Consider the following 54,914-nt stretch of genomic DNA (forward strand, 5'->3'; position numbering starts at 1 on the left):
CCGCGGCTACACGGTCGGCACGAACGCCGACGGCAGCGCGGGCCAGCTGGTGCTGCATGACGGCGGACAGCTGCACGACGTTGCCGTAGACACCGGCTTTACCCGCGGCACCGACGCTTCGCACGTCGTGCTGCGCGATGTGGTCAGCGGCGCCGAAGGAGGCGAACAGAACATCCGCAGTGCCAGTGTGGTCTGGCACGCACAGGCCGAGCGTGATGAACAGGGCAACGTGGATGTGGCCATGCAGCGCCGCGACTACCGCGAACTGGCCAACGACGACCAGCAGCAGATCGCCTCCGCGCTGGAAAACGCATACCGCAACGATGCGCTGTTCCACAGCTTGGAAGTGGCCGACCAGCGCAGCTTCCAGAGCGCGCTGCAGCAGCTGTCGGGTGCCAGCCTGGTAGGCAGCGCGCTGCGCGTGGCCAGCAATGCCGATGCACTGTGGTCGCAGTTGGCGGCGCAGCCGGCCGGGCAGTCGCGCGCACTGGCCTTCGGTGGCGGGCAGGCCAATGCGGCCGGTGTGCGCGGCGATGGCGGTGCGATGCAGGTGGCGCTGCAGCTGCGCGGCGGCCAGATTCTGCAGTTGGCCACGGCTGCACTGTCGGCTGACCTGTCCGCAGGGAGCGGGCAGGATCGGCTGCACTCGCAGTTCGCCGGCATCGGCCTGGCCCAGCAGTGGGGTGCGCTGCAGCTGCGCCACCAGCTTGGCCATGAGCAACACCAGCTGCAGGGTCAGCGCCAGCTCGACTGGGGCCAGACCCGCGAGACCGCGCACAGCCAGCGCCGCATCGGCAGGACGATGCTGGCCACCACGCTCGACATGACGTCTGCACTGGGCCAGGTGCAATGGCAGCCGCGCATCAAGGCCAGCGCCTTCGACCAGCGTGAAGGCGCCTTCCACGAACAGCATGCCAGCGGCTTCGGCCTGGCGGTGGCCGCGGGCCGCCTGCAGGGCATGCAGCTGGAAGTGGGCAGCGCGTTCCAGCGCGCGCTCGGCACGCAGTGGCAACTGCAGGCCGACGTGGCCGCCAGCCGGCCGCTGGCCCTGCGCGAGCAGGCGCGCGCTGCGTACCTGCTGGGCGCATCGGACAATGCCTTCACCCTGCCCGGCGTGCGCCGCAGCGGCCTGGACCACCGGCTGCAGCTGGGCCTGAACTACCCGGCATCGAACCTGGGCTTCGGCGCGCAGTTGTCCAGCCTGCGCCAGTGGGGTGAAAGCGATGTGCGTGCCGACCTTCAGTTCGGCTATCGCTTCCGCTGAAGTACCGGGCGACGGGCGCTTATGCGCCCGTCGCCGTCCACTCAGGGCGCCTTGCGCATGCCGTCCGGTAGTGCCGACGGTGGGGCTGCGGTCGCCCCACCAAGGCTGTGTGAAAGCAAGGCCAACAGCCGCGTGTAGTAGTCGCGCTGGTTCGCTTCGCTGTACAGGCCATGGCCTTCGCGCGCGTAGTACGCCGCTTCCACCGGCACGCCGGCCTGTTTCAACGCCGCTTCCATGCGTTCGGTGTGCTGTACCGGCGCACGCAGGTCTTCGCGACCAGCGGCCAGCAGCACCGGCACCTTGATACTCGCCGCCAGATTCACCGGCGACACTGCCGCCAGGGTGGCCGGATCACCCAGCCACTCCTGTAGATAGGTCACGCCGGAGGCGCGATCCTGGATGTCGCCCCGTTTGAACATCAACGGCAGGTCGTACACCCCGACGTAGCCGGCCGCGCAGCGGTACAGCCCCGGCTCGCGCACAGCGCCCATCATGGCCGAGTACGCACCGTAGCTGGCACCGTAGATGCAGATGCGTGCGCTGTCGGCGATGCCTTGGCTGATCGCCCAGCGGGTGGCGTCGGTCACATCGTCCTGCATCGCGCGGCCCCATTGCCGGGCAGCGGCCTGGGTATGTGCACGGCCGTAGTTGCCCGAGCCGCGGAAGTTGACCTGCAGCACCGCGTAGCCGGCGTCGGCCAGCAACTGGTTCTCGCGCTCGAAACCACCATCATCGAACACGCCGATCGGGCCACCATGCGGGACCACCACCATCGGCAGGTTGTGGCCATCACTGCCCCTGGGCAGGGTCAGGAAGCCATGCAGCGGCAGGCCGTCCCGCGCAGCCAGGGTGATCGGGCGAACGCTGGCACCGCCATCGCGATCAAACCAGCGATGGCGGCTGGTGAGGAACGCGGCGTTGCGGGTGGCGGTGGTGTACAGGAAATAGTCGCCGGGATTGGTCGCAAAGCTCACCTTCACCAGCAGGCGCGCGTTGTCGCGGGTGCCGGTGAGCAGGCTCACGACCTGCCCGGGAAACGCCTTTTCAAGCCTGCGCTGGGTGCTGGCGGTCGGCGACTGCTCATCGAAGAAGGCGGTGCGCGTGACGGCGCCGACGAACTGGATACCCACCGGCACGCGCGTGCCGGGCTGGTAGACCACGCGGGTGGGGTCGACGGTGTCGTCCTGCAGCAGCGTACGCCGTTCTCCGCTGACCGGATCCCAGCTGACCACCGTATCGGGGCCGCGGGCCCGCTCCACCACCAGGTAGGCCAGCCGATTGTCGGCGGAGAAGCCGATCGGGCGTTCGATGCGATGGCTGCTGCCTTCGTCGTTGACCAGGGTCCACTGATCGCGGTCCTGGCGATAGTAGAGCTTGTTGACGTTGTCGGCGGCGGCACCATGGGCGAAGCGCAGTTCACCTTGATTGTCGGTGGTAAACGTCGCGCGCTGCACCGGTGAACGCGAGACCGGTATGCGGCGCCCGGTGATGACATCCATCCGTTCCAACCGCGTATTGGTGTCGTTGGCGAATGGCCACAGCGAGATCAACACGTTGCGCTCGTCGGCAGCCAGCGGATCGGCCAGGAACGCAGCCACCTGCTCGGGCACCCGTCCGGTCACGAAGCCGGGCTCATCCGGGCGGGCGCGATAGCCGACCAGAAGATCACCACGTTTGCCATTGGCATCGATGGCATACAGTTCGCCCGTCGGCCGTGGCTGGTCCAGTGGCCCCCATTTCTCGGCCAGGCCGATGAGCAGGCGGGTGTCACTCACCCAGTCGACCTCGGCGGCGTGATTGTTGCGCGGCGGTCGGAAATTGCCGACCAGCTCCATCGTGTCGGTACGCAGGATCGCCACGGCGGTCGCGCCCTCCAGCGGCAAGGTCATGGCAATGTATTCGCCGGTAGGCGAGAGCTGGATGTCATTGAACTCCGCACGACGCACATAGCCGTCCAGCGAAACTTCCGCAGCCTCCACCCCAGCGGCGCCGCAGATGGCCATCAATGCGGCCAGCACCTTTGCATGCTTCATCACTTCCTCCTTGAAGCCGGGCATCCCCTGCCCGGCATCGGGTCCGCTGGCTGCGGCTGGATTTCCTTACGGCGCCTTGTCAGCACCTGCGGTGGCGCTGGCGGTGTTGCCGCCCAGACTGCGTGACAGGAAGGCGAGCAGCTTGCTGTAGTACTCGCGCTGATGCTCGGGCCGGTAGAAGCCGTGGCCTTCGGTACGGTAATACAGACTTTCCACCGGCGAGCCCGCCTTCTTCAATGCCGCCTCCATGCGCTCGGTGTGCTTGATCGGCGCGCGTGCGTCTTCGCCGCCCGCAGCAAGAAACACCGGCACTTTCACCTGTGCGGCCAGGTTCACCGGCGAACTGGCACCCAGTGTCTTCGGATCACCCACCCAATCGCGCTGCCAAAGCATGGCCGAATCGCTCAACTGCGCCTCCCCAGTGAACATCAGCGGCAGGTCATACACGCCGACATAGCCGGCCGCGCACTGGTACAGCCCCGGCTCGCGTACCGGCCCCATCATCGCCGCGTACGCACCGTAACTGGCGCCATAGATGCAGATGCGCTTGCTGTCGGCGATGCCCTCGGCGATGGCCCAGCGCGTGGCGTCGGTCACATCGTCCTGCATAGCCGCGCCCCACTGCTTCGCACCCGCCTGGGCGAAGGCGCGCCCATAATTGGACGAACCACGGAAGTTGACCTGCAGCACCGCATACCCTGCGGCTGCCAGCATCTGTGGCTCGCTGCTGTAGCTGCCTTCATCGAACACGCCGAAGGGGCCGCCGTGCGGCAACACGACCATTGGCAGATTGCGGCCGCTGCTGCCGTTGGGCAACGTCAGGAAGCCATGCAGTGTCGTCCCGTCGCGCGCCTTCAACGAGAACGGACGCACGCTGGCAGCCAGCTTGGGATCGATCCACTCGCTGCGGCTGACCAGATGTTCGGCGGCCTTGGCGCGGGTATCGAACAGGTAGAAATCGCCGGGATTGCTGCCCGACCAGGTCTGCACCACCACCTTGCCGCCATCGCGGGTGCTGGAGGTGATGTACACCGGGCCACCGAACGCCGCTTCCAGGCTGCGGTATTGTCGGGCATCGGCGCCCTTTTCATCGAAGAACCGGGTGCGCGGTACATCCCCCAGGTACAGCGCACCTACGGGCACGCGGGTGCCCGGGCGACGGATGATCGCGGAAGGATCAACCACCGCATCGCGCAGCACCTCATGCCTTTCGCCCGTCTGCGGATTCCAGCTGACGATGGCGTCGGGGCCGCTGGGCTGCTCGACCTGCAGATAAGCCAGCGTGCCATCCTCGGAGAAGCCCAGCGCGCCCTCGATCCTGTGGCTGAGTGACTCGTCATTGACCAGTGACCACTGCGCATTGGTGCCCGCGCGGTAGTACAGCTTGTTGACGTTGTCCGACGCCGCACCCAGCGCAAAACGCACTTCACCCTTGTCATCGGTGGTGAAACCGGCGCGCTGCACCGGTGAGCCGGAAACGCGCACGCGGCGTCCGCTGACCACATCCAGCCGCTCCACGCGGGTATAGGGATCATCGGCAAACGGCCACACCGCGATCAGTACATTGCGGTCATCGCCGGGCAGCTCGTCCGTGAGGAACGCCGCGACGTCCTCCACCTTCTTCGGCTGGATGCGCGTGCCCAGCCCGCGCCCCTGCACGCGGTAGCCGACCAGCAGTTCGCCGCCCTTGCCATCGACATTGACGCCGTAGAGTTCGCCGGTCGGTTGCGGGGTATCCAGCGCGCCCAGCTTCTCGGCAAGGCCGACCAGCAGGCGATCATTGCTTACCCATTCGAAACTGTTGGCATGGTTCTTCGCCTGCGGCCGAAACACACCCGCAGGCTTGCGGTCGGACGTACGCAGGATGACCAGCGCGGTGGAATCGTCCAGCGGCACGGTGCCGGCCACATAGTCGCCTCCCGGCGACAGCTTGATGTCCGAGAATGACTCCGGTTTCAGGTACTTCTCCAGGTCCACCCCGCCGGTACCCGCCGACGTCCCGCCCACCACCGCGCACAGCAGCGCGGCAAATACAGTCCTGCGCATCCTTCCCCCTCCCTGCCGGACACCCTGTCCAGATTTGCCGATTCTAGGCAGGCCGACGATGGCGGCGCCAGTGACGAGCGCGCCATCGCCAGACTCAGGGCGCCTTCTGCGCATCACCGCTGGCCTGCGTTTGTGCGGTGGCTCCCCCCAGGCTGCGCGACAGGAACGCGAGCAGGCGTCCGTAGTACTCGCTGCGATGCGCCTGGGTGTAGAAGCCATGGCCTTCGGTGCGGAAATACAGGGTTTCCACCGGTGAACCGGCCCGTTCCAGCGCGGCCTGCAGCCGCTTGCTGTGCTGGATGGGCGCACGCGCATCCTCACCACCAGCGGCCAGGAATACCGGCACCTTGATGCGATCTGCCAACGCAACCGGCGACACCTCACCCAGCGAGGCCGGATCGCCCAGCCACTGCTGCAGATAGGCCACGCCGGAACGGCTGTTGCCCACATCGCCACGGGTGTACATCAACGGCAGGTCGTAGACGCCCACGTAGCCTGCCGCGCACTGGTACAACCCCGGCTCGCGTACGGGCCCCATCATTGCTGCGTAGGCACCGTAGCTGGCACCGTAGATGCAGATGCGTCTGCTGTCGGCGATGCCCTCGGCGATGGCCCAGCGCGTTGCATCGGTCACGTCATCCTGCATGGCGCGGCCCCATTGCCGCACTGCCGCACGCATGTGGGCACGGCCGAAGTTGCCGGACCCGCGGAAATTCACCTGCAGCACGGCATACCCGGCCGCTGCGAGCAACTGCGTCTCATGCGCGAAACGGCCGTCGTCGTACTCGCCGATGGGGCCACCATGGGGCAGCACCACCATCGGCAGGTCGCGGCCGGTACTACCGTGCGGCACGGTCAGAAACCCATGCAGGTCCAGTCCGTCGCGTGCCTTCACTCTGATGGACCGCACCGATGCGGTCGCAGTCGGGTCGATCCATTCGCTGCGGGCAAGCACGAAGTGCGCCTGTCTGCGGTCGACGTCATAAAGGTAGAACTCGCCCGGGTTGGCACCGGACCAGGTTTCCAGAAGCAGCTTTCGTCCATCACGGGTACTGGAGGTGATGAACACCGCCCGCCCGGGGAACGCCGCCTCCAGGCTGCGGTACTGCCGCGCTTCGGCCGATGCTTCATCGAAGAAGCGGGTGCGCGGGGTGTCGCCCAGGAACAGTGCGCCGACCGGCACCCTGCTACCTGGACGGCGGATCACCCGTGCCGGATCGACCACATCGTCGCGCAGGACAACCCTGCGCTCCTGCGTGACCGGGTTCCAGCTGACGATGGCATCGGGCCCCGTGGCCTGCTCGCTCTGCAGGTAGGCCACCTGGCCGTCGGCGGAAAAACCCAGTGGCACGTCGACGCGGCCACTGCGCTTCTCATCGTTGACCAGCATCCAGTCGCCGCCACCGAAGCGGTGGTAGAGCCGGCTGCCACTGTCTGCACCGACGCCCCGCGCGAACCGGACCTGCCCCTGGCCATCGACGGTGTAGGTGGCACCCGGCAGTGGCGGACGCACCAACAGGTGCTGCTTGCCGGTGGCCAACTCGAGCCGCGCGGCGTAGCCGTTGGCATCCAGGCGCGAACCGCCGACCGCGATCACCACGTGGTCATCGTCGTCAGGCAGGTCATCGCTGAGGAATGCCGCAACGGCGTCCAGGTATCTGGGCCGCAGACGAAGGCCGAGCTGGCGATAGCCGACCAGCAACTCAGGACGCCCGCTGCGGGCGTCGAGTGTCATCAATTCGCCAGTGGCCCAGGGTGCGTCGCGGGTGCCGAACTTCTGGGCAAGGCCGAACATCACCTGTTCGTCGTTGACCCAGTGCATGTCGATGACGTGGGAATTGCGCGGCGGCCGCAGACTGCCCACAGGCGTGTCGTCGTCGGTGCGCAGGATGACCACAGCGGTGAAGCCGTCGCCGGGAACGGTTGCGGCCAGATAGTTGCCACCCGGGGAAAGCACGACGTCCTCGAACTTGTCCGGCCGCACGTAAGCGTCCAGATCAACAGCAGCGGCGGTTCCCCACGACATCCCTGCCACGATGATGGCGGCCAACCCATACCTGCGCATCCTTCCCCCCTTGCGCCTGGACGCCTTGTCCCGGCTGGCCGATTCTAGGCAGGCCAGCGGCCGCGCCGCCAGTGGGCAGAAAAAACGACGGCACCGTTGCCGGTGCCGTCGTTGCCACTACCTTGGAGAGAGAGTAAGGACGTGGGTTCGGGGGGCGTGCGCCGGGTCAATGGACCCCGCGCACTGCCAGAGTGAGGGCCAGGATGCTGAGGATCACCGCGATGGTGCCGTCCAGCACGCGCCAGGTGCTGGGCTTGGTGAACAGCGGTGCCAGCAGGCGCGCGCCCAGGCCCTGCGCGGTCAGCCACAGGCAGCTGGCGGTGACCACGCCGGCCGCGAAGGCCATGCGCGCATTACCGAAGTTCTCGGCGATGGAGCCGATCACCATCATGTCCAGCCAGAAGTGCGGGTTGATCAGCGAGAAGCCGACTGCCGCCATCAGCACTGCACGACGGCTGCCGTCATCGCTGTCCGCTTCGCCCATGCCACCGCCACCGGCGATCGCACGGCGTGCCGACTTCATCGCATACCACGCCAGGAAGGCCACACCGGTCCAGAGGACGGCGGTGGTCAGCCACGGCAGCGCGGTGGTGAGCGTGCGCAGGCCGGCCACGCTGGCGAAGATGAAGATTGCATCGATGGCCGCGCAGGTGGCGACCACCGGCACGATGTGCTTGCGCAGGATGCCCTGGCGCAGGATGAAGGCGCTCTGGGCGCCGACCACGGCAAACAGGCCGATGCCGGTAGCCGCACCACTGAACCAGGCACCAAGGCCGGTGCTGGCGGAGATGACCGAGAACATGGGATTCACTACCTTGTCTTGCTTGGGGGGAGCGGTGCCTCGCGAAGGCGGACAGCACCGGAACGGGCGCCATTGTCGCGCCGCAACATAGAAAAGACGAGCTAAACTTACTAAACCAACATTAGCGGAGCTTAATCGCCATGCGCATCGACCATGCCCAGCTGCGGGCCTTGGCTGCGGTCATCCGCGAAGGCAGCTTCGACCGTGCCGCGCAGTCGCTCAACGTCACCCCCTCGGCCATCTCGCAGCGGGTCAAGGCACTGGAAGACCGCATCGGCCGCCTGCTGGTCAAGCGCGGCACGCCTGCGACCGCGACTGCCGAGGGCCAGTTGCTGGTGCAGCTGGCCGAGCAGACCGCCCTGCTGGAGCACGACGCGCTGCACCGGATGGGCCTGGCCGACGAGGACCTGCCGCAGGCCAGCATCCCCGTAGCGGTGAACCACGACAGCCTGGAGACCTGGTTCCCACAGGCCGCCCAGCAGTTCGCGCAGGGCACCGGCACCACCCTGGACCTGCGGGTGGAGGACCAGGACCACACCGTCGAACTGCTGCGCCAGGGCACCGTGCTGGGGGCAGTGACCACCCTGGACGAGCCGGTGCAGGGCTGCCAGATCCACGCGCTGGGCAGCATCCGCTACGCCGCCACCTGTACGCCGGAGTTCCGCGAGCAGCACTTTGCCAAGGGCGTGACCGCACAGGCGCTGGCGCAGGCACCGGTGCTGGTGTTCAACCGCAAGGACGACATGCAGTCACGCTTTGCCCGGCGCATGGCCGGCGCCGACCTGCCCAGCACCGCGCCGACGTGGTGGATTCCCTCCACCCGCGCCTTCGTGCAGGCCAATCTGGGCGGGCTGGGCTGGACGATGAACCCGCTGCCGCTGGTGAAGCGCCATCTGGATGCCGGGCGCCTGGTGTACGTGCGGCAGCGCGCGTGGGAAGACGTACCGCTGTACTGGCAGCACTGGAAGGGCGATGTGCAGACGATGGCGCTGCTGACCAGGGCGGTGCTGGACGCCGCCTCGGCACTGGTGCAGCGCAGGCGCTGAAGAGGGGACGGAGAGGATCAAGTCGCTTGTGCTACAAACGCCTTGATCCCCTCCGCCCCCTTTTCATGCAAGCATCGGTGCAACCGACGAGGGGGCTGACCGATGGAAACCGAACCGGTATTCCTGCATATCCGCGTGGTGATGGGGATCATCCTCGGCCTGTCCATCACCACCCTGTTGAAGGGGCTGGCGCAGATCATCGAACACCCACAGCGGCGTGGCTGTTCGGCGCTGCACCTGTGCTGGGTGGTCTGGACGCTGGTATCGCTGGTGACCTTCTGGTGGTGGGAATTCCGCCTGGTTGAAGTACACCGCTGGACGTTTGAAACCTATCTGTTCGTGATCACCTACTGCGCGACCTGGTTCCTGCTGTGCGCGCTGCTGTTTCCCGACGACCTGCGCGACTACGGCAGTTACGGCCACTACCTGATGCAGCGGCGACGCTGGATCTTCGGGGTGATCGCGATATTGACGCTTCTGGACCTTGTGGATACCGCGATCAAAGGGGGAAGCCGATGGCGACTGCTGGGTGATGCCTACCCACTGCACACGGCGCTGATGCTCATCGTTGCCGCGCTGGGATGGCATCTGCGCAGCGCGCGCATCCAGCTTGTGCTGGCCGCAGCGACGCTGGTCTATCAACTGGGCTACTTCGCGGCGGAGTACTTCACCATCGGCAGTGAATGAAGAGCGCTGCCCGTCTCTCCATCCAATCTCCATGCGGGTCGTCCACAATCATGTGGTTCCGTTCGACCACAGGTTTCCCAGATGACGATCCACTACCGCAACGCCCTCCCCGATGATGCTGCCGCCTGCATCGACCTGCGCGGGCGCACCCGCGAGAACGCCTTCAGCGCCGCGCAGCTGGCCGAACTGGGCATCAACGAAGAGAGCTGGGCCGCCGGCATCGCCGATGGCGATTCGATTGGCCGCGTTGCCTGCGAGGGCCAGCAGATGGCCGGCTACTGCTTTGCCGACCGCGAAAGCGGCGAGGTGCTGGTGCTGGCCCTGCTGCCGGAATTCGAGAACCGTGGCATCGGCCGGCAACTGCTGCAGGAGGTGGTCAGCCTGACCCGCGAAGCCGGCCACAACCGCCTGTTCCTGGCCTGCTCGGCGGACCCGCGTTCGCGTTCCCATGGCTTCTACCGGCACCTGGGCTGGAAGGCGACCGGCGAGATCGATGAGGCCGGTGACGAGATCCTTGAGCTGGCGTGATCGAGGGCATCGCCGGGCATGGCCCGGCGCTACCGGGTGAGGGTGCCGCGAGCCGTCGGATGCTGCGTTGCATCAAAATCGGACCAGAAGCGGTTAAAATCGCCAATGGAATGCTGCAAGGCGTTGTTTCTTCACGCTCTTTCCCTGCTTCTTGCGCATCCTGACCCCTTCCCCCCGCCAACGATTCCGCCCCTATGAAGAAATTTGGCAAGGCCCTACTCGCCCTGCTCGTGCTGCTGTTGCTGGTCGCCGCACTGTTCCTGTACTGGCCGCTGACCCAGCGCTCGGTGCCTGCCGCGAACAACGACAAGCCCGTCGATGTCGTGCTGGTCGGCGCCGGCATCATGAGCATCACCCTGGCCACCTACCTGCAGGAACTGCAGCCGGACTGGAACATCCAGGTCTACGAGCGCCTCGACGGCGTCGCCGGTGAAAGCTCGGACGGCTGGAACAACGCCGGCACCGGCCACTCGGCATTCGCCGAACTGAACTACACCCCGGAACTGCCCGATGGCAGCATCGAGACCAAGCGCGCGGTCGGCATCGCCGAATCGTTCGAAGTCTCGCGCCAGTTCTGGTCGCACCAGGTGAAGGAAGGGCGGCTGAGCCAGCCCAGCGACTTCATCAACCCGACCCCGCACATGAGCTTCGTCTGGGGCGATGACAACATCGCCTACCTGCACAAGCGCCAGCAGGCGCTGGTGAAGAACCCGCTGTTCTACGGCATGCAGTACTCCGAGGACCCGGCGCAGATCAAGCAGTGGGCACCGCTGTTGATGGAAGGCCGCGACCCGAAGCAGAAGGTTGCCGCAACGTGGATGCCGCTGGGCACCGACGTCAACTTCGGCGTCATCACCCGCCAGCTGACCGCCGGCCTGCAGCACAGCCCGAACTTCGGCCTGCACCTCAACCACGAGGTCAGCGCGTTGCGGCAGAACGCGGACAAGAGCTGGAACGTGACGGTGAAGGACCTCAAGGCCGGCACCGAATCGACCACCCACGCCCGCTTCGTGTTCATCGGTGCCGGTGGCGCGGCGCTGAAGCTGCTGCAGATGTCGGGCATCCCGGAATCGAAGGACTACGCCGGCTTCCCGGTGGGCGGCCAGTTCCTCGCCTTCCAGGGCCAGGACGTGACCTCGCGCCATGGCGTGAAGGCCTATGGCATGGCCGAGACCGGTTCGCCGCCGATGTCGGTGCCGCACCTGGATGCGCGCAAGCTGGATGGCAAGCCGGTGGTCCTGTTCGGGCCGTTCGCGCTGTACAGCACCAAGTTCCTCAAGCACGGCTCGTGGTGGGACCTGTATTCCTCGGTCAACCACAACAACGTCGGCCCGATGCTGGAAGTGGGCAAGGACAACCTGGACTTGGTGCAGTACCTGATGGGCCAGGCGCGCCTGAACGATGCCGATCGCCAGGCCGAACTGGTCAAGTACTTCCCCAATGCCAAGCCGGGCGACTGGAAGCTGGTCACCGCCGGCCAGCGCGTGCAGATCATCAAGCGTGATCCGCTGAAGGGCGCGGTGCTGCAGTTCGGTACCGAGATCGTGACCGACAAGGACCACACCCTCGCTGCGCTGCTGGGTGCCTCGCCGGGCGCTTCGACCTCGCCGCCGATCATGCTGGACCTGATGGCCAAGGCCTTCCCGGAACAGATGAAGGCCGGTTGGGAAGCCCGCCTGCGCGAGATCGTTCCTTCGTACGGCCGCAAGCTCAACGAAAGTGCCGCGCTGACCAACGAGATCCGCACGTTGACCAGCCAGACCCTGCACCTGCCCTACCTGGAGGTTCCGGTGGAAGCAGGTACGACGCCTGCACTGGCACCGACGGCCGCGCCGGCGCCGGCCCCGGCCAAGGAAAAGCGCAACGCCAACGAAGAGCTGCAGGCGCTGTAAGCCTGCGCTTGGCGGATGCCTGCGGACGGCCACCTTCGGGTGGCCGTCTGCGTTTGCGCGCGGCGACGGGGCGGAGCCCTCCCGCACGGGAGGGCTCTGCCCCGTTCCGGGAGGCCCCTCGCAGGACCAGGGCCCAGTGCCTGCGGCAGTGGGATCCGGCCCCACCCTGACGCTTGCTGCGCGCCTGAAAGTCCCTGCGCAATGACGCGAATTGTAATGTTGTTAAGAATTATTTACATTTGCGTCCTGCGCAGTGACCGCGCCCCTCCCAGATGGACCTGACGTGCCCGAAGCCGCCGCCCCGGGTGCTGGACGACTGTTGCCGCCCCTTCCCCGCCTCTACGCTTCGAGCCCGCCATGACCCAGATTTTCCCCAGCCGCCTGCCCCGCCGTGCGCTGCTGCCCGCTGCCCTGCTGTCCTGCCTCACCCTGGCTGCGCCGTCGGCATTGGCCGAGGTCGCTGCCGACGCCTCCGATGCCAAGACCCTGGACCGGGTGAGCGTGCGCGCCGAGCAGTCCGCGCCGCCATCGAGCACCACCCGCCTGCCGATCACCCTGCAGGAAACGCCGCAGTCGTCCACGGTGATCGGCCTGCAGCGCCTGCAGGACGAATCGTTGTTCAGCCTCAACGACGTGATGCGCAATGTCACCGGCGTCAGCGTGTCCTTCTATGACACCCAGCGCCCGCTGTACTACGCGCGTGGTTTTGCCATCACCGATTTCCAGGTGGATGGCATTCCCACCTACAGCGGCTCGACCAACCAGGAATACGACACCGCCTTCTATGACCGGGTGGAAGTGATCCGCGGCGCCAACGGCCTGCTCAGCGGCGCGGGTGTGCCGTCGGCCACGGTGAACCTGCTGCGCAAGCGCCCGGGCAAGGAGTTCGACGCTTCGTTCTCGGTCAGCGCCGGCAGCTGGGACTACCGCCGCATGGAAGCTGACGTGACCGCGCCGCTGACCACCGACGGCCGCTTCCGCAGCCGCGTGGTCGCCGCCTACACCGATCGCGATTTCTATTACGACCGCTACAAAGAGAACAAGATGGCCGGCATGGCCGTGCTGGAAGGCGATGTGACCGACAGCACCACGGTGACCGTCGGCTACCAGACCCAGGACAACAACCCGGTGGGCTCGACCTGGGGCACCGTGCCGTTCTTCGACAGCCAGGGCAACTTCGCCCATCTGCCGCGCTCGACCAACCTGGCACCGAAGTGGAGCTACTGGCAGCGCGAGACCAGCACGGTGTTCGCCAACCTGGAGCAGCGCTTCGGTGACAACTGGCTGCTGAAGATCAACACCGCCTACACGCGTGGCAACGTGCAGAACATGCGCCTGTACGGCACCGGCAATCCCGACCCGGTGACCGGCGCGGGCATCTACCTGCGCACCGCCGCCGGCGATTCGGAAGACACCCGCCGCAACGTCGACGCCTACCTGACCGGCACCTTCAACCTGTGGGGCCAGCAGCACGACGTGACCGTGGGCGCGCAGTGGGCCGACCTGGAAGGCACCACCAACACCCTTGCGCTGAACTATCCGCGTGACTGGGCTCGTTGCGGCAGCGAGCGCTGCTACTACATTCCCAACGTGCACACCTGGGATGGCGACATCTCCGAAGTCACCTACACCCTCACCGGCGCACGCCGCGTGGCCAAGACCACGCAGAGCGGCTTCTACCTGGCCACCCGCCTGCGCCTGGCCGATCCGCTGGCGCTGATCGCCGGCGCACGCCTGAGCCGCTGGCAGACCCAGACCCGCGCCTACAACGCGGCCGGCGCCTACACCGCCACCAGCGGCGCGTACAAGGTGAGCGATGAAATCACCCCGTACGTGGGCCTGGTGTACGACATCACCCCGAACGTGGCGGCCTATGCCAGCTACACCGAGATCTTCAACCCGCAGAACTACAAGGACCGCAATGAGAACCTGCTGGCGCCGGTGCAGGGCTCCAACCTGGAAGCGGGCCTGAAGACGCAGTGGTTCGACGGTCGCCTGACCGCCAACGCGGCGGTGTTCGAAGCCAAGCAGGACAACTACGCGGTGCGTGACATGAGCGTGCCGGAAGGCTCACTCAGCGACGGCAGCTCGGCCTACATCGGGGTCAACGGCACCAAGGCGCGCGGCTGGGAGGTGGACGTCAACGGCGAGATCCTGCCGGGCTGGACGGTCAATGCCGGCTATACCCACGTCAAGGTGACCCGTGCGGCCACCGATCTGCTGTACGCCAACCCGGCCGAAGACCTGCTGCAGCTCAACACCCAGCTGCAGCTGCGCGGCGCGCTGGAACGCCTGAGCATCGGCGGTGGCGTGCAGTGGCAGAGCAAGGTGCAGGGCTACAACATCCCCTACCCGCTCGGCGGCACGGTGACGGTGAACCAGCCGGCGTATGCGCTGGTGCAGTTCAACGCCAACTACCGCATCAGCGACAACTGGACGGCGACGCTGAGCGTGCGCAACGCGCTGGACAAGACCTACTGGGCCAACCTGGACTACAACAACTACGGCGAACCGCGCTTCGTGGCGGCCAGCCTGCGCTGGAAGTTCTGAGCCCCCCGGGAACGGTGGGTGCCGACCATTGGGGGGTGCCCACTGCTGGGGGTGGGTGCTGACCGTTGGGGGTGGGTGCCCACTGTTGGGGGTGGGTGCCGACCGTTGGTCGGCACGCTTCTGACGCTCCGCCACGACCCACGGTCGTGGCCCACCTGAATGGGCCCGCCACCGCGCGGGCCTTTTCTTTGCTGCACTGCGGGTTGCACACCCCTCCGTAATTATGGAGTAATTATCCCAACGCCATTCGGAAGTCCGTCGATGAACCCGAGTTGGGACACGCTGGAGCGGGGCCGCCAGGCGCGGCTGGAACGCGCCGCGCCATGGGCCAAGGGCCACGAGGTGGCGGCCGGCGACATCGCCGATCTGCTGCACGCGCTGCTGGAGCCGGGCGACAAGGTCTGCCTGGAGGGCAACAACCAGAAGCAGGCCGACTTCCTCGCCCAGGCGCTGGCCGACCTGGACCCGGCACGGGTGCATGATCTGCACATGGTGCAGTCGGTGCTGTCGCTGCCCTCGCACCTGGATGTGTTCGAGCGCGGCATTGCCTCGAAGCTGGACTTCTCCTTCTCCGGGCCGCAGTCGGTGCGGCTGGCCAACCTGGTGGCCGAGGGCCGCATCCAGATCGGCGCCATCCACACCTACCTGGAACTGTTCGGCCGCTACTTCATCGACCTGACCCCGCGCGTGGCCCTGGTCGCGGCGCAGGCGGCCGACCGCCACGGCAACCTCTACACCGGTCCGAACACTGAGGACACGCCGGTGATCGTCGAAGCTACGGCGTTCGGTGGCGGCATCGTCATCGCCCAGGTCAATGAAATCGTCGACACCCTTCCCCGCGTCGATATCCCCGCCGACTGGGTCAACTTCGTGGTGCAGGCGCCGCGCCCGAATCACATCGAACCGCTGTTCACCCGCGACCCGGCGCAGATCTCCGAGATCCAGGTGCTGATGGCGATGATGGCGATCAAGGGCATCTACGCCGAGTACGGGGTGAACCGGCTCAACCACGGCATCGGTTTCGATACCGCAGCCATCGAACTGCTGCTGCCCACCTACGCCGAATCGTTGGGGCTGAAGGGAAAGATCTGCCAGCACTGGGCGCTGAATCCGCACCCGGCGCTGATTCCCGCCATCGAATCGGGTTTCGTCAAATCGGTGCACTCGTTCGGCTCGGAACTGGGCATGGAGAAGTACATCGCTGCGCGTGGGGATGTGTTCTTCACCGGCGCCGACGGTTCGATGCGCTCCAACCGTGCGTTCTCGCAGACTGCAGGACTGTATGCCTGCGACATGTTCATCGGCTCCACCCTGCAGATCGACCTGCAAGGCAACAGCTCCACCGCCACCCGCGACCGCATCGCCGGCTTTGGTGGTGCACCCAACATGGGTTCTGATGCACGCGGCCGCCGCCATGCCAGCGACGCCTGGATCAAAGCGGGCCAGCAGGCGGCGCGCCCGGGCGAAATGCCGCGTGGCCGCAAGCTGGTGGTGCAGATGGTGGAAACCTTCCGCGAGCATATGGCGCCGGCCTTCGTCGAGCGCCTCGACGCCTGGGAGCTGGCCGAGCGCGCCAACATGCCGCTGCCGCCGGTGATGATCTATGGCGACGATGTCAGTCATGTACTGACCGAAGAAGGCATCGCCAACCTGCTGCTGTGCCGCAGCCCGGAAGAACGCGAGCAGGCGATCCGCGGCGTGGCCGGCTATACCGCCGTGGGCAGGGGACGCGACCGCGCCATGGTGGAAAACCTGCGCGACCGCGGAGTGATCCGCCGCCCGGACGATCTCGGCATCAACGTGCGCGATGCCAGCCGCGATCTTCTTGCCGCGCGTTCGGTGAAAGACCTGGTGCGCTGGTCCGGCGGTCTGTACGACCCGCCCAAGCGCTTCCGCAACTGGTAAGGGCCACGCCATGGAAACCCTCGACTATCGATTCGCCGGCACGACGCCCGTGCGCTTCCCCACCGATGCGGTGCTGGTGGGCGTACTGGCCTCGGGCAACCTGGAAATCCTGCTGGAACCGGCCGACCTGGACGGTGCGATGACCGTGCGCATCATCACCGCTGCACGTGGCTTCGGCACGGTCTGGCAGGCGGTGATCGCCGACTTCGCCCAGCGTCATCCCCTGCGCGATGTACGCGTGTCGATCAACGATGCCGGCGCTACACCGGCGGTGGTCAGCCTGCGCCTGGACCAGGCCGTCGAGACCCTGCTTGCCGGAGGCCAGCCATGACGCTCGCACAGCGCACCAGCTATTACGAAGCCGATGCCCGCGCGCGCATCGCCGGGCTGCTTGATGCAGGATCGTTCCGCGAATTTCTCGGCCCAGCCCAGCGCGCCATCAGCCCGCATCTGGCGCAGCTGGACCAGCCGGCCGCCTTCGACGATGGCATCGTCGTCGGTGAGGGACGCCTGCACGGCAAGCACGTGCTGGTGGCCGCACAGCAGGGTGAATTTATGGGCGGCGGCGTGGGTGAGGTGCATGGCGCCAAGTTGACCGGCCTGCTGCGCCGCGCGGCGGACACCCATCCCGATGGCGTGCTGCTGCTGCTCGATACCGGCGGTGTGCGCCTGCATGAAGCCAATGCGGGATTGATCGCCATTTCCGAAATCATGCGCGCCACGCTCGGCGCGCGGGCCGCCGGGATACCGGTGGTGGCGCTGATCGGCAGCGGCAACGGCGCCTTCGGTGGCATGGGCATCGTCGCCCGCTGCTGCAGTACGGTGATCATGTCAGAGGAAGGACGGCTGTCGCTGTCAGGCCCCGAAGTGATCGAGACCGTGCGCGGCGTGGAGGAATTCGATTCGCGCGACCGCGCATTGGTGTGGCGGGTGACCGGTGGCAAGCACCGCTACCTGATCGACCAGGCGCAGGTGCTGGTGCCCGATGCGATCAGCGCGTTCGCCGAGGCCGCCTCGGATGCGCTGCAGCCCGACACCGCCAGTGCCGACCCCGACGCGGCACTGGCCGCGCTGCAGGCACGCCACGCCGCGTTGAAGGCGCGCGTACAGGCGTGGGGCGACTGCAACGATGGCCTGCAGATCTGGGCACGCCAGGGCATTGCCGACCCGGAACGTCTGGCGCTGCTGGAAACCGATGCCTTCCTTGCCGCCACTGCGCACCGGAGCCTGCCATGAGCCTGCCATTGAATTCGCTGCTGGACGCACTGTTCCCGCGTGGCCATACGATCGCGGTGAACGATTCGGTACTGACCGGCACAGCGACCACCGACGACGGTGAGGTGACGGTGATCGGCACCACCGACAGGATCGAAGTCGGTGTGGACCACGCGCTGGTGCTGGCCGACACCGTGCTGGCCAGCACCGCTGCTCATCCGCAGCGTCCCATCGTGATGCTGGTCGATACCGCCGGCCAGCGGCTGGCGCGCCGCGATGAACTGCTGGGCATCAACGGCTACTTCGCCCACCTCGCACAGACCCTGGACCTGGCCCGCCGCCGTGGCGCGCGCCTGGTCACGCTGGTCTACGGCGAATCGGTCAGCGGCGGCTTCCTGTCGTTCGGGCTGATGGCCGACCTCATCCATGCCCTGCCCGATGCGCAGGTGCGGGTGATGGATCTGCGCGCGATGGCACGGGTGACCAAGCAACCGTTGGAAAAACTGCAGGCGCTCAGCCTGACCTCGCCGGTGTTCGCACCGGGCGTGGAGAACTACGTGGCGATGGGCGCAGTGCAATCGCTGTGGAATGGCGATCTGGCGCATCACCTGCTGGACGCACTGCGTGCAGCCGTCGACGGTGACCATCGCGCTGCACTGGGCGCCGAACGGGGTGGCCGTACGCTGGCTGCGCAGGTAGCCACTGCTGTGAGCCAGGGCAATGCCTGAGCGGCCAGCCCGGCACACGCTGGTCTGGCTGTCGGCCGATGCCGATTGGCGGGCCGACCTGCCCGCGCACGAGCCGCGTCTTGCCGCCTGGTTCGCGCAGGGCTTCCCTGCAGTGGCGGCGCGTCGTGCCGCGGATGATGCCGATACGCGCCTGCGATTGGGCGTTCCGTTGCCACCGGCCGAAGGCAAGCAGCGCCTGTCGTTGCGCGTACCGCTGTGCGACGTCGCGCACATGCGCGCTCCGCCGGCGTTGAGCGAGCTGCTGGCAGCAGGCGACGCAGGTGTTCCACAGCCGTGGCAGGAATCACTCCACGACCTGCACGCACTGGCCCCGGCCCGTGTGTTCGGCGCCTTCGCCTGGCAATGGCTGACCGCCCTGCCCTATGTACATGAGCGTTCGGACATCGACCTGCTGTGGCAGGTGACCGATGCCGCGCAGGCCGAGGCGCTGATCGCGCAGTTGCTGGCATGGCAGACCCGCCATCCGCATCGCCTTGATGGCGAGCTGTGCCTGCCCGATGGTGGCGCAGTGAACTGGCGCGAACTTGCCGGCCGCAGTCGCCAGGTACTGGTGAAACGCCTTGATGGAGCCGCATTGGAAGCGCGTGATGCACTGTTCGCCACGCGCGAGGCGATCGCATGATCGCCGCCCCGAAGCCGTTGCCGTCACGCGACGCGGTGGTCGACAGCGCACGCCTGGGACGGCTGGCCATTGCCAGCCTGCACGCCGAGCTGGCGTGCGCCCCGAAGCCGGGCCTGGTCACACCGTTCGACAGCGGCAGCCATGACGACATGGATGCCGGCACCTTCCTGCGCAGTCTTTTCGCCCTGCGCCACTACTTCACGGCGGTGGCCAGGGCCGGTGCCGCCGGCGCCCCCTTCACGGTGCTGCGCGATCACGGTATTGCCGCTGAAGCGGCCATGCTGGTCGCCACCGCCGGCATCAACACCCATCGCGGTGCGATCTTCAGCCTTGGCCTGCTGGTGGCCGCCGCCGCTGAGCGCAGGCGCGTGCATGGCCATGCCGTGTCGGGCGCGCAGGTGTGCCTGGCGGTTCAGCAGTGGAATGACGCACTCATCGCTGCGCCGCTGGACCCGCACAGCCCGGGACAGCGCGCACGTGCGCGTCATGGGGTCTGCGGCGTACGCGAACAGGCTGCCGCCGGCTACCCGGTGCTGCGCGAGCTGGCCCTGCCTGCCCTGCGCCATGCGCTGGACAGCGGCCTGCCGCGCGACGCCGCGTTGTGCCAGACGCTGATGCAGCTGGTGGCACAGGTGGACGATCTGAACCTGCTGCATCGCGGCGGTACCGAGGGCCTGCGCTGGGCGCAACAACAAGCGGCCACATTCCTTTCCGCCGGTGGCGCCTTCGCGCCGGACTGGCGCGTGCGCCTGCAGTCCATCGGCGATGCGTTCGTGAGGCGTCGGCTCAGCCCGGGTGGCAGTGCCGATCTGCTGGCCTGCGCCTGGTTCCTGCTGCAGCAGGAGGGCGCATGAGCCTGGCCCTGCTCTGCCCCGGACAGGGTGCGCAGCATCCGGCGATGTTCGACCATGTGCGCGACATGGCCGCCGCACGCGCGGTACTGGATGCGGCGAGCGACGCGCTGGGGCGCGATGTGTTCGCGGCCGCGGCCGCCGACGACCGCTTCGACAACGCACAGGCGCAGCCGCTGCTGTGCGCCGCCAGCATCGCGCACTGGCATGCCCTGCGCGGCGCCGTGCCGGACCCGATCGTGGTGGCCGGGTACAGCATCGGCGAACTGGCGGCACATGCCATCGCCGATAGTTTCGACGTGACCACCTGCCTGTCCCTGTCGGCGCAGCGTGCACGATTCATGGACGCCGTCAGTCCGGTCGATGCCGGAATGCAGGCGATGCTGGGGCTGGATCGACAGACGGTGCAGACATTGTGCGAAATCCACGGCACGCACGTGGCGATTGCCAACGGCACAGATCATTTCATCGTTGGCGGCACGCTGCCGGCACTGCGTGCGCTGGCCGCTGCCGCGCACGCACAGGGTGCCGAGGTGCGCGTGCTGCCGGTACATGTGCCGGCGCATACGCCACTGCTGTCGGCGGCGGTCGCACCGTTTGCCGCCGCACTGCAGGCCACCACGTTGCACGCGCCGCGCCTGCCGTTGCTGGCCGGCATCGACGCACGGCCGGTGCGCGACACCGCAGCGGTGGTGCACACGCTGTCCGCGCAGCTGGCACAGACCATCGAATGGGCACAGGTGATGCGCCAGGCCTTCGAGCGCGGCGCGCGCGTGTTCCTGCAGCTGGGCCCGGGCAACGCACTGGCACGCATGATCGCGCCGGCCTATCCGTGCTGCGAGGTACGCGCGATCGAGGAATTCCAGAGCCTGGACGGCGCGGCGGCGTGGGTCCGCAGCGCGCTGCAGCGGCTGCAGTAACGGGTTTGAGCAGTACGCAACGCGCAGTACGTAACAGGCCATACCCCGGGATGGCGGGCTTCCATCCGTGCAACACGCGAATCAGGTGTCTGGGAGGGCGCATGACTCCACAAATTGCAACGATCATCGGTCTGGTGATCATGTTCATCGTCGCCACCGCGATGCCGATCAACATGGGCGCCGTCGCCTTCGCACTGGCCTTCATCGTCGGCGGGCTCTGGGTCGACATGGGGGGCAAGGAGGTTCTCGCCGGCTTCCCGGGCGACCTGTTCCTGACCCTGGTCGGCATCACCTACCTGTTCGCGATCGCGCAGAAGAACGGCACCATCGACCTGCTCGTGCACTGGGCGGTGAAAGCGGTACGCGGCCATATCGTGGCCATCCCGTGGGTGATGTTCGTGATCACCGCCGTGCTGACCGCCTTCGGCGCGCTGGGCCCGGCCGCGGTTGCGATCATCGGCCCGGTCGCGCTGCGCTTTGCCAAGCAGTACAACATCAATCCGTTGATGATGGGCCTGCTGGTGATCCATGGCGCGCAGGCGGGTGGCTTCTCGCCAATCAGCGTGTACGGCAGCATCACCAATGGCGTGGTGCAGAAGGCAGGCCTGGAAGTCACCGAAATGGCGGTGTTCCTGACCAGCCTCGGCTTCAACTTCATGATGGCCACGATCTGCTTCTTCGCCTTCGGAGGCATCGCGCTGCTGCGTCGCGGTTCGATCACTGCTGCGGGCACGGTGGGCAACGCGGAGCTGGCGATGGCCGGTGGCCCGCAGGCTTCGTCGCGGCAGTTCGCCATCGAAGGCCACGGTGCGCTGGTCGCAGCCGGTGGTGGCACCCTGTCCAACGATCCGGTGGCACTGGATGCGGTGGGCCTGACCCGCGAGCGCTTGTTCACCCTGATCGGCCTGCTCGGCCTGGGTGTGGCCGCGCTGATCTACAACCTCAACGTCGGCCTGGTTTCGATCACCGTTGCAGTGGTGCTGGCCCTGCTGTCGCCGCAGAGCCAGAAGGGTGCGGTGGACGGCATCAGCTGGTCCACCGTGCTGCTGATCTGCGGCGTGGTCACCTACATCGGCGTGCTGGAACATGCCGGTGCCGTGGACTTCATCGGCCACGGCGTCTCCAGCATCGGCATCCCGCTGCTGGGCGCGCTGCTGGTCTGCTACGTGGGCGGCATCGTCTCCGCATTCGCCTCGTCGGCGGCGGTGCTGGGTGCCACCATTCCGCTGGCCGTGCCATTCCTGATGCAGGGCCATCTCAGTGCCGCAGGCGTGATCTGCGCGCTGGCGGTGTCCTCCACCATCGTCGATGTCAGTCCGTTCTCGACCAACGGCGCACTGGTGGTGGCCTCGGCCGCGAAGGAAGAACGCGAAACGCTGTTCCGCCGCTTCCTGGTCTACAGCGGCCTGGTGGTGGCATTGGGCCCGCTGCTGGCGTGGCTGGTGTTCGTGGTGCCGGGCTGGATGTAAATGCCTGCGGTAGTACCGGTCGCTGGCCGGCAACCTCGTGGATCCGTCGAACGATCACGGGTTGCCGGCCAGCGGCCGGCACTACCTGGCGTTACACTTTCCGCATGACCATCGCTCCCGCTCCGCGTCATCCGAAGAAGCGCGCCCCTCTGTATGAGGAGGTGGCCGAACACGTGCGCGAGCGGATCTACGACTACCGCCTGCCGCCGGGCGAGTGGATCGACGAGCCGGCGCTGTGCGAGGAACTAGCCATCAGCCGTACGCCCCTGCGCGAAGCGTTGAAGCTGCTCGCTGCCGAAGGCCTGGTGCAGATCGATGCCGGCCGCGGCGCACGGGTAACCCGGCTGACCCTGGAAGACCTCAACCAGCTGTTCCCGGTGATGGCGATGCTGGAAGGCCGATGTGCGCATGAAGCGGTCAAGCACATCGACGACGCAGGCGTGCAGCAGCTGGAAGACCTGCACGCGGCGATGGAAGCGGCCGCCGCCGAGGGCAACATCGCCGAGTACTACCGCAACAACTACCTCATCCATGAGACGGTGCAGCATTACGCCGGCAACCCGTGGCTGATCCGCATCACCCACGACCTGCACCGCATCCTGAAGATGCATCGCGGCCGCCAGCTGCTGGCGCCGGGCCGCACCGCGCAGTCGCTGGCCGAACACCGCGAACTGATGGACTGCTTCCGCCAGCGCGATGCTGCAGCCGCCGAACGCACGATGGAACGCCACCTGCTCAGCCAGGGCCAGGCCTTGGCTGCGTATGTGGCCAGCGGCGGATTGTTGAACGTGCCTGCGCCGTTGCCGACCGAAGGCGGAAGCTGAGCTCATGGGATTGCCGGCCAGCGGCCGGCACTACCCCGGCGAGGCCCGGTCACGGTAGTGCCGGCCGCTGGCCGGCAACCTCGATAGGTCACGTCCGGGTAGTGCCGGCCTCTGGCCGGCAACCTGGAATCTCTCCTCAATCGCCGCCGCCGCAGCCGCCTCCGTCACCACCCCCACCGCTGTCGCCGCTGCCGCAGTCCGAGCTGCTGTAGCTGTGGCTGCTGTGGCTGTCGCCGGAGGAACCACCAGAAGAATCATAGGCGCCACCGCCAGCGCCATCGCCCCGCGCGGGTGAGTCATCGGCGGTAGCCATCGCCATGCACAGGATCGCGCCGACCAGCGGCAGCAGCCACACCACCAGCAGCTGCCCGGCGCGGCTGCTGACGGGAAGGTCATCGCGGCCCAGCACCACGAAGCTGGCCACCAGGTTCAGCCCCAGCACCAGGGCAATCAGGACGAGGGTCACAGCCAGCATGGCGCAGCTCCTTGCATTGGGATCTTCAGGGTGACGCCATCAGCGCCTGGATCCGGCCGCGTTCCTGCAGCGGCCACTGGAAATCAACCGGGTATACGGGTTGGTGACCATCACGCTTGAGCAGGAAGATCCATTCCCGCCCCGTTTCGCGATCGCGGGCCGCCCCCAGGGAATCGTGCCACATGGTCCACAAGGGCACCCGCAGAGTCCCGGGCAGCCCACCCTTCTCCGGTCGCAGGACCTCATTGACCTGAAGCACCAGATGGATCTGGTTGTCCAGACCCGGCCCGGTGAGCGCCTTGACGTCGGTCACTGGCCGGCCAGCACCGTCGACCATCTCCACCGCCAGCACCTTGGCTACAACGATTTCCTCGGCCTCTGCCACCAGCGCCTGCAATGGTCTGGGCGCCACGGACGTTGCCGATGCCGGCGATGCTCCAGCCAGATACCCCAACGCCAGCCCCCCGACAAGCAACAGCGGTCGTAACGTCATCGGCTCTTTCTCCGTCCCTGGGCCCGCAGACGATACCACCGCTGCCGGTTCGCCCTGCCTGTCATGAAGATGGGACAATGTGGGGCGCGCCGGCCTGCCCTCAGGGCCGCCGGCCCCCCTGCACCAGACGGAAGAAGAAGAACAACAACATGCTGAAAGTCATTTTCGATACCGACCCGGGCGTCGACGACGCGCTGGCTCTGCTGTACCTGCACAAGCACCCGCAGATCGACCTGATCGGCGTCACCACCACCTTCGGCAATGCCTCGGTGGAGTCGACCACCCACAACGCGCTGTACCTGAAGCAGGCCTGGGGCCTGTCCGCGCCGGTCGCGCGCGGCGCCGACGGCCCGCTGCAGCCCGAAGCCACCCCGGAAGCCTGGCCGGTGCACATCCATGGCCACAACGGCCTGGGCAACCACCCGGTGCCGGAAGCGCTGGACGCAACCGCCGACAGCCGTCCCGCGCACCAGCTGATCATCGACCTGGTGCGCGCCCATCCGGGCGAAGTGACCCTGGTGGCGGTCGGCCGCATGACCAACCTGGCGCTGGCCCTGCAGCAGGCCCCGGACATCGCCGGCCTGGTGCGTGGCGTGGTACTGATGGGCGGTGCGTTCCACGTCAACGGCAACATCACCCCGGCGGCCGAGGCCAACATCTGGGGCGACGCGGAAGCGGCCGACATCGTGTTCACCGCCCACTGGCCGGTCACCGCGATCGGTCTGGACGTGACCACCCGCGTCGAGATGAACCGCGACGGCCTGGACAAGCTGGCCGCGATCGGCGGCGCCGATGCCGAACTTGTGCGCGCCCTGTCGCAGGACTACGTCGACTTCTATCTGCAGGCCGGCCACAAGGGCATGGTCGTGCATGACTGCTGCGCCTGCATCGCCCTGACCCGCCCGGAGCTGTTCCAGTTCGAGCGCGCCAGCGTGCGTGTGGCCACCGACGGCGTCGCCCGTGGCATGACCATTCCCAAGCCGGAAGGCATGGGCTTCGGCCCCAGCGTGTGGGACGGCCATGTCCTGCAGTCCATCGCCATCGGCGTGGATGCGGCCGCGGTGCTGGCCGACATCGAGCAGACCCTGAAGGTCTAAGCGCTCACTGCCCGCCCCGGGACACGGGGCGGGTCTTCGGCACGGTCTCCGGCAGCGTCCACAGCACCGGCAGCACCAGCACCGCCACCAGCGCGATCATCGCCCCCGGCGCCGCCGCCCAACCGCTGCGTTCCACCCACCATTGCGCCAACCACGGCGTCGCCCCGCCGAACACTGCGGTGGCCATGGTCACCCCCAGCGCCAGTCCACTGACCCGGCCCTCGCCGGGGAACTGCTCGGCCGTGGCCGGTGCCGCCACCGCACTGATACCGCCGGCCACACAGGCCAGGCTCACCGCTGCCAGCACGATGCCCAACGGCGCAGCAGAGGCCATCCAGCCGAACATCGACAGCGGCAGCAGCGCCGCCAGCACCGTCAGCCCCAGCAGCAGCGGACGCCGCCCGAAGCGATCGGACAGCGCCCCGCACAGCGGGGTGATCGCGATCACCGCCACCGCCGCAATCGTCGACAGCCACAGCGCATCACCTTCATCGTGTCCCTGCGCGTGCAGGAACGCCGGCACATACGTAATGCCCACGTAGTAGGTGATCGAACCCAGTGCGGAAATCGCGAACGTGCGCGCCACCGCACCAGGATGGTTGCGCAGCACGTGCCGCAGCGGCGTAGCCGGAATGCTGCCTTCGCGCCGCTGCCGTTCGAACTCCGGCGATTCGTGCATGCCCGAACGCGCGATCAGGATCACCAGTGCCAGCGCCGCGCCGAAGAAGAACGGGATCCGCCAGCCCCAGCTGTCCAGCTGCGGCGCAGGCAGCAGGGCCACGGTGAGCGCGGAGATCGCCACCGCCAGCAACGCGCCCACTTCGCTGGCCGCCGAGGCCAGCGAGGTGACCAAGCCACGTCGTCGCGCCGGCGCGCTTTCCAGAAGATAGGCGACCACGCCTGTGTATTCGCCGCCCACGGAGAAGGCCATCACGCAGCGCAGGATCAGCAACAGCACGCCAGCAGTCGCACCGGCAGTTGCCGCGGTCGGCAGCAACGCGGTGGCCAGCATGGCCGCGGCCATCAACGCCATCGAGGCCAGCAGCATCCAGCGCCGGCCGAGCCGGTCACCCAGGTGGCCGAAGCACAGCGCACCGAGCGGACGCATCAGGTAGGACACCGCGAACCCGGCCAGGGTGACCAGCATCGCCTCTTCGCCACCGCCGAAGAACACCCGCGACAGCACCGTGGCGAAGTACAGGTACAGGGTGAAGTCGTACCACTCCACCACCGTGGACAGGCCGGCCACCCACATCGAGCGCTGCCGTCCTGCGGTCATTGCGTGCTTTCCTTCATGGCCGCAGCGTGTCATGAAGGCGGTGACGATGCAGTAGATCCACGCCATGCGTGGATGGCCTGCCCCGCCAGACTTCAGGCCGGCAACTGCAACAGCGCCTGCAAACCGCCGCCCTCGCGATTGTGCAGCCGTAGAGAACCACCGAGCGATTGCGCCAGCTGCACGGCGATGGCCAGACCGAGCCCGGTACCGCCGGTATCCCGGTTGCGTGAGCTTTCCAGCCGATGGAAGGGCGCCAATACCGCCTGCAGCTGGTCTTCGGGAATACCGGGGCCACGATCGGAAATCCGAATCCACACCCTGCCCGCCTCGTCGCGACCGGCATCAATCTCCGCGCTCCCGGCATAGCGCAAAGCGTTGTCGACCAGATTGCCGACCACCCGCCGCAGTGGTTGCGGCCACGTCTGCACGATCAGGCCGCTCGGGGCGCCACCACTGACTGGCTTGCCCACGTCCTGGTAATCGCCGACCACGCTGGACAGGAATGCCGCCAGATCCATTGCCACCGGCTCACCACTGGCCACATGGCTGCTGCGCGCGTACGCCACGCCTTCGCGTACCAGCTGTCCCAGATGGTCCAGGTCGGCCAGCAGCCGTTGCTGGGTGGCGTCTTCAGGCAGCGTTTCCACCCGCAGCTTCATCCGCGTGATCGGCGTCTGCAGATCGTGCGAGATCGCCGCAAGGATCTGCAGGCGTTCACTGACATGACCCCGGATGCGGGCCTGCAGTGCGTTGAGTGCCGTTGCTGCGGTGCCTACCTCCGCGGGACCGTCTTCAGGCAGCGCCGGCCCGTCCTGGCCGGGCTGCAGGTGCTCCATCGCGTGCGACAGCTGTGCCAACGGCCGCATCGCCAGCCGCACCGCCAACCATGCGCACAGCAGCAGCAGCGCCAGCTGCGCCATCAGCACCAGCGGTAACCAGCGTGCCAGTGGCAGGCCGGACGGTGTGACCTCGATGGTCAGCGGCGTGCCGTCGTGCAGGCGCAGCTCCACTTCAAAGCGCTCGGGCATACGCGAGACCTGCCGCGCCTGCAGCGGATATCGATGCCGCAGACTGTCATCGATGATGCTGGTGACCTGCCGCGCACGATCAGTCTCCGGCGCAGGGCCGGCCGCGGCCGGGCGCAGCAGATAGCGGTAGGTTCGCCGTTCCAGGCGCGGCACCCACGCTTCGCGCTCGCTGGCGGGCAAGCGCTCCAGCAAGGCCACGCTTACGGCCACGTCCTCGTCGAGGTTGCGCAGCATCATGCTGCGGGTGGACTGGTAGCGCTCGTAGAACAGCAGGCCGAACGACAGCGCATGGGCCAGAGTAAGCCCACCCAGCAGCAACAGCAGCAGCCGCGCCGACAGCGTGCGCGGCCACGGCAGGCGGCGCGCCGCGGCGTTCATTCCTCCGGCCCCAGCAACTGCACCGGCACGCTGAACACATAGCCTTCGCTGCGCACGGTCTTGATGTAGGTCGGCTCACGCGCATCGTCGCCCAGGCGCTGGCGCACGCGGCTGACCAGCAGGTCGATCGAGCGGTCGAACAGCTCCGCATCGCGGCCCTGGGTGAGGCTGAGCAGCTGGTCGCGGCTGAGCACACGGTTGGCGTGGTCAAGGAACACGCGCAGCAGCCGGAACTCGGCGCCGCTGAGCGGATAGGCGGTGTCCTGCGCGTCCAGCAGGTGGCGGGCGGTGGTATCCAGGCGCCATTCGCCGAAGGCCAGCTGGCGGCCGGCTTCGCTCACCTGCAGGTTCGGCGGCAGCATCTGCGTGCGGCGGATCACCGCGTTGATGCGTGCCAGCAGTTCGCGCGAGGAGAACGGTTTGGTCACGTAATCATCGGCGCCCATTTCCAGGCCGATGATGCGGTCGGTCTCATCATCGCGGGCGGTCAGCAGCACCACCGGCACGGCGCGGTGCTTGCCGGCCCGCAGGTTGCGGCACAGGCTCAAGCCATCCTCGCCGGGCATCATCACATCCAGCACCACCAGGTCCACCGCATGGGTGTCCATCAGCGCGCGCATCGCGCGGCCACCATCGGCCTGGCTGACGCGCAGGCCGTTGCGCTGCAGGTAGTCGGCCAGCATCTGGCGGATGTCGCTGTCATCGTCGACGACAAGGATGTGCGGTACGTGGTTCATCGTATTCTCGATCGAGGCAGGGGCGAAGCCGCGCGACGCGGCCATGGTAGCGCGGCTCAGGGGCTGGCCAGCAGGCGCTGGATCTCGCTTTCGGTACGCGCATAGTCGCCTTCACCGTAGTGCCGGTAGACCACCCGCCCCTGCCGGTCGATCAGGTACAGCGCGGGCCAGAAACGGTTACCCCACGCGTTCCAGATCCGGTACTGGTTGTCCTGCACCACCGGCCAGGTGATATCCAGCCGGTGGATCGCACGGCGCACGTTTCCCGGCAGCCCTTCATACGCGAATTCGGGGGTGTGCACGCCGATCACGTGCAGGCCCTGTTCCGCGTATCGGCGATGCCACTGGTGAACGTACGGCGCCACGTTGAGGCAGTTGCTGCAGGTGTAGGTCCAGAATTCGACCAGCACCACCTGCCCGCGCAGCTGCTGCAGGGTCAGCGGCGGGCTGTTGTGCCATGGCCCACCGCCGCTGAATCCCGCAGCGGGTGCGGCCTCGGCAGTCTGTGCACCGGCTTCGGGGCTTGGCCACGCAAGCAGCAGCGCAGCGGCGCCGAGCAGGGACAGCAGCAGCGGCACGGTATAGGCACGAAGCGAAGCCATCGCTCAGCCCCCCTGCTCGGCCAGCGGCAGCTCGGCCGGCTTCACTCCGGCAGCTTCCAGGATGCTGTCGGCCACCTGCGCGGGGTGCGAGAGCAGCGAGACATGGCTGCTGCCGATCGACTGCAGCTGCGCGCCAATGCGCTGCGCGGTGGCGACCTGCAGCTGCGGCGAGAGCATGCGGTCATCGCGGCTGACCACGTACCAGCTCGGCTTGCTGCGCCATGCCGCCGTGGTCACGGCCTCACCCAGCGCACTGGCCCTCAACGGCACCTGCGTGCTGTACAGCAGGGCGGCGGCCTTCTTCATCACGTCTGGTGCGAAATCCTGGGCGATGGCATCGGCCGGCAGGCTCAGGTAACCGTCTTTCTCCTGCAGGCGGGTCAGCCCGGGGCCGACCGGGAAGCCTTCGCCCTGCTGCGCGGAGGACTGGCCGACATCCGGTGCGAACGCGGCCACGTAGACCAGCGCCTGCACCTTGGGATCGTCGCCCGCTTCGGTGATGACCGTGCCGCCCCAGCTGTGGCCGACCAGCACCACCTTGCCGGGCGCGGCAGCGATCGCGCGACGGGTAGCGGCAACGTCATCGGCCAGCGAGGTGAGCGGATTCTGTACCGCCACCGCCGGCAGCTTCCAGGCATGCAGGGTGGTGATGACCTTGTTCCAGCTGGAGCCATCGGCGAAGGCGCCATGCACCAGGATGATGGTGGGCGGCGCGCCGGCATCGGCCTGCACGGCGAAGGCGGGGGTGGCGGCGCCGGCCAGGGCCAGGGCAGCGGCAAGCAGGGTGGTGCGGATCATGGGTGGCACTCCGGTGTTGGGAGTGGCCATTTCCGCGTGCCGGTGTATCGCTGCTGTTTCGCTGTGATGCCGAGTTGTACCGGACTGTAGGGCGGCGGCGGGTTCCTACAGTGGGATACATTCGGCCGCTGGGCATGCCCCGGCGCCATCGGGTGGATATCGTTCCCCGCACGCGGGCGCACAACGCGCCGATGCGCCCCCGATGCGGCGTCTTTGTATCCAACTGTACGAAACCCCTGCCGCAGCCACAGTCGCTGACAAAACCCCGGGCATCGGCACACGTTGCCGATACCTGCGTGGCCCGAAATGGCCTCCATCGACCACCGGCCCGCAGGACACACCCATGATCAGCACCGCCTCCTCCCTCTACACCCCACGCCTGGATGCCGTCGGCCGCTGGCTTTCGCCGCTGGCCCTGCGCGCCCTGCTCGCCTGGGAATTCTTTGAATCCGGCCGCGAGAAGCTGGGCGGCCAGAACTGGTTCGCCGATCTGGAAGGCCGGTTCCCGTTCCCCTTCTCCACCCTGCCCGCCTCGCTCAACTGGCAGCTGGCCACCTGGCTGGAACTGGTGGGCGCGGTGATGCTGCTGCTGGGCCTGGCCACGCGCTCGGTGGCGTACATCTTCTGGGTGCTCACCATCGTGGCCATCGCCGCCGTGCACTGGCCCGACCAGTGGAACGGCCTGGATGAACTCTGGCGGGGCTATGCGATCACCGACCAGGGCTACGGCAACTTCAAGCTTCCGCTGCTGTTCCTGGCCATGCTGCTTCCGCTGATCCTCAACGGTGCTGGATCACTCAGCCTGGACCGTCTGCTTGCCGGCCCCCAACACGCCGCCGCAGACGATGACGGCCTCGGCTGGGGCAGCAGCCTGATCGCGCTGCTGCTGCCGGTCGCCGCACTACTGCCCGGCGTCGGCTTCGGCGGTGCCCTGCTCGGCGCCGCGTTGTTGCTGGCCCATGTGCTGCGCCGTCGCCGCAGCGCCTGATCCGCTTCCGCCCTTTCCCACCCTTCCTCGAATCGCGTTCCGTCGCCTTCCAGCGGCGTCCATCCGCACGCCCTGCGTGCACATCCCAAGGAGTCATCACCATGTCCGTCTCGACCAATAACACCACTGCTTCCCGTCTGCCGCGCATCGGCGCCATCGGCATTGCCCTGGCCGGCGGCCTGCTGCTGGCCGGCCAGGCTGCCGCGATCCAGCCGCTGGCGATCAGTGCCGTGGCCATGAGCGCCGCCGCCGAAGGCAAGTGCGGTGAAGGCAAGTGCGGCGCCAACAAGGCCACCACCAGCAAGCCCGCCGGCAAGGCCAAGGTAGCCGAGGGCCAGTGCGGCGAAGGCAAGTGCGGCGACGCCTCGTTTGCCCGGACCGACCGTGACCACGACGGAAAGGTGTCGCGTGCCGAGTTCAATGCCGTGGCCGCCAAACGTGCCGCCGAATTCGACCGCATCGACACCGACCACGACGGTTGCATCAGCGAGCAGGAAGCGCATGACTACCTGCGCAGCGTCTATACCGCCAATGGCAAGCCGATGCCGAAGGGCCTGTTCTCGCGCGTTGCCGACTGATTGCCCGCACCCGGTGCCGCCCTCGTGGCGGCACCTCATCCCGGAGTACCCACCATGTCCCTGCCTTTGCCTACCGCCAGTGCGGGCCTCGGCCTGCGCCGAGGCCTGATCGATGAACTTCTGGCGATGCCGGCCGATGCCATCGACTTCCTCGAATGCTCGCCGGACAACTGGATCGGCGTCGGCGGTGCACACGGTGCCGCGCTGCGCCAGCTGAGCGAGCGCCACCGCCTGACCTGCCACGGTCTTTCGCTGTCGCTGGGTGGCCCGGACCCACTGGACCGCACGCTGCTGCAACAGACCCGCGCTTTTCTCGACCTGCACCAGGTACAGCTGTACAGCGAACACCTGAGTTACTGCGCCGCCGGCGGCCATCTCTATGACCTGCTGCCGCTGCCGTTCACCGCCGAGGCCGTACGCCACGTTGCCGGTCGCATCGCCCAGGTTCAGGACAGCCTGGGGCGTCGTATCGCGGTGGAGAACATCTCCTACTACGCAGTGCCCGCTGCCGACATGAGCGAGATCGAGTTCATCACTGCCGTGCTTGCCGAAGCCGACTGCGACCTGCTGCTGGACGTCAACAATGTCTTCGTCAACGCTTGCAACAATGGCTACGACGCCTTCGATTTCCTGCGCCGCGTGCCGGCCCACCGCGTGGCCTCCCTGCATGTGGCTGGCCACTTCGACGAGGACGACGGCTTCAAGATCGACACCCACGGCGCGCCGGTGAAGGGTGTGGTCTGGGCCCTGCTACGCCAGGCCTATGCGCACGTCGGCGTGCGCCCCACCCTGCTGGAGCGCGACTTCAATTTCCCGCCGCTGGCCGAACTGCTGGCTGAAGTGCAACAGATCCGCAGGGCCCAGGCCGACGCCGAGTTGCCGGAGGTGGCCCATGGCTGAGTCCCTGGCCACGTTGCAGCGGCGCTGGGCCGACCATGTGCGCGATCCCTCGATGCCCGCAGCCGATGGCATCGCGGCATGGCGGCTGGCGATCTACCGCCGCCTGTGCATCGACAGCCTGGACAGCCTGCTGGCCGGCAGCCTGCCGCGCCTGCAGGAACAGCTGGGCGAAGCGCGCTGGCGCAGCCTGGTCGAGCACTACTACGCGCATCACGCCTGCCACACCCCGCTGTTCCCGCAGATCGCCAGCGAGTTCGCTGCGTGGCTGGCAACGCAGGACACGTTCGCGCTGCCCGGCTGGGCGGCGGAACTGGCGCACTACGAAAGCACCCAGCAGGCGCTGCACATCGAAGCGCGTGATGCCGGGCATTCGTTGCACTCCATGCCTGCGGGCAGCGACGTGCTGGCGCTGTCGCCGCTGGTGCGGGTACTGGGCTACCAGTGGCCGGTGCATGAGGACGCCGCGCTGGACGATGCAACCGCCAGCGAGCCGACGCTTCTGCTGCTGCGCCGCCTGGCGGACTACCAGCTGCAGGTCGAGGAACTGGCACCGCTGGCGTATGCGCTGCTGTCGGCCTTTGGCAACGACGGCGCACGCGTGGATGACGCGCTGCAGGCGCTGGCCGAGGCGCATGACGCGAGCGCGGATGCACTGCACGTGGTGGCCGCGCCTGTGGTAGGCGAACTGTGCGCAGCCGGCGTGCTGGTTGTGCTGACCGGGTTCTGAGATTGCCGGCCAGCGGCCGGCACTACCCACTTTCATTTCGAGGTTTGAACAATGGCTGTTTCCAATACTTCCTTCCTGCACGGCTCGCGCCTGTTCGTGTCCATTGCCGTGGTGCTCATCGCATTTGCGCTGGCCGCGTTCGCCCTGCACGCCGACGTGGCCGAAGGCAGCCGCGCGGCCATCCGGGTCACGGCGCGCACCTCGTTCCTGCTGTTCCTGGCGGCGTTCACCGCTTCATCGTTCGCCAGCCTGCTGCCGGGGCCGACCAGCCGCTTCCTGCTGCGCGAACGCCGGATCATCGGCCTGTCGTTCGCGTTCTCGCACCTGCTGCATGCCATCGCGATCACCGCGTTCGGCATCCTCAACCCGGCGTTCTGGCCGGCACGCTCGGCGCTGGCCAACCTGCCTGGCACGGTGGGCTACGTGGCCATCCTCGCGCTGGCGATCACCTCGCACCGCGGCATCGCCCGGCGCATGGGCCCCACCGCATGGCGCCGCCTGCACGTGACCGGCATGTGGATCATCGCCGCGGTGTTCACCTATTCGTACTTCAAACGTGTACCCACGAACTTCTGGTATGCGGTGCCTTCGGCACTGCTGTTCACCGCCTTCGTGGTCCGCTGGATCGCCAAACGTGCTCAGTCGCTGCGCCGCAGCGCCCACGCCCGTCCTTCCCTGCCAGCGGCCTGATCATCCCCAACCGGAGTTTGAACATGACAGTCTCTTCCTCTCGCCGCCGTGCACTGGTCATCGGCGGCTCACGCGGCATCGGTGCGGCCATTGCGCAACGCCTGGCCGTCGATGGCCATGACGTCGCCATCACCCACGTCTCGCGCCCCGATGGGGCGCAGGCATCGCTTGATGCCATCCGCGCGCACGGTGGCCGCGCGCTCGCCCTCCAGGCTGACAGCAGCGATGCCGATGCGTTGCGCCGGGCCGTGGCCGCCGCTGCGCAGGCCTTCGGTGGGTTGGATGCGCTGGTGGTCAATGCCGGCCTGTACCGGCATACACCGATCGACAGCGTGGATCTGCCTACGCTGGACCAGCTGCTGGCGGTGAACATACGTGGCGTGGTGCTGGCCATCCAGGCGGCCCTGCCGCATCTGTCCAGCGGTGGCCGCATCATCACCATCGGCAGCAACACTGCCGTGCGCAGTGGTTCGCCCGGCAGCAGCCTGTATGCGATGAGCAAGGCGGCGGTGGCCGCTCTGGTGCGCGAGCTGGCGCTGGAACTGGCCCCCAGCGGCATCACCATCAACAACCTGCAACCCGGCCCGACTGCGACCGACATCACCGACGGGCTGGATGAAAAGCTTGCTGCGCGGGTCCCCCTGGGCCGCATTGCCCAGCCTGCCGAGATCGCGTCATTGGCCAGTTGGGTAGCGGGGCCGGAAGCGGGCTACATGACAGGCAGCAGCCTGACCATCGATGGAGGCTTCATCCTCTGAGCCGTTGCACGATCCCCCATCCCACACCCCACCACATCACGGCGCCCGGCGCAGGGTGATCATCGTGATCTCCGACGGTACGCCGATGCGCGCCGGGAACCCGGCCCACAGGCCGGCACCGTTGCTCACGTACAACGTCATGCCATCCACCGCGTAGCGACCGGAGACGAAGCCGCCGTTGGCGCGCTTCACCAGCTGGTCCATGCCGATGATCTGGCCGCCATGGGTGTGCCCGGAGAGTTGCAGCTTCACACCGCGTGCAGCGGCCTCGCGTGCATTGCGTGGCCGATGGTCGAGCAGGATCACCGGTGCGCGGGGGTCGGCACCGGCCAGGGCGGCCTCCAGGTCGGGCAGCGGCAGGCCATAGCGTGCGGCTACCGGGTCGGTGACGCCGGCGATGGTCAGTGCCGCCCCGCCACGACGCACCTGGGTGTGGCTGTTTTCCAGCACCTGCATGTGTAGTGCACGGAAGGCCTGCATCCATTCGCTGTACTGCGCGTAGTACTCGTGGTTGCCGGTGATGGCGATCACACCGTCCGGCGCACGCAGGTCCGCCAGTGGCGTGTAATCGTTGCGGCGCGCCTGCACGCTGCCGTCGATCAGGTCGCCGGTGATCACCACCAGGTCCGGTTGCAGTGCATTGCTTGCAGCCACGACCTGGCGCACCCAGTCGCCGGTCAGCAGGCGGCTGGCGTGGATGTCGGTGAGCTGCAGCACACGGTAGCCATCGAAGGCCTGCGGCAGGCCGCTGACGGCCACCTCGATCTGCCGTGGCTTGGGTACGGCCATGCCCTGGCTGACACCGAAGGCACTGAGCAGCAGCGCCAGCACCGCGGCAGACGGGCGCAGCGCCTTGCTGCGCAGTACGGAAAGGGCGCGCGGTGCGCGCAGCAGGCGCGCAGCCAACAGGCCGGCGTCCAGCACCAGCAACGCCAGGGCCAGCAGCAGCACGGCGGTGGAACCGGTGGCCAGCGTGGCAATGGCCATCTTCGGAATTTCCGGCGAGGCCATCGTGCCCCAGAAGCTGGCGACGATGCGCAGCTGCACGGCAATGCCCACCAGCAGGACGGACAGCACCACCTTCGACCAGACGGGCAGGCGCAGTGGCCAGAACAGGCGCCAGGCCACATACAGGCCCATCAGAAAACCAATCGTACTCAGCACAACGACAATCCAGAACGGCGAACAGGCCCGCCATGGTGACGGCAGAAGATGGCAATGGATAGAGCCGGGCATGGGCCCAGCCCCGACATCGTCACGCTTCCGGCAGGCGTTCCACCCGCAACCGCGTGATGCGCCGCTTCTCCATCGCCAGCACGGTGATGCGGATACCGGCCACCTCCAGCGTGTCGCCGATGTCGGGCAGGCGCCCCAGTTGCTCCAGCACCAGCCCGGAAATGGTCATGTAGTCCGCGCTGCGCGGCAGCGACACGCCGGCCAGCCGCTGCAGGTCGTCCAAGGTCAGCGCGCCGTCGGCGTCCCAGCAGTCCTCGCCCTGTGCAACCACGCCATAGCGCTCGTCCTGGGTATCGGCCAGGTCACCGGCGATGGCCGCCAGCAGGTCGTTGGCCGTCACCAGGCCTTCCACGCTGCCGTACTCGTCCACCGCCACTGCCAACGGCACCGGGTGCTGGCGGATCAGCTCCAGCGCCTGCAACGCACTGGCGCTGGACAGCACGTACTGCGGCTCGCGCAGGTTGCCTTCCAGTTGCAGTGGCTTGCCCTGCAGCAGGTCGGCCAGCAGGTCACGGCTCTGCACCACGCCGCGCAGGCTGTCCAGGTCACCGTCGCCCACCAGCATCCGTGTATGCGGCGACGCCACCAGGCGTGCGACCACATCGTCGTGGCCACGCGCCATGTCGATCCACTGCACGTCGGCACGCACCGTCATCACGCTCGATACCGGACGGTCGGCCAGGCCCAGCACACTTCGGATCATCTCGTGCTCGGCGGGCTGCAGGCGTTCTTCGGTGCTGCCGCGCTCATCGGTTTCATCTTCATCGTGGCCATTGGCCTGGCGCGCACCCAGCAGCCGCAGCACGGCATCGGCAGTACGCTGGCGGAACGGCTGGCGCTGCTCGTTGCGCTCGCGGTTGAAACGTATCCACTGGTTGAACGCTTCCACCAGGATCGAGAACGCGATGGCCGCGTACAGGTACCCCTTCGGAATCTTGTAGCCCAGGCCCTCGGCCACCAGGCTGAAACCGATCATCAGCAGGAAGCCCAGGCACAGCACCACCACGGTCGGGTGCTTGTTGACGAAGCGGGTCAGCGGCTTGCTGGCCAGCAGCATCAGCGCCATCGCGATGGTCACCGCCGCATACATCACGCCGAGGTTGTCGACCATGCCGACCGCGGTGATCACCGAATCCAGCGAGAACACCGCATCGAGCACCACGATCTGCGCCACCACCATCGCAAAGCTGGCATAGACCTTCTTGCCGTCCTCGTGATGCTCACGCCCTTCAAGCCGCTCGTGCAGCTCCATCGTGCCCTTAAACAGCAGGAACAGGCCGCCGCCGAGCAGGATCAGATCGCGGCCGGAGAAGCTGTGCTCCAGCAGCGTGACCAGTGGCTCGGTCAGCTTCATGATCCAGGCCAACGCAGCCAGCAGCACCAGCCGCATCAGCAGCGCCAATGCCAGGCCGATCACCCGCGCGCGGTCGCGCTGGTGCGGCGGCAGCTTGTCGGCCAGGATCGCGATGAACACCAGGTTGTCGATGCCGAGAACGATCTCCAGCACGACCAGGGTTGCAAGGCCCATCCATATCGAGGGGTCAGCCAACCATTCCATTTCAGGTCCGTTTCGTCAGTAAGGGGGAAGTGGTGCGGTGCAGGCGTGCGGCGCAGCCAGGCTCAATCCGCATCCTGCGCCTGCGCAGGGTCATGCCCGAGCAGGTCGCCGGGGCTGCATTGCAGTTCGCGGCAGATCGCATCGAGGGTGGAAAAGCGGATTGCGCGTGCCTTGCCGGTCTTCAGGATCGACAGGTTGGCCAGGGTGATGTCGATGCGCCCGGCCAGCTCGGACAAGGTCATGCCGCGCTGCTGCAGCATGCGGTCGAGGGTGATGACGATCGCCATCAGATCATGCTCATCAAATCACACCGTCCAGATCGTCGCGCATCGCTGCGCCAACGGTGAACACCCGCGCCAGCACGAACAGCATCAGTACGGCCACCAGGCCGGTGATCGACATGCCACCGCCAACTTCCATCCACGCAAAGTCCGGCCCCATCCAGCTGGCATACAGACCGATCACGATGGACAGCACCTCCATCGCCAGCATCAGCCAGGCCATGCGTTGCAGGCGTACGGCGTTGGCATGGGTGAAGGGGCGTTCGTTGGCCGCAGAACGCAGCAGCCGCGCCAGGTGGCGCAGGAACACCAGGCACAGCACCAGCAGCGCGACGATGGCGGCCAGGCCCACGCAGAAATGCAGGAACAGATGCGAACCGTGCATGGCCGCGGCCTGCGCGTCGTGCACGCTGTCCAGCAGCCAGCTGCGGTCGTAGGCCACCAGCGGCACCGCCAGCAGCGCGGCCAGGATGCCCAGCCAGCACATCGCGCGCACCGCTTGCACGGCGGTCTGGGCCAGGGTGAACAAGCCGCGCGCAGGAAGGGCGCGGGCGGGACGAGCGGTCAAGCAGCCTCCGTTGTGGAGCGGCCCTGCCGCCCCGGGGTGGATTTATCGATAAACGATATATCACATCCCCGGGCTGTTGGCTGAATCGCGTGTACTTCGGCAGCGCTACCGGGCGGGTGCCGGTGCAGGCGGCGCGGCCTGTTCGCGCATCGCTTCGCCCGGCGTAGCCGAGGCCATCGCCTGCACCCCCGCCTCGGCGGCCTGCCGGGTGACCAGCCGGAAGCGCACGCGCAGCTTGCTTTCGCCCGGCGTTGCCCAACCGTACTGGATCGCCACCTGGTCGCCGGACAATGGACCGCGCGAGGGCAGCGAGCGGATCTGCAGCGGCTTCGGTGCGGCCTGCATCAGCCGCGCGAAGCCCTTCTGCACCACCGCCGGGTCGGCCTTCTCGGCATACACGGTGCAGGTGCCATCGTCGGCCCAGCTGACCGCGTAGCGGCCACTGGCCAACGGCACCATCCATGCCATGCCCGGCTGGCCCTGCAGCAGCGTGGCAGCCTCGGCCGGCTGCAGCGGCGTCAGGCCATTGGCATCCATCAGCGACTGCAGCCGCGCCGGCGCGCCGATGTGCTGCATGCAGGCAGTGTCGAAGAGTTCGCTGAAGGGATCCTGCGCCGGTGCCTTCGGCGCACGCGCAGGCTGGGCCATCACCACGATCGGCAGCAGCAGGCCAGCGATCAGCCAGGGCGCAGGGCGCATCGGAACTCCACGGAACGGAAAACAGCGGGGAGGATGACAAAGCCGGGAGGCGGTACGCAACGGGCACGCCTGCGCTTGACATCACCTGCCGCCAAGGGGAACATCAGTTAACGAATTAGTTAACTACAACCATGGACCGCATCTTCGAAGCCCTGGCCTCCACCGCACGCCGGCAGATCCTGGCCTATCTCAGCGCCGGCGAACTCAGCGCCGGCGAGCTGGCCGAGCGCTTCGATTTCAGCAAGCCGGCACTCTCCAGCCACCTGCGCATCCTGGAAGACGCCGGCCTGATCGAACGCGAGAAGCGAGGCCAGTTCGTGTACTTCCGGCAGGTGCCCGACCGCCTGGCCAACACGCTGTTTTCCTGGGCTGCCGAAGTCTGTCCGGTCGGCGGCCCGCTGAAGCGCGAAGCGCGCGCACGCCGCAAGACACCCGCCCGCTGAGGAGCACTGCGATGCCCGGTTCGACCCGCACCAGCCGTTCGTTCCCGAGTATCCAGCTTCCGGCACACGACGGTGGTGGCCCGGTGGAAGTCACCCTGATCGCGCAGCTTGGCATTGGTGCCGGCGATGCGCTGGTGAGCGATGCCAGCCAGCGCCAACGCCACCACCCGGCGTTCATCGATGCGCTGGACGAGCCCTCGGCACGGCTGGGTGGCATGCACCTGCAGCACGGCGATCCGTCATCGCTGTACAGCTTCGTGGTGGGTGCCGGCGGCCATCCCTTCCACCGCCATGCCGGGCCGCGCATGTTCACCGCCATCGCCGGCAGTGCCGGTGCCGAGCTGCGGTTTGCCAGCGCATCCGATCAGCAGCTGGCGGACGATCCCTCGCACTTCCTGCGGTCGCTGCGTCGTGTCCGCATCCCGCCCGATTGCCTGTTCACCGTGCGCTTTGGTGGTGGCACCTGGCACCAGTTCGCCTCGAACAGTCCTGCCCACCCTGCCCTGTTCGCGCTCTCGTGCCACAGCAATGAACTGGCCGGGGCAATGAGCGCGCAGGCGCGCGCACTGGCACAGGCAAACGCCGCGGACATTCCCAGCCTGACCGACGTGCTGCCAGCAGCGCACTGGCCCAGCGCAACCACACTCGCCGCCACGCCGTTGCTGCAACTGTCACTGCAGGCGGCAGCGCCCAGCCTGCGCGCACGCCTTTGCGTGCAGACGCGCACGTTGCTGGGGCCGCTGCGTCGCTTCAGCCTGGAGCCACTGCGCGGATTCGTGGAGCGGGCGACGCCGGCGTACCCGGTCTGCAGCAGCGCGTCGTCGCCTCCAGCGGGAATGCTCGCCAGCGCCCTGCCGCACGGTCACTATAACGACACGACCACACTGACCCTGCACGGCGGGCAGACCCGCCATCGATCGGCCTCCGCCCTGCTGGCCGACGTACTGGACGGGTTCCTGCGCAACCCGCCGGCGGGCGTCGGCCGCTTGATGGCCCTGCGCAATCGTCTGGTTGCACCACTGCGTCTGCGCACCTCGCCGCTGGGCTGCCCGGTGTCGTCGCTGCTGTCCACCGATCGCAGCCGCGTGTTCGGCGGACGTTTCCCGGTGCTGGATGCCCGAGTAGATGCGGAAGACCGGTGTGCCGAAGTGCTGCTCGGCGCAGACGACCGCCATCTCCGCTTCCGCAGCAGCGTGCGCGTGCAGTTCTGCGAGGACGGCCAGGTCCAGATCAGCCTGGGCTCGCGCGTGCAGACGCTCAATGCGTTTGGCCGCTTCTACATGGCCATGATCGACAGCGCCCATCGTCATTACGTGGCCCCGGCACTGCTGCGCCGCGCCGTTGAACATGCGCTGGCACCGGAACTGGCCGCGTGGTCCGGCGCGCCTGCGCATTCCTGAGCTGGGGCAGCAATGTGCAGGGGCCCTGTGCGGCCCCCGCGATCAGACCACGATCTCGCCTTCGTCCTCGCCATCCCAGTAATGGATGCGGCTGGCGTGTACGTGGATCAGCACCAGGCCCGGCGTATCCACGCCCTGCTCGAACCACCGCTCCAGGTCCTTCACCCAATGCTGGGCCATCGTGGCGCGATCGCGGACCAGCGCCGCCCTGCCCTGCACGTGCACGAACAGCGGTGGCTTGCCCAGCAGCGACTTGCTGCCGGTCAGGCCCAGCGCCACGTTCGGGTCGGCGCTGATCTCGCGCACCATGTCGGTGTTTTCCATGGTGAAGAACCAGCTGTCGCCGTCGTAGTCCACATCGCCGTTGTTGCTCATCGGGCGGCCAGCGATCTGGCCGCCGGCATGGCTCTGCAGCATGGTGAAATCGATGCCGGCCATCTTCTTGGCCAGTTCGGGAAGGGTGAGCGTGGTCATGGGCAGTTCCTTCAACAGATGGGTGTCCAGCGTCTGCCCGACGCGGTGACCGATGCGTGGATGGCTGCTGGCGCCTTCTTCACGCAGTGGCCGCAGTTGGTATTTCCGCGTGCAGCGCGCCCGCGCCGCAGTGACCGTCACGCATCAGCGCGGATAGCGGAACACCAGGTCATCCGGATCGCTGCGCACCGCCTGCGCGTCCAACACGCCGCCGAGGCGGACCGCCACTGCCTGCGAGGCGTGGTTGTCCGCTGCCATGTAGCTCACCAGCGTCGGCAATCCGCGCACCACGAACGCCCAATCACGCAGCGCCGCAGCCGCTTCGCTGGCGAAACCCCGCCCTTCCTGCCCGGCATACAGCAACCAGCCCAGCTCCTGTTCCGGAAACAGCGGGCCATGGTTGATGCCGACCTGGCCGATGCACTCACCCGTGTCGCGGCGCTCGATCATCAATGCGCCGTGGCCGAACAGATACCAGCTGGCCAGGTCGTGGCAGAACTGCCCCCACGCGGCGACCTCGGCGAACGGCCCGCCCATGCCGCGCGCACGGGGCGAGGCCAGGAACGCGGCATACACCGGGAAGTCGTCCAGGCATTGCGCGCGCAGGCGCAGGCGCGGTGTCTCCAGCACTGGGATGTGGATCATGCGTGTGCCAGTCAGTACACGGCCAGGAAGCCGCAGCCGCGGCGTTGTGGTTGCCCCTCGACAGTCACCTGCACGCTGGCCGACGTATCCACGCCTTCGGCGTTGCGGCAGGGCTCGCGCTTGATCTCGACGATGGTGGGCTGCGTGCCCAGCTCACCGTTGAGTACCGTCAACGAACTGGGCGCACCGGCCGGCTGGCCGAGGTAGCGCAGCGTTCCAGCGCTGCTGCGGCCAGCAACGGTGAGCGTTGCATCGTGATTGCCCTTGCCGGTGGAGGCGATCTCGATGGACCAGCCGGCGCCGCCGCCGGTGAAGGCAGGCACCGGGCTGGCATCAGCGGCGATCGACGGATGACGTGGCGCATCGGCGCCCGGATCGGGCTGCGGTGTGCTGCTGGCGCAGCCAGCGAACAGGCCCGCCAGCAGCGTGGCAGTCACAACGGAACGCAGGGTCATGGCGTACTCCTGGGACGGGCGAATGGCCAGTCTAGGCAGCAACGCGTGCGCTGGCGATGAACGAGGCTGCCCTCAGCGCGCCGCACGACCAGCAGTGGCCACCTGCACCCGGTCGCGGCCCAGCGCTTTGGCCTCGTACATGGCGGCGTCGGCGGCACGCACCAGCGCGTGCCAGCCGATCGGGTCAAGCGCGCCCTGGGCAACACCGAAGCTGGCAGTGACCCGCAGGATGTCACGGCTGCCCAGCACGATGTCTTGCGCACGCAATGCCACCCGCAGCGACTCGGCCAACCGCCGGCCACTGGCCAGATCACCATCGGCCAGCAGCACCAGGAATTCCTCGCCGCCGTAACGGGCGATGCTGTCGTTGCGGCGCAGATGGCTGCGCAGCAACTGCGCCACCTGCACCAGCACATCATCGCCGGCCGCATGCCCCTGGCCATCGTTGATCGCCTTGAAATGATCCACGTCCAGCAGAATCACCACCGCCTGCGTGCTTCCCTCGGCACGCCGCTGTCGTACCCCTTCCTCCAGCGAGCGCCGGTTCAACAGGCCGGTCAGTTGATCGGTATCGGCCAGCTCACGCAGCTCACGGGTCAATGCCGAGCGTTGGTGCGATTTCGCCCGCAGTACCTCGATGGCATCGAACAGGCGCTGCATTTCCGCCATCGGGTGGGTGGCGTGCTGCTCTGCACCCGGCGTGTCCGAGGCGATCTGGATCACCTGCGCCTGCGCCTGCAGCAACGGCCGCAGGATCTGCACGTGGGCGATGCGCAGTGCCAGCGCAAGCAGCAGTACAGTCCCCAGCACCGTGGCGGCCAGCACGGCAAGACGTACCGCTTCCTTGTTGCGGGTGTGCTCGAAGCGCGCGATCGAAACGCCAAGGTAACCATCGCGCAGCGCTTCCAGCGATTGCAGGGTGGGCACGTAGCGCGCGGTGAACTCGGCCGCCGTCCAGGGTGGCGGTACGCCGCGCCGGCCATCGTCGATCAGCTTTTCCACCATCGGCAGCGACTGGCCGAAGAACTGCCGGCGCGCCATGTCCCAGTGCAGGGACAGCGCCGGTTCGCTGCGGAACACCGATTCGTGGCTGGCCGCCAATCGCCACAGCTCCAGCAGGCGGCCCTCGGTCTGCTGCGCAGCGCGTACCTGCGGCTCCCGCCACGCGCCGGGCACGGCCAGCGGCGCCATCACGTTGGATGCCAAGCGGCCACCGTGCTCGCGCAGGTCGATCAGGATCTGCCCCTGCATGGCAGGAATCGCGGCTTCGCGATCAGCCGCGACCAGATCGCTGATCTGCACCGAGGTCAGCGCCTGCAGCCGGTCATACACCGCGAACATGTTGTTGATCGCGTGCTCCACCTCCTCTGCCGAGCGTTCGCCTCTTGGCAGCGCAGCCACCCGGTCGACCGCGGCGCGCGCAGTCTGCAAGCGCCGCCGCGCTTCGTGCAGGCGCGGTGTTTCGTCCACCACCCGCGGGTCGGTCTGGAACACGGTCTGCAGGTGCTGCGTCGCTGCATCCACCCGCTGCCGGGCGACCACCAGCTGTGCGGCAAGGCGGCGTTGCTCCTGCGCATCGGTGCTGTCGGCGCCGAGCAGGCTGTTGGCCGGCCCACGCTCGGCCGATACCAGATTGGCCAGCTCGAAGGTCTGCCGCAGCTGCTGCAGGCTGACCAGGTTGGCCTCGGCTTCGGTGTAGCGCTGCGTGCCCTGCACCAGCGCGATGGCCATCAGCGGCAGCGTGCACAGCACGAACAGGCCAGCGAGGATCCAGAGCCAGGTCTGCAGTCCGTTTGGCGATGCCCTGCGGCCCATCGATGTACCCCCTGGCGTGCGGATCAGTGTAGCGCTGCACCCGCGTGAAGGTGGGTCAAATCCAGCGCTGGTCCACCAGTTCGCGCTTCACGTAGGCGTAGAACACCGGCGCAGCCACCAACCCGGGCAGGCCGAAGGCCGCTTCCATCACCAGCATGGCCAGCAGCAGCTCCCAGGCGCGTGCCTGGATCTCGCCGCCGACGATGCGCGCGTTGAGGAAGTACTCCAGCTTGTGGATCACCACCAGGTACAGCAGCGCAGCCACGGCCACATAGAACGACACCGACAGCGCGACGATGGCGATGATGGTGTTGGAGATGATGTTGCCCACCACCGGCAGCAGGCCAGCCAGGAACGTGATCAGCACCAGCGTCTTCGACAGCGGCAGGTGCACGCCGAACAGGGGCAGCACGCCCAGCAGGAAGATCGCGGTGAACACGGTGTTGAGCAGCGAGATCTTGACCTGGGCGAACACCACCTGGCGGAACGCGGTGGCCAGGCGGCTGGTGCGTCCGATCAGCTCCTGCGCCAGCGGGCCCATCTTCGGCAGCGGCAGTTCGTCGTACAGCGCGATCATCGCGCCCAGCACCATGCCGATCAGCACGCGTACGCCTACCTGCACCACCGATGTACCGGCCACGCCCAGCTGACGCTGGTGCTCGGCGGCCCATTCGTTCACGGCCGCACGCAGCGCCGTCAGGTCTTCAGGGATGTAAGGCTGCAGCAGGGCCGGTACCTGGTGCCGCGAGGTGTTGAGGATGTCCATCAACCGCGCCAGCAACACGTCCGGTCCACCGGTCTCGTTGCGGAAGAACGAGGCCACGCCGATGCCGGCCAGCACCAGTGCGCTGATGATCACCGCCGACAACACGATCACTGCGATCGCCCGTGCCCGCCCGGGGCGCAGCTTGCCTTCCACGGTGGAGGCCAGCACATGGGTCAGCTGGAACACCAGCAGGCCGGAAAGCAGGGTCACCACCAGGCCAAGCTTCAGTGCCAGCCACATGCCGAGCAGCATCATCAACCAGGCGGCGATGCGTGCGGCGGGAGGCTTGGGCAGGGTCGGGATGACGAGGGACATCGGGGCACATCCTGGAGGGGTGGCCCATGGTAGTGGATTGAGGTGATGCGCCTGCGCACGCGCGCATCCCTGCGGCCGCCGCCTGCCGTCAACGTGCAACCACCGCCCCGGCCGAGCGCGCCAGTGCGGCCGCTTCCTGATCACCCTTGCGCTCGCTGTAGCGATCCACCAGGTAGTCCGAACGGTCCCGCGTCAGCAGGGTGAGCTTGACCAGCTCCTCCATCACATCCACCACCCGGTCGTAGTACGCCGAGGGTTTCATCCGCCCGTTCTCGTCGAACTCCTGCCATGCCTTGGCCACCGAAGACTGATTGGGGATGGTCAGCATGCGCATCCACCGCCCCAGCACGCGCAGCGTGTTGACCGTGTTGAACGACTGCGAACCGCCACTGACCTGCATCACTGCCAGCGTCCTGCCCTGCGTCGGGCGCACGCTGCCATCTTCCAGCGGCAGCCAGTCGATCTGGTTCTTGAACACACCGGTGACCGTGCCGTGGCGCTCCGGGCTGATCCAGACCTGGCCTTCGGACCATTGCGACCACGCGCGCAGGCGCTGCACTTCAGGGTGATCGGCGCCGACGCTGTCGAGCATGGGCAGCGCATGCGGATCGAACACCCGGGTCTCGCAGCCGAGGTGGCGCAGCAGGTGCTCGGCCTCCAGCGCCAGCTTGCGGCTGAACGACTGCGGACGCAGCGAGCCATACAGCAGCAGGATCCGCGGCGGGTGCGCGCGGCCGGCGCCCAGCAGGGACAGGTCGGGCTGGGGAAGCGAGGCTTCGGCCAGATTCGGGAGGGCGGGACTTGCGATGGATTCATTCATTCGACTATTCTAGAAATATGGAAACGAAAAATGCAATCGCCGCCCTCACCGCCCTTGGCCATGCCACCCGCCTGGCCGCCTTCCGGTTGCTGGTGGAAGCCGGCCCAGCCGGCCGCATGGCCGGCGACATCGGCAGCGCCCTGCAGGTGCCGCCGGCCACGCTCAGCTTCCATCTGAAGGAGCTGCTGCAGGCCGGGCTGGTCGAGAGCGAGAGCCAGGGCCGCAACGTCTGCTACCGCGCCAACTTCAGTGCCATGACCGGCCTGATCGATTACCTGACCCATAACTGCTGCGCAGGCTCGCCCGACCCGGCCTGCAGCCCAGCGTCCCCTGATTGCGCCTGCTGACCGGAGATCCGCTTCGTGACCACCCAACGCGTCCTGTTCCTGTGCACGGGCAATTCCGCCCGCAGTGTTCTTGCCGAGGCCACGCTGCGGGCGTGGGCCGGCCATCGCTTCGAGGTGTTTAGCGCCGGCAGCCAGCCAGCCGGCGAGGTCAATCCATTCGCCCTGGCCCAACTGCAGGCCGAGGGCATCGCCACCGCAGGCCTGCGCAGCAAATCGTGGGACGAGTTCGCCGATGGCGCGCCGATGGACCTGGTGATCACCGTCTGCGATGCCGCGGCCGCCGAGGCGTGCCCGGTGGTGTTCGGCGACTTCGTGCGTACGCACTGGGGCTTGCCCGATCCAGCCGCCGTCGAGGGCAGCGCGGATGACAAGGCGGCCGCGTTCGCGCAGGCACACGCCATCGTCAAGGCACGGTTGCTGGCCCTGCTGGCATTGCCCGCAGCCACCTGGTCCGACCGACAGCAGTTGAAGGACGCGCTGGATCGCATTGGTTTCGTGCAACCCGGGGACGATCAGGCGTGAGCGCGCCGGCACCGATGGGGTTGTTCGAGCGCTACCTGACACTGTGGGTGGCGCTGTGCATCGTGGCCGGCACCCTGCTCGGCCACGCGCTGCCGCAACCCTTCGCTGCGCTGGCGTCGGCGGAGGTGGCCAAGGTCAACCTGCCCATCGCCGTGCTGATCTGGCTGATGATCATCCCGATGCTGTTGCGGGTGGATTTCAGCGCGATGCGCCAGCTCGGCCAGCATTGGAAAGGCATCGGCGTGACGTTGTTCATCAACTGGGCGGTCAAGCCGTTCTCGATGGCGTTGCTGGGTTGGTTCTTCCTGCGCCACGTGTTCGCCGACGCGCTGCCCGCCGCGCAGATCGACAGCTACATCGCCGGGCTGATCCTGCTGGCAGCAGCGCCCTGCACCGCGATGGTCTTCGTGTGGAGCAACCTGTGCCGCGGCGATGCCAACTTCACCCTCAGCCAGGTGGCGTTGAACGACGCGATCATGGTGGTGGCCTATGCACCGGTGGTGGCGCTGCTGCTGGGCCTGTCGGCGATCAGCGTGCCATGGGACACGCTGCTGCTGTCGGTGTCGCTGTACATCATCGCACCGGTGCTGGTGGCCGCACTGCTGCGGCGCTGGATGCTGGCCCGTCGCGGCCAGGCTGGCCTGCAGTCCGCGCTGCGCACGCTGGGCCCGGTCTCGCTGCTGGCCCTGCTGCTGACGCTTGTGCTGCTGTTCGGCTTCCAGGGCGAGCAGATCGTTCGGCAGCCGCTGGTCATCGCCATCCTGGCGGTGCCGATCCTGATCCAGGTCTACTTCAACTCAGGTCTGGCCTACCTGCTCAACCGGCGCCTGGGTGTTGCCCACTGCGTGGCCGGTCCCTCGGCGCTGATCGGCGCCAGCAACTTCTTCGAACTGGCCGTGGCCACCGCCGTGGGCCTGTTCGGCGTGCATTCCGGCGCTGCGCTGGCGACCGTGGTCGGCGTGCTGATCGAAGTACCGGTGATGCTGTCGGTGGTGCGCATCGTCAATGCATCGCGCGGTTGGTACGAGCGGCGCTGAGGCAAGGACGCACCGCGCAGGTCGCCCAAGCTGCCGACGCCATCGCTCTCAACATCCACTTCACCCGTGATGGGATTCGATGGCCGCACAGGAGCTCCTGCTGCAGCGCCCGGTCGGTTGGGCAAGGGCATACCGCCCTGCATGGTTGTTGATCATCCCCCGCCCTGCCCACCCTGAGGACGTTGCCGTGGACACATCACTTCACTCCCTTGCGAAGCTGGCCGCCCGCGTGTTGCTGATGCTGCTGTTCCTGGTATCGGGCCTGGGCAAGCTGTCCGACCCGGCGGCAACACAGGGCTACATGGCGGCGATGGGTCTTCCCGGCATCCTGTTGTGGCCCACCATCCTGTTCGAGATCGGCACGGCCCTGTGCATCCTGCTCGGTTTCCAGACCCGGGCAGTGGCCGCGGTGCTGGCCGCCTTCAGCCTGGTCACGGCCTTCATCTTCCACCACCAGCTCGCCGACCCGGTGCAGCAGATCATGTTCCTGAAAAATCTGGCCATCGCCGGCGGCTTCCTGCTGCTGGCCTGCAGCGGGCCTGGCCGCTTCAGCGTGGACGCCAGGCGCAGCAAGCCCTGAGCCGGGCAAAGCGCGGCATCCCGCCGCCCTGCCCTTGTCTCAGCGACCCTTGGGCGGGGCCGTCGAACCCCGCAGCATCACGCTGAAATCCAGCGTCTGCTGAAGCGGTACATCGACCTGTTCGATGATGGCGAGCAGCAGGTTGACCGCGCGCTCACCGATCTCCCGCATCGGTTGCCTGATGGTCGTCAACGGAGGCGTGAGGTAACGCGATGACGCCAGGTCGTCGAAGCCGACGATGGAGACGTCATCCGGCACGCGGATGCCAAGATCCCGGCAGGCTGCCAGCGCACCCAGCGCCATCTGGTCGCTGAAGCAGAAGATCGCGGTGGGTGCGGTTGCGGGCGGCAGCAGCGCCATCGCGGCCGCATGGCCGGACTCCACCGAAAAGTCACCCGGCACGACGCTGAGGTGGCGCAGGCGGCCACGCGCCCTGCCGGCGGCGCGCACGCCTTCCAGCCGTTGCGTGTGCAGGGGATTGTCGGGCGGTCCGCCCACCACAGCGATCCGCTCGTGCCCCAGTCCGTACAGGTGCTCCATCACAGCGCGCGCGGCGGCCGCGTTGTCGATGTGGACGCTGGGGATGCCCAGCGCGGGATCGAACTCGCAGCCATTGACCACCGGTGCAGCGGTACCTCGTTGCTGGACAATCTCGCGCGCCGTCGGCGGCAGGCGATGCCCCAGCACGATCAGACCATCGGCCTCGTTGCGTCGGAGCATCTGCGCGTAGCGCTCCTCGCGCTCGGGCAGGTTCTGGGTGTCGCCCAGCAGGACGGCGTAGCCAACGGCCTGCGCCGCATCTTCCGCGCCCTGCAGGATCTGCGCGAAGAACGGGTTGGCGATGTCCGGCACGGTGACCAGGATCTTGCCGCTGCGCTGGGTCTTGAGTGTCCTGGCCACCGTGTTGGGCACGTAGCCCAGCGCAACAGCGGCCTGCTCGATGCGCGCGCGTGTAGCCGGCAGCACTTTGTCCGGCCGGGAAAGCGCTCGCGACACCGTGCCTGCGGAGACGCCGACGTGCCTTGCGATGTCGTAGATGGTGGCCATGGCGTTACCTCTTCCTTCCGCTGTGCAGTGCACAACGGGTCTTTCGAATGCCCCTGCTAGGATAATGCAATCGATTGCATCGAGGGCGAATCAACGTGAAGACGCTCAAGGGTCCAGCGCTGTTCCTGGCGCAGTTCATCGGCGACACACCTCCCTTTGATCGGCTGGACACGCTGGCCGGATGGGCCGCGGGGCTGGGCTATTCTGGCGTACAAGTGCCGACCAGCGCGCCCCACCTGTTCGATCTGGCCGAGGCGGCGCGCAGCCAGGCGTACTGCGACGATGTCAGCGGCATGCTGGGCGGACATGGCCTGCAGATCACCGAGCTGTCCACCCACCTGCAGGGGCAGCTGGTTGCAGTCCATCCGGCCTATGACAGCCTGTTCGACGGATTCGCGCCGCCGGACAAGCGTGGCGATCCGGCCGCCCGCCAGGCCTGGGCGGTGGAGCAGCTGCTGCTGGCCGCCAAGGCCAGCCAGCGCCTGGGGCTGACCGCGCATGCCACGTTCTCCGGCGCACTGGCCTGGCCGTACTTATATCCCTGGCCGCAGCGGCCACCCGGTCTGGTGGAGGAAGCCTTCGCCGAACTCGGCCGCCGCTGGCGTCCCATCCTGGATGCGTTCGACGCCTGCGGCGTGGACCTGTGCTTCGAGATCCATCCGGGCGAGGACCTACATGACGGCGCGACCTTCGAGCGCTTCCTCGACGTGGTGGACCACCATCCCCGCGCGAAAATCCTGTACGACCCCAGCCACCTGCTGCTGCAGCAGATGGACTACCTCGGCTTCATCGACCGTTACCACGATCGCATCGGCATCTTCCACGTCAAGGACGCGGAATATCACCCCAGTGCCAGCAGTGGCGTGTATGGCGGCTACCAGGACTGGATCGATCGTCCGGGGCGGTTCCGATCACTCGGCGATGGGCAGATCGACTTCAAGGCGATCTTCTCGAAATTCGCCCAGTACGACTTCCCCGGCTGGGCAGTGCTGGAATGGGAGTGCTGCCTGAAGCACCCCGAAGACGGCGCGCGCGAGGGGGCCATCTTCATCCGCGACCACATCATCCGCGTGACCGAACGCGCCTTCGATGACTTTGCCGACAGCGGCACAGACGCCGCATCACTGCGCCGCATGCTGGGAATCTGAGCCGATACCGCCCCGGGAGGGCAAGCCATGACGCACACCATGTCGCGCTTGGGCGCGATGATGTTTCTGCAGTTCTTCATCTGGGGGGCATGGTTCGTCACCCTGGGAACCTATCTGGTGCAGGGCCCGCTGCAGGCCAGCGCAAGCCAGGTGGCGACGGCCTTCCTCAGCCAGTCCATCGGTGCCATCGTCGCGCCCTTCCTGGTTGGCCTGATCGCTGACCGCTACTTCGCGGCGCAGCGCATCCTCGCGGTCCTGCACCTGGCTGGCGCAGTGCTGATGTGGCTGGCGTCCACCGCAACCAGCTTCAGCATGTTCTCCGCCTGCGTCATGGGCTACATGCTGCTGTTCATGCCGACGCTGGCACTGGCCAACAGCGTGGCGATGCGGCACATGCAGTCGCCCGAGAAGCAATTCCCGCTGGTGCGGGTGGCCGGCAGCGTCGGCTGGATCGTGGCAGGCGTGCTGATCGGCTGGCTGGGCTGGGAACAGGCGCACCGGCTCGAGCTGACCTTCCGGATGGCGGCGATGGCGTCGCTGGCGCTGGGCCTGTATGCGTTCACCCTGCCGCACACCCCGCCGCTGGCACAGCAGCGCGATGCCGGGCTGGGGCAGATCCTGGGGCTGGATTCGCTGCGCCTGCTGAAGTCACGCTCGTACCTGGTGTTCTTCCTGGCGTCCATCGCGATCTGCATCCCGCTGGCGTTCTACTACAACTTCACCAACCCGTATCTCAACGACCTGGGCGTGCGCGGCGCGGCGGGCCTGCAGTCGCTGGGACAGGTCTCCGAAGTCCTGCTGATGCTGGCCATGCCGTTCCTGTTCGTGCGGCTGGGGGTGAAGACGATGCTGGCGGTAGGCATGGCCGCATGGGTCGTGCGTTACGTCATGTTCGCCTTTGGCGATGCGGGCGGCGGCTTCTCGCTGCTGGTGATCGGCATCGTGCTGCACGGCATCTGCTACGACTTCTTCTTCGTCACCGGCCAGATCTACACCGATGCGCATGCCGGCCCGGCCGCGCGCAGCAGCGCGCAGGGATTCATCACCCTGGCCACATATGGCGTGGGCATGCTGATCGGCACGTTCCTGTCCGGCGCGGTGGTGGAGCACTTCACCACTGCAGCCGGTCCGGACTGGCAGCAGATCTGGCTGTTCCCGGCAGGGGTCGCGCTGCTCGTGCTGATCGCCTTCCTGCTGCTGTTCCGCGACCGGCCAGTGGTTGCGGCCGCACCTTCCACGCCCTGAGGACCCTACCTGATGCCAAAGACTGGAATCGCCATCGTAGGCACGGGAATGATCGGTGCCGTGCACCGTCGCGCGGCGCTGCTGGCGGGTGCCGACATCCGTGGCGTGGCCGCCTCTTCTCCGCAGCGCGCACGCGACGTGGCGCAGGCGTGGGGTGTCCCGCGTGCCTATCGGGACATCGAGGAGGTGGTCGCCGATCCACAGGTGCAGGTCGTGCACGTATGCACGCCCAACCACCTGCACCGTCCCATGGCACAGGCCGCACTGGAAGCCGGCAAGCACGTGGTCTGCGAGAAGCCGCTGGCCACCACGCTGGAGGACGCCCGGGCGCTGGCAGCATTGGCGGCCGCCAACGCGCTGGTCGCCACGGTGCCCTTCGTCTACCGCTACCACCCGGTGGTCCGCGAGGCGCGCGCACGCATCGCCCATGGCGAACTGGGGCCGCTGCACCTGATTCACGGCAGCTACCTGCAGGACTGGCTGCTGGACCCGGCCAGCAACAACTGGCGCGTGGACCCGGCGCTGGGCGGCGCGTCGCGCGTGTTCGCCGACATCGGCTCGCACTGGTGCGACCTGGTGGAATGGGTCAGCGGCGAGCGCTTCACCGAGGTCAGCGCGGCGTTCGACACGGTGATCGCCGAACGCAGCACCGACACCGGGCAAAGCTTCACCACAGCAGCGGCCGGTGGCGCGATGCAGGCGGTCACCAGCGAGGACGTGGCCGCGGCGATGTTCCGTACCGGCGCCGGGACGCTGGCATCGTTGACGGTCAGCCAGGTATCGGCCGGACGCCACAACCGTCTCTGGTTCGAGATTGATGGCGCCAGGGCCAGCGTGGCGTTCAACCAGGAAGATGCCGAGCGGCTGTGGATCGGCAAGCCCGACCAGCGCGAGGAAGTCTTCGTGCGCGGACCGGGCGCCGGCAGTGCCGAACAGCGCCGGCTGTCGCTGTTGCCGGCCGGGCACGCGCAGGGCTACGGCCACTGCTTCGAGGCATTCGTCGCCGACACCTATCGCGCCATCGAAGGCGAGCGACCGGATGGCCTGCCCACCTTCGAAGACGGCGTGCGCTCGGCGCTGATCGTCGACCGCGTCATCACCTCGGCCAGGACCCGTGCCTGGACCGCCATCGGTTGAACCCCGGGAGCATCTCATGATGAACACGCCTGCCCGCAGAACTGCCACCCTCGCCCTGCTGCTGTTCGCTGCCCTGCCCGTCCTGGCACACGAAGCCGCCAGCCCGCACAAGCCCATCGCCGTGCAGATGTACACACTGCGCAACGCCGGCCCGCTCGACCAGCAGTTGAAGATCGTCCACGACGCCGGCGTGGATGCGGTGGAAACGGTGGGCACGCAGGGCGTCAGCGCGGCCGAACTCAAGCAGTTGCTGGACCGGTATTCGATCAGGGCGATTTCCTCCCACGTGCAACTGGCCGAGCTGCGCAAGGACCTGGACGGCGTGGTGTCCTTCAACCGGTCGATCGGCAACGCCACCCTGGTGGTGCCTTACCTGGACGCGAAGGATCGGCCGACCGATGCCGCAGGCTGGACCGCGCTGGGCAAGGAACTGGGCGCGATCGCCAAGCAGGTACGGGCCAAGGGCATGCGCCTGGCCTACCACAACCATGACTTCGAACTGGTCGACTTCAATGGCCGGACCGGCCTGGAACTGCTGTTCGCAGCGGCCGGGCCGGACCTGCAGACCGAGCTGGACCTGGCCTGGGTCGCGCGTGCGGGACTGGACCCGGCGGTGATGCTCGGCAAGTTCCGCGGCCGCCTGTTTGCGGTACACGCCAAGGACAATGCACCCGAGGGCCAGGCCGAAGACGAGGGCGGCTTCGCTGCCGTCGGCCAGGGTGTGCTGGACTGGCGCGCGATCCTGCCAGCCGCCGCAACGGCCGGCGTGCACTGGTACATCCTCGAGCACGACCAGCCACGCGACCCGGCCAAGGTCATCCAGACCGGCGCGGACTACCTGCGTGAACACCTGCCCGCCAACGTGTCCACCCGTGCGCAGCACTGATGCCTGAAGGAGGCCCCACATGAAGACGATCCTGGCAATGGCCGTAGTTCTTTCCTGTGCTGTGTTTACGACTGCGGCATGGTCCAAGGACGACCCTGCCGCTGGTGAAAAGCTCTACACCGCGAACTGCACGGCCTGCCATGGCGCGGACCGTGCGGGCATGCCGGGCGCGTTCCCCGCCCTCACCGACGTCAGCAAGCGGCTGCAGCCGGCACAGATCAAGGAAAAGATCAGCAAAGGTGGCGGGCTGATGCCGCCCTTCTCCCAGCTGTCGCAGCAGGAAATAGATGACATCGCCAGCTACCTGGCCAAGTAAACGGCCGGCGATCACGCCGGCCGAGTGCCGCTACAGCTCGCGCACCCAGATATTGCGGTAGCTGACCTTGGAATCATGTTCCTGCAGGTAGAGCGGCGCGCACGCATGGGGCGAATACGAGGGCGCGCCGATGTACTCGGTCTTGCCCGCCAGCACGGTGTCGTCCTGCACCAGCACG

General features: G+C 67.4%; 57 protein-coding genes (2 of these 57 running past the window's edge). 33 read left to right on the top strand and 24 right to left on the bottom strand.

Going from position 1 to position 54,914, the window contains the following annotated elements; all coding sequences use genetic code 11:
• On the top strand, positions 1 to 1,264 hold the 3' end of the coding sequence (locus tag AC1DKR_RS04400) for a hypothetical protein (protein WP_478031328.1). The gene continues 1,382 nt to the left of window position 1, outside the view; 1,264 of the gene's 2,646 nt are visible here — the last part of the coding sequence; its start codon lies beyond the left edge, outside the window; it ends in the stop codon at positions 1,262 to 1,264.
• A gap of 41 nt (positions 1,265 to 1,305) precedes the next feature.
• Here the strand turns inward: AC1DKR_RS04400 and AC1DKR_RS04405 are convergent, their stop codons facing one another.
• The 4 genes from AC1DKR_RS04405 to AC1DKR_RS04420 all read right to left on the bottom strand — a co-directional run bounded on the left by AC1DKR_RS04405 (position 1,306) and on the right by AC1DKR_RS04420 (position 8,210).
• Positions 1,306 to 3,297: an alpha/beta hydrolase family protein gene (locus AC1DKR_RS04405; RefSeq protein WP_478031330.1), complete on the bottom strand. Its 1,992-nt coding sequence runs from the start codon at positions 3,295 to 3,297 to the stop codon at positions 1,306 to 1,308.
• Between the two features lie 66 nt (positions 3,298 to 3,363).
• Positions 3,364 to 5,343, bottom strand: a complete 1,980-nt coding sequence (locus AC1DKR_RS04410) for an alpha/beta hydrolase family protein (protein WP_312785593.1) — start codon at positions 5,341 to 5,343, stop codon at positions 3,364 to 3,366.
• A 94-nt stretch (positions 5,344 to 5,437) separates the two neighbouring features.
• Positions 5,438 to 7,408, bottom strand: a complete 1,971-nt coding sequence (locus tag AC1DKR_RS04415) for an alpha/beta hydrolase family protein (RefSeq protein ID WP_478031333.1) — start codon at positions 7,406 to 7,408, stop codon at positions 5,438 to 5,440.
• A 166-nt stretch (positions 7,409 to 7,574) separates the two neighbouring features.
• Positions 7,575 to 8,210 (bottom strand): LysE/ArgO family amino acid transporter, encoded by a 636-nt coding sequence (locus tag AC1DKR_RS04420; protein ID WP_025873889.1) that lies wholly within the window; start codon positions 8,208 to 8,210, stop codon positions 7,575 to 7,577.
• A gap of 140 nt (positions 8,211 to 8,350) precedes the next feature.
• On the opposite strand from AC1DKR_RS04420, the gene AC1DKR_RS04425 reads away from it, so the two are divergent.
• The 14 genes from AC1DKR_RS04425 to AC1DKR_RS04490 all read left to right on the top strand — a co-directional run bounded on the left by AC1DKR_RS04425 (position 8,351) and on the right by AC1DKR_RS04490 (position 23,468).
• On the top strand, positions 8,351 to 9,256 hold the full coding sequence (locus AC1DKR_RS04425) for a LysR family transcriptional regulator ArgP (RefSeq protein ID WP_025873890.1): 906 nt from the start codon (positions 8,351 to 8,353) through the stop codon (positions 9,254 to 9,256).
• 102 nt (positions 9,257 to 9,358) lie between these two features.
• Entirely contained in the window at positions 9,359 to 9,943 is a 585-nt protein-coding gene (locus AC1DKR_RS04430; RefSeq protein WP_312107867.1) for a hypothetical protein, read from the top strand.
• 81 nt (positions 9,944 to 10,024) lie between these two features.
• The gene (locus tag AC1DKR_RS04435; RefSeq protein ID WP_478031336.1) at positions 10,025 to 10,471 is read left to right on the top strand and encodes an N-acetyltransferase family protein; all 447 of its coding nucleotides are present in this window, start codon (positions 10,025 to 10,027) and stop codon (positions 10,469 to 10,471) included.
• 194 nt (positions 10,472 to 10,665) lie between these two features.
• Positions 10,666 to 12,363, top strand: a complete 1,698-nt coding sequence (gene mqo, locus AC1DKR_RS04440) for a malate dehydrogenase (quinone) (RefSeq protein WP_099783216.1) — start codon at positions 10,666 to 10,668, stop codon at positions 12,361 to 12,363.
• 357 nt (positions 12,364 to 12,720) lie between these two features.
• On the top strand, positions 12,721 to 14,913 hold the full coding sequence (locus AC1DKR_RS04445) for a TonB-dependent siderophore receptor (RefSeq protein ID WP_363730431.1): 2,193 nt from the start codon (positions 12,721 to 12,723) through the stop codon (positions 14,911 to 14,913).
• Between the two features lie 261 nt (positions 14,914 to 15,174).
• Positions 15,175 to 16,818 carry a malonate decarboxylase subunit alpha gene (mdcA, locus tag AC1DKR_RS04450; RefSeq protein WP_478031339.1) on the top strand — a complete coding sequence of 548 codons (1,644 nt, stop codon included), beginning with the start codon at positions 15,175 to 15,177 and terminating at the stop codon, positions 16,816 to 16,818.
• 10 nt (positions 16,819 to 16,828) lie between these two features.
• Positions 16,829 to 17,149 carry a malonate decarboxylase acyl carrier protein gene (gene mdcC / locus AC1DKR_RS04455; protein WP_032975933.1) on the top strand — a complete coding sequence of 107 codons (321 nt, stop codon included), beginning with the start codon at positions 16,829 to 16,831 and terminating at the stop codon, positions 17,147 to 17,149.
• A complete protein-coding gene (locus tag AC1DKR_RS04460) occupies positions 17,146 to 18,054 on the top strand; it encodes a biotin-independent malonate decarboxylase subunit beta (RefSeq protein WP_478031341.1) in 909 nt (302 codons plus the stop codon). The genes mdcC and AC1DKR_RS04460 overlap by 4 nt, the downstream gene beginning before the upstream one ends.
• A 2-nt stretch (positions 18,055 to 18,056) precedes the next feature.
• Positions 18,057 to 18,761, top strand: coding sequence for a biotin-independent malonate decarboxylase subunit gamma (gene mdcE, locus AC1DKR_RS04465; protein ID WP_140227622.1), 705 nt, complete (start codon positions 18,057 to 18,059; stop codon positions 18,759 to 18,761).
• Entirely contained in the window at positions 18,754 to 19,404 is a 651-nt protein-coding gene (gene mdcG / locus AC1DKR_RS04470; RefSeq protein ID WP_478031343.1) for a malonate decarboxylase holo-[acyl-carrier-protein] synthase, read from the top strand. The genes mdcE and mdcG overlap by 8 nt, the downstream gene beginning before the upstream one ends.
• On the top strand, positions 19,401 to 20,258 hold the full coding sequence (mdcB, locus tag AC1DKR_RS04475; protein ID WP_080149433.1) for a triphosphoribosyl-dephospho-CoA synthase MdcB: 858 nt from the start codon (positions 19,401 to 19,403) through the stop codon (positions 20,256 to 20,258). Before mdcG ends, mdcB begins: the two co-directional genes overlap by 4 nt.
• Positions 20,255 to 21,175 carry a malonate decarboxylase subunit epsilon gene (gene mdcH, locus AC1DKR_RS04480; RefSeq protein WP_478031345.1) on the top strand — a complete coding sequence of 307 codons (921 nt, stop codon included), beginning with the start codon at positions 20,255 to 20,257 and terminating at the stop codon, positions 21,173 to 21,175. The genes mdcB and mdcH overlap by 4 nt, the downstream gene beginning before the upstream one ends.
• 101 nt (positions 21,176 to 21,276) lie before the next feature.
• Positions 21,277 to 22,644 carry an SLC13 family permease gene (locus AC1DKR_RS04485; RefSeq protein ID WP_140227566.1) on the top strand — a complete coding sequence of 456 codons (1,368 nt, stop codon included), beginning with the start codon at positions 21,277 to 21,279 and terminating at the stop codon, positions 22,642 to 22,644.
• A 104-nt stretch (positions 22,645 to 22,748) separates the two neighbouring features.
• Positions 22,749 to 23,468, top strand: coding sequence for a GntR family transcriptional regulator (locus AC1DKR_RS04490; protein ID WP_478031349.1), 720 nt, complete (start codon positions 22,749 to 22,751; stop codon positions 23,466 to 23,468).
• 136 nt (positions 23,469 to 23,604) lie between these two features.
• Here AC1DKR_RS04490 and AC1DKR_RS04495 read toward each other — a convergent pair whose 3' ends face one another.
• Both AC1DKR_RS04495 and AC1DKR_RS04500 read right to left on the bottom strand, forming a co-directional pair.
• The gene (locus AC1DKR_RS04495) at positions 23,605 to 23,943 is read right to left on the bottom strand and encodes a hypothetical protein (protein ID WP_180831451.1); all 339 of its coding nucleotides are present in this window, start codon (positions 23,941 to 23,943) and stop codon (positions 23,605 to 23,607) included.
• A 25-nt stretch (positions 23,944 to 23,968) separates the two neighbouring features.
• Positions 23,969 to 24,328 carry a hypothetical protein gene (locus tag AC1DKR_RS04500; RefSeq protein ID WP_144435715.1) on the bottom strand — a complete coding sequence of 120 codons (360 nt, stop codon included), beginning with the start codon at positions 24,326 to 24,328 and terminating at the stop codon, positions 23,969 to 23,971.
• 257 nt (positions 24,329 to 24,585) lie between these two features.
• Here AC1DKR_RS04500 and AC1DKR_RS04505 point away from each other — a divergent pair, with 257 nt between their 5' ends.
• Positions 24,586 to 25,533, top strand: a complete 948-nt coding sequence (locus AC1DKR_RS04505) for a nucleoside hydrolase (RefSeq protein ID WP_032975923.1) — start codon at positions 24,586 to 24,588, stop codon at positions 25,531 to 25,533.
• 4 nt (positions 25,534 to 25,537) lie between these two features.
• Here the strand turns inward: AC1DKR_RS04505 and AC1DKR_RS04510 are convergent, their stop codons facing one another.
• The 5 genes from AC1DKR_RS04510 to AC1DKR_RS04530 form a co-directional block, all read right to left on the bottom strand.
• Entirely contained in the window at positions 25,538 to 26,812 is a 1,275-nt protein-coding gene (locus AC1DKR_RS04510; RefSeq protein WP_033832073.1) for an MFS transporter, read from the bottom strand.
• Between the two features lie 92 nt (positions 26,813 to 26,904).
• Complete coding sequence (locus AC1DKR_RS04515) at positions 26,905 to 28,218, bottom strand: sensor histidine kinase (RefSeq protein WP_080149437.1); 1,314 nt, start codon at positions 28,216 to 28,218, stop codon at positions 26,905 to 26,907.
• Complete coding sequence (locus tag AC1DKR_RS04520; RefSeq protein ID WP_025873908.1) at positions 28,215 to 28,955, bottom strand: response regulator; 741 nt, start codon at positions 28,953 to 28,955, stop codon at positions 28,215 to 28,217. Before AC1DKR_RS04520 ends, AC1DKR_RS04515 begins: the two co-directional genes overlap by 4 nt.
• A 56-nt stretch (positions 28,956 to 29,011) precedes the next feature.
• Positions 29,012 to 29,557 carry a redoxin family protein gene (locus AC1DKR_RS04525; RefSeq protein ID WP_080149439.1) on the bottom strand — a complete coding sequence of 182 codons (546 nt, stop codon included), beginning with the start codon at positions 29,555 to 29,557 and terminating at the stop codon, positions 29,012 to 29,014.
• A 3-nt stretch (positions 29,558 to 29,560) separates the two neighbouring features.
• Positions 29,561 to 30,355, bottom strand: coding sequence for an alpha/beta fold hydrolase (locus AC1DKR_RS04530; protein WP_312109708.1), 795 nt, complete (start codon positions 30,353 to 30,355; stop codon positions 29,561 to 29,563).
• A 343-nt stretch (positions 30,356 to 30,698) separates the two neighbouring features.
• Between AC1DKR_RS04530 and AC1DKR_RS04535 the strand changes: the two genes are divergently transcribed.
• The 6 genes from AC1DKR_RS04535 to AC1DKR_RS04560 all read left to right on the top strand — a co-directional run bounded on the left by AC1DKR_RS04535 (position 30,699) and on the right by AC1DKR_RS04560 (position 34,996).
• Positions 30,699 to 31,343: an HvfX family Cu-binding RiPP maturation protein gene (locus tag AC1DKR_RS04535; protein WP_280883975.1), complete on the top strand. Its 645-nt coding sequence runs from the start codon at positions 30,699 to 30,701 to the stop codon at positions 31,341 to 31,343.
• A gap of 101 nt (positions 31,344 to 31,444) precedes the next feature.
• Positions 31,445 to 31,921 carry an HvfA family oxazolone/thioamide-modified RiPP metallophore gene (locus AC1DKR_RS04540; protein WP_478031361.1) on the top strand — a complete coding sequence of 159 codons (477 nt, stop codon included), beginning with the start codon at positions 31,445 to 31,447 and terminating at the stop codon, positions 31,919 to 31,921.
• A gap of 54 nt (positions 31,922 to 31,975) precedes the next feature.
• The gene (locus AC1DKR_RS04545) at positions 31,976 to 32,821 is read left to right on the top strand and encodes an HvfB family MNIO-type RiPP peptide maturase (protein ID WP_033830593.1); all 846 of its coding nucleotides are present in this window, start codon (positions 31,976 to 31,978) and stop codon (positions 32,819 to 32,821) included.
• Positions 32,814 to 33,548: an HvfC family RiPP maturation protein gene (locus AC1DKR_RS04550; protein ID WP_478031364.1), complete on the top strand. Its 735-nt coding sequence runs from the start codon at positions 32,814 to 32,816 to the stop codon at positions 33,546 to 33,548. Before AC1DKR_RS04545 ends, AC1DKR_RS04550 begins: the two co-directional genes overlap by 8 nt.
• A 51-nt stretch (positions 33,549 to 33,599) precedes the next feature.
• Positions 33,600 to 34,238, top strand: a complete 639-nt coding sequence (locus AC1DKR_RS04555) for a ferric reductase-like transmembrane domain-containing protein (protein ID WP_478031366.1) — start codon at positions 33,600 to 33,602, stop codon at positions 34,236 to 34,238.
• Between the two features lie 23 nt (positions 34,239 to 34,261).
• Positions 34,262 to 34,996: an SDR family NAD(P)-dependent oxidoreductase gene (locus AC1DKR_RS04560; protein WP_478031369.1), complete on the top strand. Its 735-nt coding sequence runs from the start codon at positions 34,262 to 34,264 to the stop codon at positions 34,994 to 34,996.
• A gap of 36 nt (positions 34,997 to 35,032) precedes the next feature.
• Here AC1DKR_RS04560 and AC1DKR_RS04565 read toward each other — a convergent pair whose 3' ends face one another.
• The 5 genes from AC1DKR_RS04565 to AC1DKR_RS04585 form a co-directional block, all read right to left on the bottom strand.
• Positions 35,033 to 36,169 carry a metallophosphoesterase gene (locus AC1DKR_RS04565; RefSeq protein ID WP_478031797.1) on the bottom strand — a complete coding sequence of 379 codons (1,137 nt, stop codon included), beginning with the start codon at positions 36,167 to 36,169 and terminating at the stop codon, positions 35,033 to 35,035.
• An 82-nt stretch (positions 36,170 to 36,251) separates the two neighbouring features.
• Positions 36,252 to 37,790 (bottom strand): TerC family protein, encoded by a 1,539-nt coding sequence (locus tag AC1DKR_RS04570; RefSeq protein WP_478031371.1) that lies wholly within the window; start codon positions 37,788 to 37,790, stop codon positions 36,252 to 36,254.
• A gap of 62 nt (positions 37,791 to 37,852) precedes the next feature.
• On the bottom strand, positions 37,853 to 38,077 hold the full coding sequence (locus AC1DKR_RS04575; protein ID WP_025873919.1) for a helix-turn-helix domain-containing protein: 225 nt from the start codon (positions 38,075 to 38,077) through the stop codon (positions 37,853 to 37,855).
• Between the two features lie 13 nt (positions 38,078 to 38,090).
• Positions 38,091 to 38,558 (bottom strand): DUF2975 domain-containing protein, encoded by a 468-nt coding sequence (locus AC1DKR_RS04580; RefSeq protein WP_059063423.1) that lies wholly within the window; start codon positions 38,556 to 38,558, stop codon positions 38,091 to 38,093.
• Between the two features lie 186 nt (positions 38,559 to 38,744).
• Positions 38,745 to 39,338, bottom strand: a complete 594-nt coding sequence (locus AC1DKR_RS04585; protein WP_032975907.1) for an NMCC_0638 family (lipo)protein — start codon at positions 39,336 to 39,338, stop codon at positions 38,745 to 38,747.
• A 131-nt stretch (positions 39,339 to 39,469) separates the two neighbouring features.
• Here AC1DKR_RS04585 and AC1DKR_RS04590 point away from each other — a divergent pair, with 131 nt between their 5' ends.
• Positions 39,470 to 39,781 (top strand): metalloregulator ArsR/SmtB family transcription factor, encoded by a 312-nt coding sequence (locus AC1DKR_RS04590; protein WP_025873922.1) that lies wholly within the window; start codon positions 39,470 to 39,472, stop codon positions 39,779 to 39,781.
• An 11-nt stretch (positions 39,782 to 39,792) separates the two neighbouring features.
• On the top strand, positions 39,793 to 41,181 hold the full coding sequence (locus AC1DKR_RS04595; RefSeq protein ID WP_312786757.1) for a DUF2867 domain-containing protein: 1,389 nt from the start codon (positions 39,793 to 39,795) through the stop codon (positions 41,179 to 41,181).
• A gap of 42 nt (positions 41,182 to 41,223) precedes the next feature.
• Here AC1DKR_RS04595 and AC1DKR_RS04600 read toward each other — a convergent pair whose 3' ends face one another.
• The 6 genes from AC1DKR_RS04600 to arsH form a co-directional block, all read right to left on the bottom strand.
• Complete coding sequence (locus tag AC1DKR_RS04600; protein WP_312111018.1) at positions 41,224 to 41,655, bottom strand: pyridoxamine 5'-phosphate oxidase family protein; 432 nt, start codon at positions 41,653 to 41,655, stop codon at positions 41,224 to 41,226.
• A gap of 144 nt (positions 41,656 to 41,799) precedes the next feature.
• Complete coding sequence (locus tag AC1DKR_RS04605) at positions 41,800 to 42,300, bottom strand: GNAT family N-acetyltransferase (RefSeq protein WP_312111015.1); 501 nt, start codon at positions 42,298 to 42,300, stop codon at positions 41,800 to 41,802.
• An 11-nt stretch (positions 42,301 to 42,311) separates the two neighbouring features.
• The gene (locus tag AC1DKR_RS04610; RefSeq protein ID WP_312786756.1) at positions 42,312 to 42,755 is read right to left on the bottom strand and encodes a hypothetical protein; all 444 of its coding nucleotides are present in this window, start codon (positions 42,753 to 42,755) and stop codon (positions 42,312 to 42,314) included.
• A gap of 72 nt (positions 42,756 to 42,827) precedes the next feature.
• Positions 42,828 to 44,570 carry a GGDEF domain-containing protein gene (locus AC1DKR_RS04615; RefSeq protein WP_478031376.1) on the bottom strand — a complete coding sequence of 581 codons (1,743 nt, stop codon included), beginning with the start codon at positions 44,568 to 44,570 and terminating at the stop codon, positions 42,828 to 42,830.
• A 55-nt stretch (positions 44,571 to 44,625) separates the two neighbouring features.
• The gene (locus tag AC1DKR_RS04620; protein WP_312786754.1) at positions 44,626 to 45,651 is read right to left on the bottom strand and encodes an AI-2E family transporter; all 1,026 of its coding nucleotides are present in this window, start codon (positions 45,649 to 45,651) and stop codon (positions 44,626 to 44,628) included.
• An 88-nt stretch (positions 45,652 to 45,739) separates the two neighbouring features.
• Positions 45,740 to 46,471, bottom strand: a complete 732-nt coding sequence (gene arsH, locus AC1DKR_RS04625; protein WP_478031381.1) for an arsenical resistance protein ArsH — start codon at positions 46,469 to 46,471, stop codon at positions 45,740 to 45,742.
• Between the two features lie 17 nt (positions 46,472 to 46,488).
• On the opposite strand from arsH, the gene AC1DKR_RS04630 reads away from it, so the two are divergent.
• From AC1DKR_RS04630 to AC1DKR_RS04645, 4 genes are all read left to right on the top strand, one after another.
• Positions 46,489 to 46,818 carry an ArsR/SmtB family transcription factor gene (locus AC1DKR_RS04630; protein WP_230110140.1) on the top strand — a complete coding sequence of 110 codons (330 nt, stop codon included), beginning with the start codon at positions 46,489 to 46,491 and terminating at the stop codon, positions 46,816 to 46,818.
• A gap of 15 nt (positions 46,819 to 46,833) precedes the next feature.
• Complete coding sequence (locus AC1DKR_RS04635; protein WP_230110139.1) at positions 46,834 to 47,340, top strand: arsenate reductase ArsC; 507 nt, start codon at positions 46,834 to 46,836, stop codon at positions 47,338 to 47,340.
• Positions 47,341 to 47,354: 14 nt separating this feature from the next.
• Positions 47,355 to 48,377: an ACR3 family arsenite efflux transporter gene (gene arsB, locus AC1DKR_RS04640; protein WP_032951566.1), complete on the top strand. Its 1,023-nt coding sequence runs from the start codon at positions 47,355 to 47,357 to the stop codon at positions 48,375 to 48,377.
• 187 nt (positions 48,378 to 48,564) lie between these two features.
• Complete coding sequence (locus AC1DKR_RS04645; protein WP_478031384.1) at positions 48,565 to 48,957, top strand: DoxX family protein; 393 nt, start codon at positions 48,565 to 48,567, stop codon at positions 48,955 to 48,957.
• Between the two features lie 39 nt (positions 48,958 to 48,996).
• On the opposite strand, the gene AC1DKR_RS04650 is transcribed toward AC1DKR_RS04645, so the two are convergent.
• Positions 48,997 to 50,004: a LacI family DNA-binding transcriptional regulator gene (locus AC1DKR_RS04650; RefSeq protein WP_333623470.1), complete on the bottom strand. Its 1,008-nt coding sequence runs from the start codon at positions 50,002 to 50,004 to the stop codon at positions 48,997 to 48,999.
• Positions 50,005 to 50,099: 95 nt separating this feature from the next.
• On the opposite strand from AC1DKR_RS04650, the gene AC1DKR_RS04655 reads away from it, so the two are divergent.
• Genes AC1DKR_RS04655 through AC1DKR_RS04675 form a run of 5 tightly spaced genes read left to right on the top strand, consistent with a single transcriptional unit; the run spans position 50,100 to position 54,736 of the window.
• Positions 50,100 to 51,152, top strand: a complete 1,053-nt coding sequence (locus AC1DKR_RS04655; protein WP_478031385.1) for a sugar phosphate isomerase/epimerase family protein — start codon at positions 50,100 to 50,102, stop codon at positions 51,150 to 51,152.
• A 27-nt stretch (positions 51,153 to 51,179) separates the two neighbouring features.
• Positions 51,180 to 52,397, top strand: coding sequence for a nucleoside permease (locus AC1DKR_RS04660; RefSeq protein WP_025873936.1), 1,218 nt, complete (start codon positions 51,180 to 51,182; stop codon positions 52,395 to 52,397).
• Positions 52,398 to 52,409: 12 nt separating this feature from the next.
• Positions 52,410 to 53,534, top strand: a complete 1,125-nt coding sequence (locus AC1DKR_RS04665) for a Gfo/Idh/MocA family protein (protein ID WP_447944767.1) — start codon at positions 52,410 to 52,412, stop codon at positions 53,532 to 53,534.
• Positions 53,535 to 53,553: 19 nt separating this feature from the next.
• On the top strand, positions 53,554 to 54,420 hold the full coding sequence (locus AC1DKR_RS04670; RefSeq protein WP_478031390.1) for a sugar phosphate isomerase/epimerase family protein: 867 nt from the start codon (positions 53,554 to 53,556) through the stop codon (positions 54,418 to 54,420).
• A gap of 19 nt (positions 54,421 to 54,439) precedes the next feature.
• The gene (locus AC1DKR_RS04675; protein WP_478031393.1) at positions 54,440 to 54,736 is read left to right on the top strand and encodes a c-type cytochrome; all 297 of its coding nucleotides are present in this window, start codon (positions 54,440 to 54,442) and stop codon (positions 54,734 to 54,736) included.
• Positions 54,737 to 54,766: 30 nt separating this feature from the next.
• On the opposite strand, the gene AC1DKR_RS04680 is transcribed toward AC1DKR_RS04675, so the two are convergent.
• Positions 54,767 to 54,914, bottom strand: partial view of a 3-keto-disaccharide hydrolase gene (locus AC1DKR_RS04680; protein WP_478031397.1) — the end only. It continues 599 nt past the right edge of the window; only the last 148 of its 747 coding nucleotides appear in the window; its start codon lies off the right edge, out of view; it ends in the stop codon at positions 54,767 to 54,769.

The sequence above is a fragment of the Stenotrophomonas sp. 01N47 genome, assembly GCF_056399165.1.

Excerpts from the sequence above, each read along its gene's own strand:
- AC1DKR_RS04405 (WP_478031330.1), bottom strand. The coding sequence starts at position 3,297 with ATGAAGCATGCAAAGGTGCTGGCCGCATTGATGGCCATCTGCGGCGCC.
- AC1DKR_RS04410 (WP_312785593.1), bottom strand. The coding sequence starts at position 5,343 with ATGCGCAGGACTGTATTTGCCGCGCTGCTGTGCGCGGTGGTGGGCGGG.
- AC1DKR_RS04415 (WP_478031333.1), bottom strand. The coding sequence starts at position 7,408 with ATGCGCAGGTATGGGTTGGCCGCCATCATCGTGGCAGGGATGTCGTGG.
- AC1DKR_RS04420 (WP_025873889.1), bottom strand. The coding sequence starts at position 8,210 with ATGTTCTCGGTCATCTCCGCCAGCACCGGCCTTGGTGCCTGGTTCAGT.
- AC1DKR_RS04425 (WP_025873890.1), top strand. The coding sequence starts at position 8,351 with ATGCGCATCGACCATGCCCAGCTGCGGGCCTTGGCTGCGGTCATCCGC.
- AC1DKR_RS04430 (WP_312107867.1), top strand. The coding sequence starts at position 9,359 with ATGGAAACCGAACCGGTATTCCTGCATATCCGCGTGGTGATGGGGATC.
- AC1DKR_RS04435 (WP_478031336.1), top strand. The coding sequence starts at position 10,025 with ATGACGATCCACTACCGCAACGCCCTCCCCGATGATGCTGCCGCCTGC.
- mqo (WP_099783216.1), top strand. The coding sequence starts at position 10,666 with ATGAAGAAATTTGGCAAGGCCCTACTCGCCCTGCTCGTGCTGCTGTTG.
- AC1DKR_RS04445 (WP_363730431.1), top strand. The coding sequence starts at position 12,721 with ATGACCCAGATTTTCCCCAGCCGCCTGCCCCGCCGTGCGCTGCTGCCC.
- mdcA (WP_478031339.1), top strand. The coding sequence starts at position 15,175 with ATGAACCCGAGTTGGGACACGCTGGAGCGGGGCCGCCAGGCGCGGCTG.
- mdcC (WP_032975933.1), top strand. The coding sequence starts at position 16,829 with ATGGAAACCCTCGACTATCGATTCGCCGGCACGACGCCCGTGCGCTTC.
- AC1DKR_RS04460 (WP_478031341.1), top strand. The coding sequence starts at position 17,146 with ATGACGCTCGCACAGCGCACCAGCTATTACGAAGCCGATGCCCGCGCG.
- mdcG (WP_478031343.1), top strand. The coding sequence starts at position 18,754 with ATGCCTGAGCGGCCAGCCCGGCACACGCTGGTCTGGCTGTCGGCCGAT.
- mdcB (WP_080149433.1), top strand. The coding sequence starts at position 19,401 with ATGATCGCCGCCCCGAAGCCGTTGCCGTCACGCGACGCGGTGGTCGAC.
- mdcH (WP_478031345.1), top strand. The coding sequence starts at position 20,255 with ATGAGCCTGGCCCTGCTCTGCCCCGGACAGGGTGCGCAGCATCCGGCG.
- AC1DKR_RS04485 (WP_140227566.1), top strand. The coding sequence starts at position 21,277 with ATGACTCCACAAATTGCAACGATCATCGGTCTGGTGATCATGTTCATC.
- AC1DKR_RS04490 (WP_478031349.1), top strand. The coding sequence starts at position 22,749 with ATGACCATCGCTCCCGCTCCGCGTCATCCGAAGAAGCGCGCCCCTCTG.
- AC1DKR_RS04495 (WP_180831451.1), bottom strand. The coding sequence starts at position 23,943 with ATGCTGGCTGTGACCCTCGTCCTGATTGCCCTGGTGCTGGGGCTGAAC.
- AC1DKR_RS04505 (WP_032975923.1), top strand. The coding sequence starts at position 24,586 with ATGCTGAAAGTCATTTTCGATACCGACCCGGGCGTCGACGACGCGCTG.
- AC1DKR_RS04510 (WP_033832073.1), bottom strand. The coding sequence starts at position 26,812 with ATGACCGCAGGACGGCAGCGCTCGATGTGGGTGGCCGGCCTGTCCACG.
- AC1DKR_RS04515 (WP_080149437.1), bottom strand. The coding sequence starts at position 28,218 with ATGAACGCCGCGGCGCGCCGCCTGCCGTGGCCGCGCACGCTGTCGGCG.
- AC1DKR_RS04520 (WP_025873908.1), bottom strand. The coding sequence starts at position 28,955 with ATGAACCACGTACCGCACATCCTTGTCGTCGACGATGACAGCGACATC.
- AC1DKR_RS04525 (WP_080149439.1), bottom strand. The coding sequence starts at position 29,557 with ATGGCTTCGCTTCGTGCCTATACCGTGCCGCTGCTGCTGTCCCTGCTC.
- AC1DKR_RS04530 (WP_312109708.1), bottom strand. The coding sequence starts at position 30,355 with ATGATCCGCACCACCCTGCTTGCCGCTGCCCTGGCCCTGGCCGGCGCC.
- AC1DKR_RS04535 (WP_280883975.1), top strand. The coding sequence starts at position 30,699 with ATGATCAGCACCGCCTCCTCCCTCTACACCCCACGCCTGGATGCCGTC.
- AC1DKR_RS04540 (WP_478031361.1), top strand. The coding sequence starts at position 31,445 with ATGTCCGTCTCGACCAATAACACCACTGCTTCCCGTCTGCCGCGCATC.
- AC1DKR_RS04545 (WP_033830593.1), top strand. The coding sequence starts at position 31,976 with ATGTCCCTGCCTTTGCCTACCGCCAGTGCGGGCCTCGGCCTGCGCCGA.
- AC1DKR_RS04550 (WP_478031364.1), top strand. The coding sequence starts at position 32,814 with ATGGCTGAGTCCCTGGCCACGTTGCAGCGGCGCTGGGCCGACCATGTG.
- AC1DKR_RS04555 (WP_478031366.1), top strand. The coding sequence starts at position 33,600 with ATGGCTGTTTCCAATACTTCCTTCCTGCACGGCTCGCGCCTGTTCGTG.
- AC1DKR_RS04560 (WP_478031369.1), top strand. The coding sequence starts at position 34,262 with ATGACAGTCTCTTCCTCTCGCCGCCGTGCACTGGTCATCGGCGGCTCA.
- AC1DKR_RS04570 (WP_478031371.1), bottom strand. The coding sequence starts at position 37,790 with ATGGAATGGTTGGCTGACCCCTCGATATGGATGGGCCTTGCAACCCTG.
- AC1DKR_RS04575 (WP_025873919.1), bottom strand. The coding sequence starts at position 38,077 with ATGGCGATCGTCATCACCCTCGACCGCATGCTGCAGCAGCGCGGCATG.
- AC1DKR_RS04580 (WP_059063423.1), bottom strand. The coding sequence starts at position 38,558 with ATGTGCTGGCTGGGCATCCTGGCCGCGCTGCTGGCGGTGCCGCTGGTG.
- AC1DKR_RS04585 (WP_032975907.1), bottom strand. The coding sequence starts at position 39,338 with ATGCGCCCTGCGCCCTGGCTGATCGCTGGCCTGCTGCTGCCGATCGTG.
- AC1DKR_RS04590 (WP_025873922.1), top strand. The coding sequence starts at position 39,470 with ATGGACCGCATCTTCGAAGCCCTGGCCTCCACCGCACGCCGGCAGATC.
- AC1DKR_RS04595 (WP_312786757.1), top strand. The coding sequence starts at position 39,793 with ATGCCCGGTTCGACCCGCACCAGCCGTTCGTTCCCGAGTATCCAGCTT.
- AC1DKR_RS04600 (WP_312111018.1), bottom strand. The coding sequence starts at position 41,655 with ATGACCACGCTCACCCTTCCCGAACTGGCCAAGAAGATGGCCGGCATC.
- AC1DKR_RS04605 (WP_312111015.1), bottom strand. The coding sequence starts at position 42,300 with ATGATCCACATCCCAGTGCTGGAGACACCGCGCCTGCGCCTGCGCGCG.
- AC1DKR_RS04610 (WP_312786756.1), bottom strand. The coding sequence starts at position 42,755 with ATGACCCTGCGTTCCGTTGTGACTGCCACGCTGCTGGCGGGCCTGTTC.
- AC1DKR_RS04615 (WP_478031376.1), bottom strand. The coding sequence starts at position 44,570 with ATGGGCCGCAGGGCATCGCCAAACGGACTGCAGACCTGGCTCTGGATC.
- AC1DKR_RS04620 (WP_312786754.1), bottom strand. The coding sequence starts at position 45,651 with ATGTCCCTCGTCATCCCGACCCTGCCCAAGCCTCCCGCCGCACGCATC.
- arsH (WP_478031381.1), bottom strand. The coding sequence starts at position 46,471 with ATGAATGAATCCATCGCAAGTCCCGCCCTCCCGAATCTGGCCGAAGCC.
- AC1DKR_RS04630 (WP_230110140.1), top strand. The coding sequence starts at position 46,489 with ATGGAAACGAAAAATGCAATCGCCGCCCTCACCGCCCTTGGCCATGCC.
- arsB (WP_032951566.1), top strand. The coding sequence starts at position 47,355 with ATGGGGTTGTTCGAGCGCTACCTGACACTGTGGGTGGCGCTGTGCATC.
- AC1DKR_RS04650 (WP_333623470.1), bottom strand. The coding sequence starts at position 50,004 with ATGGCCACCATCTACGACATCGCAAGGCACGTCGGCGTCTCCGCAGGC.
- AC1DKR_RS04660 (WP_025873936.1), top strand. The coding sequence starts at position 51,180 with ATGACGCACACCATGTCGCGCTTGGGCGCGATGATGTTTCTGCAGTTC.
- AC1DKR_RS04665 (WP_447944767.1), top strand. The coding sequence starts at position 52,410 with ATGCCAAAGACTGGAATCGCCATCGTAGGCACGGGAATGATCGGTGCC.
- AC1DKR_RS04670 (WP_478031390.1), top strand. The coding sequence starts at position 53,554 with ATGAACACGCCTGCCCGCAGAACTGCCACCCTCGCCCTGCTGCTGTTC.
- AC1DKR_RS04675 (WP_478031393.1), top strand. The coding sequence starts at position 54,440 with ATGAAGACGATCCTGGCAATGGCCGTAGTTCTTTCCTGTGCTGTGTTT.